This window comes from Shewanella sp. SR43-4 (genome assembly GCF_014163845.1).
GTDB lineage: Bacteria > Pseudomonadota > Gammaproteobacteria > Enterobacterales > Shewanellaceae > Shewanella > Shewanella vesiculosa.
The window spans coordinates 89,975-147,645 of record NZ_JACJEB010000002.1 but is presented as its reverse complement, the minus strand read 5'-3'; the positions used below and the strand labels follow the sequence as shown (position 1 = coordinate 147,645).

The following is a 57,671-nucleotide window of genomic DNA, read 5'->3' as shown; positions in this document are numbered from 1 at the left end:
CGTGATTAGCGAGGGCAAAGTGGTGCTAGATGATGGCGCCGATAAGTTATCTCTGGCCCGTTTATCACAGCATTATGCTTTGGCCGATATGCCAAAGCAGGTTATGGCGTGAATATGATCACATCGCTGCAGCTCATTATATTGCTTATCACAGCTCTATCTGTGTGCTGTTACTGTCTTTTCTATTATGTCTGACGCTATGATTTTTCGTGGACGCGCTTTTGTGGGCCACTGGCAGAAAATCACTTTACTACTTTTAGTTACGGTATCTGTGTGTTGGTTTTTTGCTGATACCGAAGTGATAGCAATCGATCCTTGGTCCGAACTCGGCCGTATGTGGCATGGTTTTGTGCATCCCGATTTTTTTGCGACAGAGAATCTGTTTGATGCACTGTGGCAAACTATTAGTTTTGCCTTGCTTGGGATCACGGTTGGATTGCTAGTGGGATTTCCATTAGCCTTGTGGTATCAGCATCCCTTAATTGCGGCCTTGTGTGCCTTTATCCGTGCGATCCATGAGATTTTCTGGGCGCTGATATTTTTACAGATCTTTGGTCTATCAGCCATTACCGGTATCTTAGCCATTGCACTACCTTATGCTGCCACATTTGCCCGAGTTTTTGCGGATATATTACAACAAGCGCCAATCCATACTTTATTTTCACTGCCCAAGGGTACTGATAAATTATCGGCATTTATCTATGGACGTTGGATGCACATGTATCCACAGATTATTGATTATATTCGTTATCGTTTTGAATGTGCATTGCGCAGTAGTGCGGTATTGGGTTTTATTGGTATGCCGACATTAGGCTTTTATTTAGAATCCGCTTTTCGTCAAGGGCGTTATGAGCAAGGTGGGGCATTACTGATTTTATTTGTGTTATTAATTGGCAGCATACGCTTTTGGGCTAAACCGATTTTGCTGTGGCTATATTTACCGCTTGCGGTGTATTTTTTACCACCAATACCTGTGATTGACTCGCAACTTATTTGGCGCTTTATCAGTGTTGATATCTTACCGCCAATGCTCCAAGGGCAGGCTTTTTTTACCTGGTTTGATGCAGATAATTTATCAAAGTTGTTTGACTGGGTTTATGAATTAATAAGCCAACAAGTGTTTCCGGGAATGATTGCCACTTTAGTATTGGCTTTTTGTGCCTTAGGATTAACTCACTTATTCACCATGATATTGTTGCCGCTAAACACGCGTTTAATGATGCCAAACCTGATCATCTTGTTCATGCGTGCGGTTAATTTAATATTACGTTCACTGCCAGAATATTTATTGGCTTTTGTGTTTATGATGTTGCTGGGTCCTTCTATGTTACCCGCTATTATCGCGCTAGCATTACACAATGCCGGTCTTATGGTATTTTTAATGGCGCGCCAAGCTGACAACGTGAGTGTTCCGCTCACATATCTGCCAAGGATTGACCAATATAGTTATTTGGTTGTGCCTACGCTATATCCACATTTTATGGGATTACTGTTTTATCGTTTTGAAGTGATTATTCGTGAAACGGCTATTTTGGGTATGCTTGGCGTGATGACGTTAGGCTTTTATGTTGACAGTAACTTTTCTGAAATCCGCTTTAGCGGTGCCTTATTGTTATTGGTGTTCACTGCGGGTTTAAATGTTGTCGTGGATTATCTAGCGCGTCGATTACTCCATTATCCTCGGCATCGTATACAGGTTTGCTAAAGCAGCCTTAAGATTAACCCTCGGATTAATCTTGGCCACGAATTACTTATAAGGCTTAAAACTCAGGCCGCTTTAAATGAGTCTATCTATTTCAATTAGCTGATAATTTGTTGGATAATATTACTTGCAATAGTCAGCGCAACGGCAATAAAAATAATTCCTACCAGTAAATCAATAATGGTATTCGCTGCGAGTAATTTTTGCTGAACCCGAGGTTTAGATAATACTAATGCCAGCAAGCTAAACCATGCTAATGACAACACAAACAATAATACTGTCGCAGCTATTTTGGTTGAATGATTGACTTGTGGCGTAATTAATACTGAAAATAAAGTAATAAAAAAGATCAGCGCTTTAGGGTTGAGTAGATTGGTATAAAGACCCACCTTAAACCCTTTTAACGACGAGACTATAGCCACCTGGGTGAGATTTTGCTGAACTGAAGGGATGTCTACAGTCCGGTGTTTGCTGATAATACTCGTCATCGCTGATTTAAGCGCCCCATATCCCATCCAAGCTAAGTAGCTGCTACCAATGAGTTGTACAGCCATGAACGCAATATGAGATTGTTGGATCATCACACTGATCCCCATCAAAGATAGAAAGGTATGTATCAAGATCGCCACCGCAATACCTAAGGCACAATAAAGTGCGGTTAAGCGTGTTTGTTGTGTGGCCATTTTTACAATAATGGCGAAATCGGGTCCAGGGCTCATCAATGCCACTATGTGAATAACCGCTAAACTTGCCAATAAAGTAAGGTCCATATTTATTCCGTTTTTTGTAAGCTATGACGAGTCATTTACCCATGAGTTTTAATGATAATGAAAGCCTATATCAATGTAAGTTGATGATAATGACATATTTATGCAGAAAAAAGATAATAAAAAAGCGCTAAATTAGCGCTTTTTTATATAAGGTGATGTTAAGTGTTAATTTTTGGAATTAAGCACTTGATCTTCAAAGTTTTTAGCGACTTTACCCGCTTGTGAGTCATTGAATATTTGTTCATTGAATTCACCCTCTGATTTAGCAATAATCACTGTCGCTACCGCATCACCGGTTACGTTCACCGCGGTGCGGATCATGTCGAGCATTCTGTCGACACCAATAATTAATGCAATCCCCTCTACAGGTAAGCCAACTTGGTTTAACACCATGGCGAGCATGATTAAGCCTACGCCTGGCACCCCCGCAGTGCCAATGGAGGCTAACGTTGCTGTGACCACCACAGTAGCGTAATCCATTATGCTCAGTTCAATACCAAACACTTGGGCAATAAATACCGTGGCGACACCTTGCATAATGGCGGTACCATCCATGTTAAGTGTTGCACCCAGTGGTAAAGTGAATGAGGCAATTTTATTGTCAACCCCCATTCGGTGTTCAGCTGTTTCAATGGTGACAGGTAATGTGGCATTTGAACTGGCTGTACTAAAGGCAAACAGTTGCACATCACGAATTTTACGCAAAAACATCAGCGGACTCAGGCCTGAGAATAACTTTAATAACGTCGGGTATACCACTAAGCCTTGAATAAATAATACTGCAACGACCAGGAAGAAGTATTTTACTACACTACCGAAGGTTTCTAAGCCTAACGTTAAGCTGAGAGTCGCCATCAGTGCAAACACACCATAAGGCGCGAGCTGCATAATCAAGGTAACTACACGCATAATCACATCATTTAAATCGTTAAAAAATGACGCTATACGCGTACCGCGTTCACCAATATGTGAGATGGCAAAGCCAAAAACAACTGCAAATAGGATAATCTGCAGCATATTGCCTTCACTCATGGCTTGCATAGGGTTTGTCGGTACAATATTAATAATGACTTCAGACAGGCTAGGTGCGTCTTTTGCTGAGTATTCTAATGCGTTACCGGCCAAACTAGCATTACCAGGATGGATCAACACTGCGGCTAGAATCGCAATCGTGAGCGCAATAGCGGTAGTGAATAAATAGAAGGATATGGTCTTGCCACCAAGACGCCCCAGTTTAGATGGATCGCTAAGGGAGCAAGTACCGCACACTAATGAGATAAATACTAAAGGTACGACAAGCATTTTTAAGCTTGAGATGAAGATAGTGCCAATGACATGCAAGAATCCATCGGTAATGTACTCTTGAATAAATTGGCTATCAGGAAAAGAGTTTCTCAATACTAGGCCAAATATAATGCCTAATGCCATGCCAAATAAAATTTTGCTCGTGAGTCCGAGCTTGTATTGTTTACTCACAGAGTGTTCCTTTTCATCATATTATTTTATTTCTTTATTGAATGCGCTAAAGACTAGCAGGAATCGTTAACTTAGGAAATGGCCTAAAAGTGAAAGTTTTAGCCGATAAATAGCAAAGAAATTATTATAGTTATGCTAAAGTTATAGGATGTTTGTGTATTGTTTAAATATAAGTAACTATAATAATTCTTAAGTTTTATTTCAATGTAACAGGGAGCCTGACAATGAGGTCAGCATATAAAGTTTATTTCGCACTTTTATGTACTTTTTTTCTCGTCGCATGTGGTGGCGGCGGCGCTATAACAGATGATGGCACTGGAGGAGGAACAACTCCCGATCCAACAGTCTCTATTACGTTAAGTATTGATAACGATCAAATTTCTGTTGCAGAACCTGCAACTATTACTGCGACTGTCAAAGACTCAACGGGGGCTGCAGTCAGTACCCTGGTTTCTTTTTCATTAAATAATGCTCAATACGGCACTTTTGCTCCTGGTACAGGTGAAGTTGCTACTAATGCTGATGGTATTGCTACTGTTCAGTTAAATTCCGCCGCAATCAACACTGGTGCGACCGTCACGGCAACCACTTCATCTGGCGAGACAAGTTCACTCAATGTGACTATGGCCGGTGATGGTGGTGTAGCAGGCGGTGGCGCGCAAGTTTCATTGGTATTAACTGATGCAGCTGGTAATGCCATTGAATCAATCAACACATTATCTCCTGGTAAATTAACGGCTACGGTTAGTGGGCTTTCTAAGTCTGTTATTGTCACTTTTGATAGTCCAATAGGTGATTTGCCGGTTAAAACAGCAGTGACTAATGCACAAGGAAAGGCGACCGTCGATATTTATGCGGGTAGCTCTTTAGGTGCCGGCGAAGCAACCGCTTCGTTATCAACTAATGAAACGGGTTCGACGATTGTTGTCGTCGGTGCCACCAATGTTGTGATGGGCAGCGGAACACCGTTTGTTCAAGGTGTAGCATCGGTAAGTACAGCCGATCTTTCGGCGGGCGGTACTGCAACGGTTTCAGTTTTGATTCAAGATGATCAAGGTAATCCTTTTACTCAGCCAGTTGATGTGAATTTCTCGTCAACCTGTGCGACAAAAAGCCCTGCTCAGGCGGTGATCAGCTCTCCTGTTTCATCAAGTAATGGCGTTGCAACATCAACTTATCGGGCTCAAGGTTGTGTTGGTGAAGATCAAATTAACGTCACAGCAAACGCCGGTGGCATTAGTTTATCAGCAGTTGGGACTATTAATGTACTGCAGGCGGATGTAGGTAGTATCGTATTTGTATCTGCAACACCTGAGAATGTTAGTATTTTGGGTACCGGTGGTGTTGAATCATCTGTGGTTAAATTTAAAGTACTAGATAAAAATAATAACGTTGTGACTAATCAAAATGTATTATTTGAACTCAATACCGAAATTGGTGGAGTGAAAATTGATCCTTTACAAGCCACAACCGACAACAGTGGTTTAGTTCAAACGGTAGTCACTACAGGTACAGTGGCTACCTCGCTGCGAGTCACTGCGACGGTAGACAATGGCTCAATCCCTGCAATATCGAGTCAGTCTAGCCAGTTAATTGTTTCAACAGGCATTCCTGATCAAGACAGTTTCTCATTATCTGCGACAATATTAAATGCTGAAGGTTGGGATGTTGATGGAACTGAAGTTACGGTCGTAGCCCGTATGGCCGATGCGTTTAATAACCCTGTACCTGATGGAACCACGGTATCTTTTACTACCGAAGGTGGCTCTATTGAAGATGCATGTCAAACGCTTAATGGAGCTTGTTCAGTAAAATGGACCAGTCAGTTGCCAAGACCAGAAGGTGAGACGATTCTCAATGGCGCGGGGCAGATGTTCCGTAATCCTAATGCTGATTTAGCTTTTGATTCAACGTTGGGTATTTATGGCAATATATATGGTCAAAAATACGGTGGTCGTGCAACGGTTACTGCAACCGCAATTGGTGAAGAGTCTTTTCCTGATTTAAACGGTAATGGTCGTTTTGATGCTGCAGAAGCATCTGAATTTCTTTCTGGTACAGACGTCACTGGGCAAGCATTTGATTTAAATGATGCCTTTAATGATTATAACGAAGATGGAATATTCAACCCGCAACAAACGGGTGGTCAGTCAGGTGGTTCATTAGAAAAGCTAGTTGATTTTAATTCAAATGGTGTATTTGATTTAAAAGACGGCAAATACAATGGGGTACTTTGCTCGGACCCTGTTCACAGTGCATGTGCTGATGGTACAAGTGATTCTAAGTCTTTGTTTGTACGTCGAAGTCTTGTCATAGTGATGTCTGGTAGTACTGCTTATGCTACTGAGTCAAATAACATTGTTATAGCAGACAGTACAGGTACTCATACTGGCGGTAGTATTCAAATTATCGGAAAAGGTTCTGCAACTGCAACATTTACTATTTCTGATTTACATAATCAGCAAATGCCAGCAGGGACTATTGTTAGATTTACAACCTCTGCAGGTTCTGTGGTAAGTACCAGCGAATATACTTGGCCAAGCACTAACTATAATGGTGGCCGTCAGTTCACGGCTACCCTAAAAGGTGAAGACCAACCTAACACTGGAGTGTTCATTGTTGAAGTAGAATCACCAGGCGGGTTAATTACTCAAGTGGTTTCAATTGGTGTAGCGATTTTATAATCACTTGATACACCCCTAAGCAGAATGTTAGGGGCATCCATTAAAAAAGGCGCTTTAAGCGCCTTTTTTTGTTTTTACTTTTCTATTAAGAACACAACTTTTCTAGGTTGCCGCTTTCATTGCTGCGGTAAATTGAGCAAGTTTTGCCAGTAATGTGACTTCATCATGTTGATTAGCTTCGATAATTTTAACCACGGCAGAACCTGATATCGCGCCTGCGGCACCGGCTTTGATGGCCGAGCGCACTTGATCTGGTTCGGCAATACCAAAACCTAATAGTGGCGGTGGGGCATTAAATTCGATCAATTGTGCCAGAATATTCTCAATTGGCACACCGGCTTTTGATTCAGTACCCGTAACGCCGGCACGCGATAATAGATAGGTATATCCTTCACCTTGTTCACTGACCATTTTTAAGGTGTCAGTATCAGCATTAGGCGGTGCGATAAAGATAGGTGCGATACCATGTGCTTTTGCGGCTAAACTAAAAGGTTTTGACTCTTCAACCGGCACATCGGCAATCAATACCGAATCTACACCTGCAGTTTGTGCTTTGGCGTAAAACTCATCAATACCATTGGAAAATACTAAGTTGGCATACAGTAATAGTCCGATAGGCAGATCAGGATATTGCGCACGTATTTTTGCGATGATATCAAAGCAATCGCTTTGTTTAGTTCCAGCGGCTAATGAGCGTAAGTTAGCACCTTGTATTACTGGGCCATCAGCTAATGGATCTGAAAAAGGGAAACCTAATTCAAGTGCATCAGCACCATTATCAACTAAGGTTTGAATGATCTTTAACGATAATTCAGGGCTCGGATCGCCAATGGTGACAAAAGGAACAAACGCACCTTGATTCTGTGCCTTAAGTGCAGCAAATTTTGCTTGATAACGGTTACTCATTGCCGCTCTCCTGTTGTTTTTGTTTCGCTTCTAAAATATCTGCCACAGTGAAAATATCTTTGTCACCACGGCCTGATAAATTAACCACTAAAATGGTCTCTTTAGTCGCTTCTTTTGCCATGCGAACTGCGTAAGCAAGTGCGTGGGCTGATTCTAATGCCGGAATGATACCTTCACAGCGAGCGAGCGTTTGGAACATCTCTAACGCTTCATCATCGGTTGCTGATTCATATCGTGCACGACCAATGGCATTTAAATGTGCATGTTGCGGGCCTACCGAGGGGAAATCAAGCCCGGCAGAAACAGAATACGACTCTTCAATTTGACCATCACTGTTTTGCATTAACGGTGATTTCATGCCAAAGAATATACCGGTTTTACCGTGTTTAAGCGGCGCGCCGTGCATTGCCGTATCAAGTCCTTTTCCTGCCGGTTCAACACCAATTAATTCAACTGACGGTTCGTCAATAAAGTCGGCAAACATACCAATAGCATTTGAGCCTCCGCCAACACAGGCGATGACAGCGTCAGGTAAACGGCCTTCTTTTTCAAGAATTTGTTTTTTGGTTTCTTCTCCAATAATACGCTGAAATTCACGCACAATTGTCGGGAACGGATGTGGCCCAGCAGCGGTGCCGAGTAAGTAGTGAGCTTTATCATAACTTGCTGACCAGTCGCGCATGGCTTCGTTACAGGCATCTTTTAGGGTTGATGAACCTGAAGTCACAGGAATCACTTCAGCACCCATTAATTTCATTCGAAACACATTTGGCGATTGACGTTCAATGTCTTTAGCACCCATGTAAACTCGACATTTTAAGCCTAAAAGCGCACAGGCTAGGGCAGTGGCTACGCCATGTTGACCAGCACCTGTTTCTGCGATGATTTCTTTTTTACCCATACGTCTCGCTAACAACGCTTGACCTAACACTTGGTTGGTTTTGTGGGCGCCACCATGGAGTAAGTCTTCACGTTTTAGGTAGATTTTTACCATAGGATTTGGACTTAAATTACGGGTAAGTGTTAGCGCTGTTGGGCGGCCTGCATAGTTTTTCAGCAGGTCGGTAAATTCAGCGATAAAGCTTTCATCTTGTTGCGCGTCAATAAAGGCTGTTTCGAGTTGTTTTAATGCAGGCACTAAAATTTGCGGTACATACATACCACCGTATTCGCCGAAATAAGGGTTAAGCTTGAGCTCGGTCATAAATGTTCCCTTTGAGTAATCGTATATTCATGTTGATTCGTTATTCGTTATTCGTTGTTCGTTATTCAATGTTAATTGCGGCGTAACTGGGCAAATGCAGCGTTCAGTTTTTGATGGTCTTTATGGCCAGGAGCTGATTCTACTCCTGAATTTAAGTCGACCCCATAAAATCCCTGTTGGCTGGCAAGATAAACATTCTCTGCGGTCAATCCGCCGGCCAAGATGGCGTCTTGTTTATTACCAATATTGGCTTGCCAGTTAAATGTTTGCCCTGTGCCACCAAATTGCTGTGCAGATTTGCTGTCGTACAAATAACGATCGGCCCCGGCAGGTTTTGGACTCACTTCACCGCTCTGACTGTCAATTGCAATGGCTTTCCAAATCTCGGTGCTAAGTTGCTGCTCAGTCAGTAATGTTTTTAACTCTTTAATTTCAAGTTCTGTTTCATCGCCATGTAGTTGCACTGCAAAAAGATCCAGTGTTTTGGCTAAAGCTGCGATATCAGTAACGGCATGATTAACAAACACGCCGACCATGTTTAATCCAATATGATGTTGCTGCATTTGGGCGACTAAGTCACTTGCTTGTGCTGGCGTTACAGCTCTGGGTGATTTAGGATGAAATATTAATCCTCCAAATACTGCGCCAGCTTGTGCCACTGCTGCAATATCGTCAATTTGAGTCAAGCCGCAAACTTTATTATTACCATAAATCAATTGTCTACAGGCTAAATCAATATCGTCTTGCGCCATTATTGAGCTACCGACAAGGTAACCGTCAACTAATGGGTTTAAGCGACACACTTGCTGATGATAATAAATCCCTGACTCACTGATCACCACTCTGTCAGCGGGGATTTGCGGTGCTAATAATTCTGTGGTGGCAAGGTCGGTACTTAAGTCGCGTAAATTACGGTTATTAATACCAATAATCGGCGCGTTTAGATCAATCGCTCTAACTAATTCTGCTTCGTTACTGACTTCAGTTAAGCAATCTAAGTGATACTTTGCCGCTTCGTTTGCTAATAATCGATATTGTTGATCATCAAGCACTGACAGCATCAGTAAAATGGCATCAGCGCCTTGGTGAGCCGCTAATTTCACTTGGTAAGGGTCGACAAAGAAGTCCTTACAAATAATCGGCTGAGTCACTCTAGCGCGCACTTTAGGAATGTAGTCCATGTCACCTTGGAAAAATTCTTCGTCGGTTAACACAGAGATGCCTGCAGCATATCGAGTATAAATATCAGCGATAGCTTCTACATCAAAGTCGGCGCGGATCAGTCCTTTTGAAGGGCTGGCTTTTTTACATTCAAAAATAAACTGAGCATCCGGCGCTTTCAACGCATCAAATAAGCTACGATCTGATATTTTAGGTTGTAAGCTGGCTTCGGGGAAACGCAATTTAAGTGCGCTAATATGCGCGACTTTAGTTGCAACGATGCGGGTTAATACATTATTTTCTGGCTTACTCATGGTGTTCTCCTGCTTGGCTCACTGCAGCTAAATCGGTTAATAAGGTGAAGGCAGCGCCACTGGCAAGGGTTGCTAATGCTAGCTGTGTACCGGCTTGAACTGAGTCGCACACACCACTGATATATAAAGCACAACCTGCGTTAATGGCCACAGCATCTCGGTGAGCAGGGAGGCCATTACCTTGTAAAATAGCTTGCGTTATGAGGGCATTGTCTGCCGGTTCGCCGCCGGTGAGTTGCTCGATACTCGCGCGCTTAACCCCTAAATCTTCAGGGCTAAGTTGGTAAGTACGCACCACACCGTCTTTTAGTTCTGCCACATAGGTATTGTCATGCAATGCCACTTCATCTAAACCACTACCATGTACCACCATGGCGCGTTTTACCCCCAAAGCATGGAGCACATGTGCGATAGGCTCGATCAGTTCAAGTGTGTAAACACCTAGAAGCATAAATTCTGGGCTTGCAGGGTTTATTAACGGTCCTAGCACATTAAAAATGGTCCGGGTTTTTAACGCTTGTCTAACCGGCACAGCATGTTTTACTCCGCCATGGTAATGCGGCGCAAATAAGAAACATAAACCCAGTTTATCTAAACACTGGCTTGCGGCATCTGGTGCCATGGTGAGTGCAATACCGAAATGGGATAATAAGTCAGATGAGCCAGACTTACTCGATACACTGCGATTACCATGTTTTGCGACTTTAGCGCCAGCTGCAGCGGCAACAAAAGCGGCTGTAGTGGAAATATTGATGGTGTTATGTCCATCACCACCGGTACCGACAATATCAACAATGCCGCTTTGTTTTGAGGCATCACTGCGTGGGAAGGGTTTAGCGGCTTGCCGTAATGCGTCTGCCGCTCCGGCTATTTCATCAATGGTTTCGCCACGCATTTTTAGCGCCACTAACATCCCCGCCATGGTGGCAGGTTGCATATCCCCTTGAATAATCGCGCTAAAAACTTGTGCCATTTGTTCACGAGTTAACGCAGTACCTTGATAAAGGCGGTCGAATAAAGCTTGCAGATTATCCATTATTCTCCTCCAGTAAAGGCGTGGTCTTGGGTTAAATACGCTAATGTTTGCGTCAGCAGTTGGCTACCTAAGGTGGTTAAAATTGATTCTGGATGAAACTGAAAGCCTATTGCTTGATGTTGTGGATGCAATATTGCCATCGGCATATCATCGGTAGTGGCAATGATTTCTAAGCAATCAGGTACCTTTGTCGCCACCAAACTGTGGTAGCGCGCAACCGGTAATGGTGAGGGTAAATTGGCAAATACGCCTTGACCATTATGGAAGGTGGGGCTGGCTTTACCGTGAACCACAAATGGTGCTCGTTCTACTTTGCCGCCATAATATTCGACCATAGCTTGATGACCTAAACAAATGCCCAGCATTGGAACTTTGCCGGCTACTTTACCAATCAGTTCCATCATGCAGCCCGCTTCATGAGGGGCCCCTGGGCCTGGTGATAATACCAAGGCTGCTTTTGAGGTTTCATTGATAAGCTTTTGTGCAACATAATCGGCGCTGACATCATTACGGTAAATGATGACTTCACAACCAAGGCTGCGGAATTGATCGACTAAGTTGTAGGTGAATGAGTCAAAGTTATCCAGTAAGTACAGTTTCATGCGGTTAGTCGCTTGGTTACTGGCTTGTGTGGTTGCAGTGCTCATAGGCCACCTCCCATCTTTATTGCTGAGATAACCGCTTGGGCTTTTTGACGAGTTTCATCGGCTTCGGCTTGTGGGTCTGAATCAAATACCACGCCAGCACCTGCTTGTATATGAGCAACCCCATTTTTAACAAAGGCTGAACGGATAACAATGCAGGTATCCATGTCGCCAAGACCATTGAGGTAACCTACAGCGCCACCATAACTGCCGCGACGAGCTTGCTCTGCTTGGCGAACTAATTGCGATGCACGTACTTTTGGCGCGCCCACTAAAGTTCCCATGTTCATGCAGGCTTGATAAGCGTGCAGGGCATCTAAATCTAAGCGTAATTGACCGGTGACGCGACTGACTAAATGCATCACGTGCGAATAACGATCAACTTTTAACAGTTCGGCCACTTTACGGCTACCGCTTTGGCTGATGCGAGCAATGTCGTTGCGGGCTAAATCGACTAGCATTAAATGTTCAGACAATTCTTTCTTATCCAAACGCAGCTCGAGCTCTATACGACTGTCTAGGTCAAAATCAATCTCACCTTGGGCATTTTTACCGCGCTTTCGGGTGCCAGCAATGGGATACACTTCGACTTGGTTACTGGCCGCATCGTATTTCAGGGCACTTTCTGGCGATGCGCCAAATAAGGTGAAATCAGGACCTCTGAAATAGAACATATACGGACTAGGATTGGTTAAGCGCAAAGCCCGATACGCCCCAAGGGTATTCGGACAAGGTAGACTGAAACAACGTGATGGCACCACTTGGAAAATATCACCGGCGACAATATGTTCTTTTAAATCAATCACGGTCTGCTTAAATTGCTCGTCGGTGATGTTAACTTCTTCGTCGGTTGTCACTGGCGTTAATTGAGCAATATCACCTAGCTCAGCGCATTGTTCGGTAACGTGTTGCAGTTGCAAGGCTAATTGCTCTGCAATGATGTTGTCTTGACCGAATTGGTGGCTGACAATCTCAGCTTGCTGAGTTTGATGGTCAATTAAAATAAGTGTCTCAGCTAGATAAAATAAATAGTCAGGGCAATCATTATGCGCATTGGGCGCAGCAGGGAGTGGCTCGACGGTATCAATTAAGTCATATGCTAATACACCACCTAAGAATAAATCTTCAAATTTAAGCGGATTATTAGTTTGTATGTGCTTGATAAACATTCTTAAGCCATCAAGAGGCGATGTTGACTTTAACCGTGCATCTTCATCTTGTAACTCGGTGGCTTTTTGCAGCGTCACGATGAGAGTATCATTATCTCGTTGTTGCAGTGCATCACCGAAGAAGTTCGCTATTGGCGCTAACAGCGCGGCACCATTTTGAGTTAATGCGCTAAAGTTAAGCTGATAACCGTCGCAACGAATCATCATTGCCGCATGGGTGAGGACGATACTTTTTAAATGGTCTTTACTTTCAACCTCCGCAGACTCTAACAGCATGGTATGCGGCGCGTTATTAGTCACTTGCTGATACAGTTTTAGCGGATCTGTATGGTAGGTTAGTGCCTGCTTTTGCGTGGTAACCTGAGCGAGTTGATTTGGTGTAGTCACTGTTGTCGTCACTATGTCGCCGCTCCTTGTATCATGTTTATTTATCATCTATTGGCCTCTAATATTGTGTAACCCGAGTGACTAATTTTGCATGGGCCAGATAACAAGAAAGCCCACATTTCTGCGGGCTTTTTGGTAAAATCTTGTCTCTTAAAAATGAGCACAACGCTTCACACCACCCGTTAATTTGGGAAGTGCCACCACCAAGTAATGTGTAATGAAGCTAAAGAATGTGTCATCGTTAATCGCTATGTTATGTCTTTGTTTAATGCCTATAGGAAAACCCAGCTGGAGAGTAATGTCAATTGAATATTTCTCAAAAGCCATTAAAAAATGACAACCAGGATAACGAGCGGCTAATTATTGAGCGCTTTAGGTGGCTTGTGTATAAATAATTCATCAATTGCCATCATTTATTCATAAATCCAAGCAGTATTTTTATCGCTACTCTTGTACAATAAGCACATGATTACAGAGACTCTCCTGGCCGATCTTCATAGCCACACGACCGCATCAGACGGTCAATTAACACCAACCGAATTATTAACTCGCGCTATTGAAAAAGGCGTCGAGATGTTTGCTATTACTGACCACGACACAGTCGGAGGGTTAGCAGAAGCGCATCTTGCCAATCAAGCGCACGCCACACCATTAGTGTTAATTAATGGTTGTGAGATTTCAACGCGTTGGAACAGTTTTGATATTCATATTGTCGGTTTAAACTTAGATATCGGCCATATTGGATTATTAGACTTTTTAACTCAGCAACGCCAATTGCGTGAAGTGCGTGCCCAAGAAATTGGCGAGCGTTTAGCTAAGGCCGGGATTGAAGGGGCTTATGACGGCGCAAAAGCAATTGCTGGCGACGCCGCACTGAGCCGTGGCCATTATGCAAGATGGTTAGCTGATAATGGTCATGCGACAGATATGCCGAGCGTGTTCAAACGTTACTTAGCGCGCGGAAAAACCGGTTATGTGCCTAATAATTGGGGCGACATGGCCAATGCGATAGACCACATTCATCAAGCGGGTGGCGTTGCAGTCTTGGCTCACCCTAGTGGTTACAAATTATCGGCCAAATGGCTTAAGCGCTTAGTACGTGAATTTGCAGAGGCCGGTGGCGATGCAATGGAAGTTATTCTAGGCCAGCAAACATTGGATGATCGTAATAATCTTATCGCATTAAGTAAGCAAAATAACCTACTTGCTTCTGTGGGGAGCGATTTCCACTTCCCCAGTAATTGGATCGAGCTAGGTAAAAACTTATTCCAACCTCAAGGTGTGGAATGGGTTTGGCAATCACAACATTGGACGGAAAGAGCATGAGTCAATTTTGGTATATTCATGATGAAAACCCACAAGCAAGGTTAATAAACCAGGCTGTGGCGATTCTTAAACAAGGTGGAGTCATTGTTTACCCAACAGACTCTGGTTATGCATTAGGCTGTATGATTGGCGAAAAAAATGCCATGACGCGCATGGCGCGTATTCGCCAAATTGAAAACGACACCAATTTTTCGTTAATGTGTCGTGATTTATCTGAACTGGCTAATTTTGCCCGGGTTGATAATCAAGCATATCGTTTATTAAAAAGCTGTATGCCTGGGCCATATACGTTTATTTTCAAAGCCACTAAAGAAGTGCCGCGCCGGTTACAATGCGATAAAAAACGCACCATAGGTATCCGCGTGCCGAATAATGTTATTGCATTGGCGTTACTTGAAGCATTGGGTGAGCCGATGATGACCACCAGTTTGGTAATGCCAAATGAGCAATTTGCTGAGTCAGACCCTGAGCATATTCGCGACATTCTCGATCACCTAGTCGAAGGTATTATTCATGGCGGCTATTTGCCTGAAAATCAAACGACTGTGATTGATATGTCTGAAGATGAGATGGTGATATTACGTCACGGTGCTGGCGATACCAGTGCATTTGAATAACCACAGGTTACCATGGTTGATGAACCGTCAAGGATAAATATGCAAGGTAGCCAGCAGAGCCTGCCATTGGCAGTGGTTCGTGGCCAAGTACTTGATAGCATGCCACTAGACTTGTTTATTCCGCCTGAGGCCTTAGAAGTGTTTCTTGAAACCTTCGAGGGCCCGCTGGATTTATTGCTGTATCTTATTCGCAAACAAAAATTGGATGTGGTTGATTTACCCATTCAACAAATTACCCAGCAATATTTACTCTATATTGAGATCCTGACTGAAGCACGGATTGAGCTGGCGGCTGATTATTTAGTGATGGCCGCAACCTTAGCTGAAATTAAGTCACGTTTGCTTTTGCCTAAAATGGCCAGTGAAAATGATGAGGAAGAAGACCCTCGGGTGGTGCTGATCCGGCAATTAAAAGCCTATGAAGTGATAAAGCAAGCTGCTGCAGATATCGATGCATTACCACGGATTGAGCGAGATGTATTACAAGCATCGGTGAGTGCAGCTCCAGACATTAAACCTGTCACTGTGCCACCTGAAGTGTCGCTGGTGGATATTGCCCGCGCGTTTGGTGAAGTGCTGAAACGCATTGATGCCAATGAAGATCATCATGTTAAGCGCGAACAGTTATCAACCCGCGAGCGTATGAGCCAAATTTTAGCCAGGTTATCCAGTACCGAATTCATTGGTTTTGAGTGTTTGTTTGATGTCAGTGAAGGCCGAGCCGGTGTGGTCGTGAGCTTTTTGGCACTTATGGAGCTGGTTAAAGAGTTACTGGTTGAATTAGTACAAAATGAACCTTTCTCGCCCATTTATGTAAAAGCCTATTAATCAAGCTCAACGCTGTGAGCAAAACACATGACAAGTTTGATATTACGGACTTAACATAACGCAAATATTAACGATTTATCCCTCTCTTTTATTCAAAGTTGAGGTTAACGATATTCGAAGAGATCCATGAAGCCAATTAATCCTACACAGCTAAAGCAACTTATCGAAGCCAGTTTATTTGTCTTAGCTAAGCCATTGTCAGTTAACGCTATCAAAGAAACTGTGTTGGCTGACTTTAGTGTGTCGCGCCTGCGCATTCAGGAAGTGCTTGATGAATTACAACTAGATTATCAAGAGCGTGGAGTGCAACTAGTGAAAGTTGCCAGTGGTTATCGCTTCCAAACTCAGGAAATGCTCAGTCCTTACCTGCAACCGCTATGGCAAGAGAAATCTCCTAAGTATTCACGTGCAACCCTGGAGACCTTAGCGGTTATTGCTTATCGACAACCGGTAACTCGTGGCGATATTGAATACATAAGAGGCGTGGCTATTAGCAGCCATATCATAAAAAGCTTAGTCGATCGCCAGTGGATTAAAGTAGTGGGCCATAAAGAGGTGCCTGGTAGGCCTGCGTTATTTGCCACCAGCAGTGTATTTCTCGATTACTTTAATCTTACCAAGCTAGCCGACTTGCCAGCCTTAACTGATGCCGACTCTTTACATGCTTTATTTGAAAAAGCTCAGCTAGGCATGGACAATCAATCTGAGCTTGAAACCGTCGTTGATCCAGATAACGATGACGTCGTTACCATTGATGAGGTATCTGAGCCAGATGGAGCTATTAAGTTTGATGAACAAGATGGCGCGGTTAACAATGACATTGATCCTGACAATCAAAACGATAATAACCCTTCGCATCAGCCACATGATTAATTAAGCATGAGATATAACCCTTATCGGTAACATCTTGGTGCACCTTTAGCGCTATTCGTTTTCCTCATCAATATCTAAGAGTTGGTCCAGTCGCTTTATCACATCCACACTTTTACATGTGCCGACGGCGATTGATAATGGCCACTTTGAGGCAGATTGGCTAACATATAATCGATAAAGCGTTGGCTGGCAAGACTTAAAAAACGCCTCGAAGGGTAAACTAAAAAGACTACCGCCATATAAGGTGGGAGTTCATCAAACAATCGCACTAATTTGCCATGCTTAAAATCCTCCTGACAAATTCGCAAAGGTAAATAACCTATGCCGCGACCAGAAAGCGTTGCTTCATAAGCGAGTTGGATACTATTGGTACACAAATTACCTTTGACCGCTTGCATCGCATCATTTGCCAAAGGCACTTCGCTGAAGGTTTTACCATTAGGGAAGCGAAATAAAATCGAATTATATTGTTCTATGTCCTCTGGTGAATGCGGTGTTCCGGCGTTAGCCAGATATTGTGGACTGGCAACAAAATATAACTCTTCGCGAATAATCGGTTTTGCCACCATGTCTATTTCGCTAAACGTTTCTTGGACCATAAATGCAATATCGATATTGTGTCTGACCATATCGAGGGGTTCTGTGCTGCTAATAATTTCAACTGACAGCTTTGGATTTGCGTCCATAAAATTAAAAATTTTGCTGACAATGTCCATCATCTCTGGGATAGGGAAGATTAATATCCGCAGATGGCCATTGAGTTCAGCTTTGTTATCGGTGATTTCATCTAATGTCTGTGCTAAATCAGCTAGCATAGTTAAGGTTTTTTGGTAGAAATGACTGCCTGCGGACGTGAGGGTGATGGCGCGGCTTTGACGGTGAAACAGCTTTAAATTTAATGACTCCTCTAACGATTGCAAGCGTCTACTGACGGTCGACTTAGGCAAATTCAATAAGTTAGCCGCTTCAAGAATGCTGCCAGTTTCGACGATGCGGTGGAATAATGCAATGTCTTCAGTTTTCATATTGTTTGCTCTAATAATGCTTGATAAGTCAAACTCAAATAATGGGATTGATATTCCCAAATAAACCCATTTATTGCAACTATAATTCAGCGTATTGTTCGAACCAATTGTAAATTAACTGTCATCTCAAAAAGGGATGATGATGTTGTCATTACGTCAGTTTAAATCTCTGTTACCAAGGAACATAATCGATGAAATATCGCTCAACATTGCCGTTGGCATTGCTTATTTCTACTATTCTAGCTGGTTGTACGCCTGTCGAAAGCGCCGTACAAGAAGAGCTTGTACGCCCCGTTAAATTGTTTGAGGTCGCGAAATCTTCAGGCAATACTATTCGCCAATTTCCTGCCAGAGTTGAAGCCAACAGTCGAGCACAATTATCATTTCGGATTTCAGGTCAGCTTGTCAGACTGGATCTTGTGGAAGGGCAGCAGGTTAAACAAGGTTTTTTACTGGCTCAATTAGACGATCGCGATGCGCGTAATAATTTAATGACGCGTGAAGCTGAGTACGATTTGTTGCTGGCCGATTTTAGCCGTAATCAAACGCTACTCGATCGTAAACTGATTTCCCAAGCACTATTTGACAGCAGTAAAGCCCAACTTAAGTCGGCCAAAGCCGCGCTAGCAGCAGCCAATGACCAAGTGAGTTATACCCGTTTAGAAGCACCATTCAATGGCACTATTGCTAAGCGACTAGTGGATAATCACCAAATTGTTCAGGCAAACCAAGGGGTAATGACCCTGCAAAATAATCATTTGCTTGATGTCACTATTCAAGTGCCTGAAGCTATGGCAGCAGTCTTAACTCAAGATATTGCCAATGGCTTAGCGGCAAAAGTACGTTTTAGCGCAGTAGAGGGCATGTCGTTTGATGCCAAATTTAAAGAATACTCAACCCAAGTGACACCGGGCACCCAAGCCTATGAAGTGGTGTTTTCATTACCACAACCTGACAATGTGCAATTACTGCCAGGCATGAGTGCTGAATTAACCTTAGCTACGCTTAACGAATCACCACAAGGCTTTACTGCGATTGTGCCTATTTCTGCTGTAGACAAACAAGATCAAACTGGTGAGGTGACGGTATGGCGCTATCAGCCAGATAGCGGTGACATTAATCCGGTGAAAGTGACGCTTGGTCGCGTAAGTACAGATGGTGTTGAAGTGTTGAGTGGTTTGCAAAAAGGCGACGTTATTGTTGCTGCTGGATTGTCGCAATTATCTGCAGGCATGAAAGTGAAGCCATTACGCTGGCAACGGGGAGTGTAGTTGATGAATGTTGCTGAATATTCCATTAATCATAAAGTGATTAGCTGGATGTTTGTATTTTTACTGCTTATTGGTGGCAGTGTGGCTTTTACGGGACTAGGACAATTAGAGTTTCCAGAATTTACCATTAAACAAGCGCTAGTGATCACCGCCTATCCTGGTGCATCGCCTGAGCAAGTGGAAGAAGAAGTGACCTTGCCGCTTGAAGATGCGTTGCAGCAGCTTGATGGCATTAAACACATCACTTCTATCAACAGTGCTGGGTTATCACAAATTCAGGTTGAGATTAAAGACAATTATGACAAACATCGCTTACCCCAAGTGTGGGATGAGGTGCGTCGAAAAGTAAATGACACCACAGGGGGCTTACCACCTGGTACCGCTAAGCCACAAGTGATTGATGACTTTGGTGATGTATACGGTATTTTATTGAACTTGTCAGGCAACGATTTTAGTAATCGAGAACTGAGCAACTATTCCGACTATTTACGCCGTGAGTTGGTGCTTGTTCCCGGGGTAAAAAAAGTCTCTGTGGTAGGAGATGTGACAGAGCAAGTGGTGATTGAGATTTCACAGCAAAAACTGTCAGCGCTTGGTTTAGACCAAAGTTACATCTATGGATTAGTGAACAATCAAAATGTGGTGTCTAATGCTGGCAGCATTGTGATTGGTGATAATCGTATCCGTTTACATCCCACTGGTGAGTTTAGTTCTGTAGAAGAGTTGTCTCGTTTAGTCGTCAGTTCACCGGGCAGTACTGAACTTATTTACCTTGGAGATATTGCCAATATTGAAAAAGACTATGACGAGACCCCTAATGTGCTTTATCACAATAGTGGTGAGGCGGCATTATCGTTAGGTATTGCGTTTTCAGGCGGCGTAAACGTTGTTGATGTGGGCAAGCGTGTGAGCGAGCGTTTAGTTGCGCTTGAATCCCAACGGCCTTTAGGGATGAGCCTTGATACGGTTTATAACCAAAGCTCTGCGGTTGATCATACCGTACAAGGTTTTTTGATTAACCTTTTAGAGTCGATTGCGATTGTCATCGCAGTATTATTATTATTTATGGGCCTGCGTTCTGGATTATTGATGGGCCTAATTCTGCTGTTAACTATTTTAGGTACTTTCATTGTAATGAAGGTATTGGACATTGAATTGCAGTTGATATCTCTGGGGGCGCTGATCATTGCCTTAGGTATGTTAGTCGACAACGCGATTGTGGTCACCGAAGGTATTTTGATTGGCTTACAGCGTGGTAAAACTCGTCTTGAAGCCGCCAAGCAAGTGGTATCGCAAACTCAGTGGCCATTATTAGGCGCAACTGTGATTGCCATTATTGCCTTTGCACCAATTGGTTTGTCACAAAATGCGGCCGGTGAATTTTGTCGTTCATTGTTTCAAGTGTTAATGATTTCTTTGTTTATTAGTTGGATTACAGCAATCACCTTAACGCCATTTTTCTGTAATTTGTTATTCAAAGAGACTTCACCACAAGCTGAACAGGTAGACCCTTATAAAGGCTGGTTGTTTACCACTTATCGTCGTTTTCTGTATTTTGTATTACGTTTTCGTCTAGTGACATTGTCAGTGGTGTTGGCGATGTTAGTCACCGCAGTGATAGGCTTTGGTCACATTAAGAACGTATTTTTTCCTGCATCAAATACGCCAATATTTTTTGTTGATGTATGGATGCCTGAAGGGACAGACATTAAAGCCACGGAACGATTTACTGGCGAAATAGAGAAAAAGCTACTGCAAGAAAGTGAGCTTAATGACTCCGGGTTAGTGCACCTGACATCTGTCATCGGTCAGGGTGCCCAGCGTTTTGTGTTACCTTATCAGCCTGAAAAAGGCTATCCAGCCTTTGCTCAGCTTATCGTAGAAATGCACGACCTAGCAGCCGTTAAGGCTTATATGCCCCAAGTTGAACAGTTGTTAAATAGCCATTTTCCCCAAGCACAATACCGTTTAAAAAATATGGAGAATGGTCCATCACCAGCGGCGAAAATTGAAGCGCGTTTCTATGGCGAAGATCCTCAAGTGCTGCGCAGTTTAGCCGCGCAAGCGGAAAGTATTTTTAGAAACGAACCGACAATGGACGGTGTTCGCCACAATTGGCGCAACCAAGTGCCACTCATCCGTCCACAATTACAAAATGCTCAAGCACGTGAAACCGGCATCAGTAAACAAGATTTAGATAATGCCTTATTGGTTAACTTTAGCGGTAAACAAATTGGCTTGTACCGTGAAACCAGCCATCTGTTACCGATTGTTGCTCGTGCACCAGCAGCAGAACGGCTTCAAGCGGATAGTTTATGGAAGATGCAAATCTGGAGTACAGAGAACAATACCTTTGTCCCAGCAACGCAAGTCGTCAGTGAGTTCAGCACTGAATGGGAAAACCCTTTGGTGATGCGCCGTGATCGTATTCGTATGTTGGCTGTCTTGGCAGATCCTAAACTGGGCTCTAACGAAACTGCAGACTCAGTGCACAAAAAAGTTAGACATAAAATAGAGGCGATTAAACTGCCTTCCGGTTATCGCTTGGAGTGGGGCGGGGAGTTTGAATCGGCAGGCGAAGCGCAAACAGCTGTTTTTAGCTCAATTCCCATGGGTTATTTAGCGATGTTTTTAATCACAGTGTTTCTGTTTAACTCTGTACGACAACCCTTGGTCATTTGGTTTACGGTACCGTTGGCGGTTATTGGTGTATCAGCAGGGTTGTTGATATTTGATGCTCCGTTTAGCTTTATGGCATTACTTGGATTGTTGAGCCTGTCTGGGATGGTGATCAAAAACGGCATAGTGTTGGTTGATCAAATCAATCTTGAACTTGAAGAGGGGAAAGAGGCTGGATTTGCACTGGTTGATTCGTGTGTGAGTCGTGTTCGCCCTGTTATGATGGCTGCGATTACCACCATGTTGGGCATGATCCCTTTAATTAGTGATGCTTTTTTTGGTTCTATGGCGATTACCATCATCTTTGGTTTAGGTTTTGCTTCACTATTAACTTTAGTGGTGTTGCCCGTTATGTATAGCCTAGTGTTTAACCTTAAAGTGACTCGCTGATCGATCAATAATGCTATTTGATTGATTAAGGCTGCTGATGCAATAGTGCCAGCAGCCTTTTTGAAGGCATTAATCTATCATTAGCGACGTTGTACTGCAGGCTGCTTAATGTATTTCTGTTATCAACAATGGCTGACTCAAAATCGGTCAGCTTTTACGCCTCCATTGGTCTTGTTCGCAAACTAATCGCCAGCTTGATATTGATGACATAGCATAGATTGATTTTGCTGCGTTTCAGTTATCTCTTATCCTTAGTTGAATGTAACTGTGGTATTTTTTGCTCACCAGCCCCATTCAGCGTATAATCTACGCACTTTTCTAATTGTATGCGCCTTAGGCGGGTACAATCCTAAAAAGACAATAAAACAAGAGTAATTAACCTTTTGTTTTTTATGAAACTTCTTTAAAGAGTCCCGCTAATGAGTGAAAAATTGCAGAAAGTCTTGGCCCGTGCAGGCCATGGCTCCCGTCGTGAGATGGAGGCATGGATTGCTGCAGGCCGAGTTAGTGTTGACGGTGAAATTTCTGGTTTAGGTGATCGTGTTGAGGCTGATGCCAAAATACGTATTGATGGCCGTGCCGTTTCATTAAAATCAGCTGACGACATTATTTGTCGTGTACTGGCATACCATAAACCTGAAGGTGAAATTTGCTCGCGCAAAGATCCTGAAGGTCGTACTACCGTGTTCGAACGTTTACCTAAAGTGCGTGATGCTCGTTGGGTTGCGGTAGGGCGTTTAGATATTAATACTTCAGGGTTACTATTATTTACCTGTGATGGTGAATTAGCTAATCGTTTAATGCATCCGTCTAATGAAGTAGAGCGTGAATACGCTGTGCGTACTTTTGGTGAAGTGCCAGAGGCTGCAGTGCAGCGTTTACGTACCGGTGTGACCTTAGAAGATGGCCCTGCCCAGTTTGATACCATCAAAGCTGCGGGCGGCGAAGGCATCAATCAATGGTGGCATGTTACCCTTCGCGAAGGACGTAATCGTGAAGTGCGTCGTTTGTGGGAGTCTCAAGACGTACAAGTTAGCCGTTTAATCCGCGTGCGTTATGGTCAAGTTGAATTGCCAAAAACTTTGCCTCGTGGTGGCTGGATTGAACTGCCAATTGACCAAGTGAACTACTTACGTCAACTTGCTGGTTTAGAACCTGAGACACGTTCAATTTTAGGCTCGGACAAACACAGTGTTGCTCGTTCTAAAGTGAAAAGTGCTAAAATTCGCCGTGCAGTTCATAAGCATAAAGTAGTGGGTAATCACGGCAAACCAACGCGTCAGCGTAGCTAATACATCAGTTTTGCTTTGTTTATAGAAGGTCGCGAAAGCGGCCTTTTTTGTTATTTTTTATTGATAAAAATTATATATTGCTCGCCTACTTGTCAAAAGTTTTTTCTCAGATATGATTCTCAAAATTTACGGCCTATTGAGCTGTTATTCGACAATTTATGCGCTGCGGCGTTAATACTAATGATTAGGAATGTATGAAAAAAGTATTGGTTGGTTTATTGGTCTTGTTACTAGTAGCTTGCGCATCTGCACCGAGTTGGCAAGGTATGTCTGAGCGTGAGATCAGTCAATGGAAAGCGATAGGGTTTGATTCAACCCAAGCGCAAAATTGGCGTGTCAGAGGGTTTGGACCTGCAGAATCTGATGGTTGGATAAAAGCAAACTTCACGTTAGATACAGCAACGATTTGGGCCAAAGAAGCCTTTAATGTTGAAGAAGCTCAAGTGTGGAGTGAAGCCGGTTTTGAGATTGAAGAAGCGGTAACTAATCGCAGTAAAGGCTTAACACCAGTAAGAGCAAATTAATTATTTATTGTGCTAAGCACTTTGTTTTGTTGGATTTTACATCGGATTGACGTTTTTTAAAGCGTTCAGTTTGATGTAATGAAAATTTTAGTTGCTTGGCTCAAAAAAATCAGTAAAGTGTGCCCCAAGTTAAGCCGGACGCGAAAGCAGCTTGGTTTACCTAACGTAATAACAAATTAAGTGAGTTGATATTTTTATCAAAACACGCTCAGTTTGCCCGAGTGGTGGAATCGGTAGACACAAGGGATTTAAAATCCCTCGCTGAATAAGCGTGCCAGTTCAAGTCTGGCCTCGGGTACCATTATAATCTCTAGTAATAGAGAGTGGTGTAAAAAAGCCTCAACTTATGTTGGGGCTTTTTTACGTCTGTAATTTGGTCGTTAAGGGTAACAAACGCAAAAGAAGGTGAGGGCGATAAGAGCGAACGAGCCTAGATGCTAGGGCGGACTTCATCCTACTAGTTCGCTACGTGGCTATAAGAGCGTTTGAGGTCTGAATATTACAGAGTTATAGCCTATAGCTGCTAAACACTCTAGTACTCAGACTTATAAGGTTTAACGCTGACTTCAGTGACATTCGCATTCAACAGCCTGCACATCACCCTTTAGCTACTTCAGTTATAGCCTCTAGCTTCGAAGCGTTTTAGCATCTCGGCTTTTAAGGTTTAACGCTGACTTCAGTGACCTAGCATTCAACAGCCTGCAAATCACCCTTTAGCTACTGCAGTTATAGCCTCTAGCTTCGAAGCGTTTTAGCATCTCGGCTTTTAAGGTTTAACGCTGACTTCAGTGACCTAGCATTCAACAGCCTGCAAATCACCCTTTAGCTACTGCAGTTATAGCCTCTAGCAGCGAAGCGTTCTAGTACCTCGGCTTTTACTCTCTAGTGCCTCAGTTAATCGTTGATTAGCGCTTTTAATGTTGGCGACGCTTTAAAGCTGGGTTGATTAAATCCGTCAATCTCTATGGCTGCACCCGTTTGTGGATTACGGCCTACTCTAGGTAAGTAAAAACGCAATTCAAACGTGCCAAATTGTGGAATGTAGATTTTCTCACCTTCAGCTAAACCTTGATGAATAATGGCTAGGATCTGTTCAAGTTGTTGCTTTGTTTGAGCTTGAGGTTGGTCCATTTTATTGGCCATTGATTGGATGAGTTGCTTTTTATTCATGACAGTCTCTATAACTTAAGTACTTCAAAACCCTCTTATAACAATTCAATATCGACCTTCCTAGTTGTGTATTCATAAATTAATGTTAAGTGGTTACTTTTTATATTTACGATTAACTTTTATACACAGAGGTAATATTTTAGTATTCACTTTTGTTGCTTAAATGTTTCGTTCATTCAAAGCGCGTTATTATTTGCCATAATGACTATACCCATTTCACTTATGTCATAAACATGACAGTATCGTGGGGTGTCGCTAATGGGGAAGAGTATGTTCAGTAAACATAAACTGTCTATAAATGTGAGCATAGTAGCCATATTGCTTTGGAGTATATCGTCATTTGTTTTGGCCGATACTGATGATATGTATCCTAACTTAACTCAAAATCTGCAATTACAGTATTTGGCTGAACCTAATGCGCAGCGAGCACACTATTTAGCAATATTACAAACAGGCTCAGCTGCAAAGTCATTAGAATATATCGATCTCATTCAGCAAAGTGTTGCCACTTTTTGGCGTAATAAAAAGGTGCCTATCGCATTTGATGCAATCGAAAGTTCGGCCTCGTTACTTGAAAAAAATATCGCACTGGAACCTGCCGTCGATGATTACCTGAGCGTCATAAATGCGCTACGCAAGTTAATGTGGTTATCGCAAACTCAAGATTGGCAAGCTATCACAGTTGATGCCTTGCTTCGCCCTGGCGATAGCGATCCCAATATTAAGTTAATCAACCAACGTTTGTGGCTATTAGGTGATGCCAGCGAATTACTTGCTGATGAAGTTGTGTATCAACCCGCTTCAGCGGAAAGTGTTAAACGTTTTCAGTCTCGCCATGGGCTAAAACCTGATGCCGTGATTGGTCCAAAGACCTTATTTTGGTTAAATCAAACTCCGCTTCAACTGGCTTCTTTATTAGCAAAGAGCTTTGTTGAAAAAACAGCATATTTAAGTCAATTGCCTCAACCTTATTTGTTAATTAATATTCCTGCTTTTCAAATGGTATTGGTGGATGATAATCAGGTCGTATTGTCATCGAAAGTTATCGTGGGTAAACCGTACCGGCCGACTCCGCTGATGACAGGGCAAATTTCAAATATCATCATCAATCCTACTTGGACGGTACCTCGACAGATTTTACGCCAAGATATTTTGCCGCAAATAAGACACTATGGTGACTATTTTGCCGACAAGCATTTTGATGTGTTTGATTATGAAGGCAATCGAGTTAATAAAACTGCGGAGCAATGGCAGCAAGCAGCAATAGGGCGTTTTCCTTATCGAGTCGTGCAGCGTCCTGGAGGTGATAATGCTTTAGGTCGATATAAATTCCATTTCAATAATGATCAAAGTATCTATTTGCATGACACCCCCAATCGAACGCTATTTTCAAAATCACAAAGAGATTTATCATCAGGTTGTGTCCGCATTGAAAAGGTACAGCAATTAGCCTACTGGTTTGTCAACCATTTGGTTATCGATAAACGAACCTGGAATCGCTTACAGTCTAATTATACGCAAACCCAATGGTTTGCCTTATCAGCACCTTTACCCGTGCACATGGTCTATTGGCGTGCTTGGGTGGATGAGCAATATATTATTCAGTATCGTGATGACATTTATCAGTTAACTCCAAAGGCAGCGGTCAATTTCTTAAGCCATCAAGGCGCCAGCAAAGATATTGTGCAGGCATTATCAGTTAATTAAGTAAAGTTAATGGCTGCTCACTTTGCTCCTAAGCACTTGAGCAATATCACACTCTTATATTCGCGTGCGTGTTTTTAATCTCACACAACAGCGCCAGACTTGCATTTATGAGCATTAATGGTTAATTTATTCGCCAGCTGGATAAAAAAGCAACAACTAGTTCGATCGTGTTGTGAAGATTAAATCATGCCTCAAAGGCTGATAAGTCCTGAATTTAGATAATTAAAGTGGTGTATAAATGACAATTGAGTGCCTAACTCGTCGGCAGGTATTATTAGGCTTAAGCGGTGCCGCAGTGGTGACTCTGTTACCTAATACCGCCCAAGCAAGTCGTGCAACTATTGGGGTTAAAGATTTACGTTTTTATAATCTACATACCGGTGAAAGAAGTCAGGGAAGCTTTTGGGTTGATGGTCAATATCAATCAGCGACACTGACTGAGTTTGATCATGTATTACGTGATCATCGTCAAAATGTAGCCGCACCAATTGATAAACGATTATTTGAATATTTGTATAAATTGCAGGCTACGTTAGATAATCAAGATGAAATCCATGTTATCTCCGCTTATCGTTCACCGAAAACGAACCAAATGCTCGCATCTCGTAGTAATGGCGTAGCGAAGAAAAGTTATCACATGAAAGGCATGGCAATGGATATTGCTTTACCTGGGGTAAAAACCAAACATTTGCGTGATGCAGCCGAGTCTCTTAAGTTGGGCGGTGTTGGGTTTTATCCTCGCGATGGCTTTGTACACATTGATTGTGGTCCAGTGAGACGATGGGGTTAATAAGACAAATCTCATTAAATATCTGGTCAGTTCAGAGTCTCTCAGGTTTCAAAGTCCTTTAGGCATCTTTAGACGCTTTAAAAATAAGACATTCCCACCATCCATTGCGGTCAGATGCTGGAGGGTGAGTTACCCAGGAGCTTGTTACCGAGAGTCACTGTTTGTTTCAATCATCTGTCTTGCCTATAGCACTTTGAACTCTCGCTGAAAGATCACATATTTAATAGGATTAGTATATCTTCTTGTGGCTTGATAATGGCTGTGGTAATATCCGCGCGCTTTATTTGAGTCATCGTTGGTCGAGAATGATGACGCCTTCATACTTTATTAATTATTAAGTGAGTGACTAATGTCTTACACAATCAACGCAGTAACCCGCACAGAAATCGGGAAAGGTTCGAGCCGCCGCCTACGTCATGCCGGTAAAGTTCCTGCAGTAATTTATGGTCCAGGTAAAGAGCCTGTATCAATCACGTTCGAACACAAAGACATCATTAACATCCAGTTAAATGAAAACTTTTACACAACTGATTTAACTATCGTTGTCGATGGTAAAGAAGTTAAAGTTCGTGCAAAGGCTATCCAACGTCACGCATTCAAGCAATTAGTTGAACATATTGACTTCATGTTTGTCTAACTTTTGCTTTGAAAAAAGCGCCTAAGGGCGCTTTTTTTGTGTCTGTTTTTTACAACCCTAAACCCTAAAGTTTAATCAATTTCGAAGCTATAGTAGATATCCAGTGATTGACTTAAGGTACTCGATACACTTTCTAAATATAATTGTGAAAATAAGTAATAGCGCACGGTCATTTCATACCCTGGGTTAAATACGCCCACACCATATTTAATCATTAAGTCTTCGCCAATATAGCCACTCACAGCTACTTTTCCATCATCATTGGTATCAAGTTGTACATTAGAAAAACCAAATTTTTCAATGAGCCCTGTCGCTGTACTGCCAATACTATTCATTGCGCCACCATCAAGTTGTGAGCCTAAACTCAGCGCTGCCCCCATCATTAATGAGTTGCTTTGTTGGTTACTTGAACTGGTAAAGCCTTTACCCGTTAAAATATACGATAATATCTCAGCTTGTTCTTTTGCCGGATTAGAAAATAAGGTTACAACAGGGCGCATTGGTGTCCCCGTAACTCTGACACCTGCGGTTATATCGCTTTCCTTAATCTCTCTGGTTGCCTCTATATTAAGATTTGGTGATGCAGTTGGTCCAATAAATTGCACTTCACCGGTATTGATCGTTAGGGTTTGCCCCATAAACTTATAGGTACCTTTATTGACTCTAATATCGCCAAACAACATCGGTGGTTTAAATGCTTGTTGCTGAAGTACAAGGTCACCTTCTAGCTTACCCTTGAGGCCCATGCCATCAATAGTGAGGTTTTTACCTACATTGATATTTAAGTCGGCTGTGATGGCGTAAGGGCTGGTTTTAACCGTTTGTTGAGACACTGAATCATTGAATACCACATCATTTGATACGGCTATGCCTCCTTCAGCCAATGGGGTGATTTTTATTTGTCCTGAGGGAACATTCACTTTGCCTTTTATTGCGAACAGTTGGTCATCAAAGGTCATATTAATATCTGGAGAGACATTTAAGATTGCCATTGGCGGTTGAATAACAGCTAAGTTACTGCCTTTAATGTCAATATCACCACTAAATTTACCTTGTGGCCACGCTAAGGTACCTTGGGTGGTGACTTGGCCATCTCCCATATGCCACTGGCCATTGAGCTGCCCTTGCTGACCTTCAAGTGAGAGTGATAAATAGAGTTTATCAATTAATGTCGGGTTAGTTGATAAGGCCAATGCTGCATCATTGAGTTTAATATTACCTGATAGACTAGGGTCCATAAGGGTACCGGATAACATTAATCGGCTCGATAGCATGCCTTCTAAGGTTTCAAGTCTTGGGAAAAATTCTCCAAAGGGAGCGAGATTGAGCTCATTCACATTAATCGTTCCTTGTAAGGTACGATCGGGAGTGATATTAACACTTAGCTGACTTTGCCAACTGGCGATTCCGGATGAATCGAAACTTAATGAACTGGTCACTTTTTTCTCATCAAGTGACGCTTGTAATAACAGCTGCTGATAGTCGATGCTAATGGTGTTGTTTTTAGTACGGCTTAGCTTAATATTACCGGGCAGGAGTGTAAATTGAAGATTGGCCGTAGGCTTTTTAGCTTTGGCCCAATTAACTTGACTGGTTAACGCTGCTTCACCGCTCCAGTTGATTTTTTTAGATAAAATGGGCTCCAAGGTTTTACCTGGGTTACCCGTAAGCGTGATATTGGCTTGGCCAGTGTGGCCCAAATTAACATCATTGATCAAACATAATGTATTGTGTGGGTGCACTAAACAGAAGCTGCTGATGCTACCTCTATGGTTAAGTTGATCCCAGTTTGCTGTAATGGGTTTATCTTGTTGCCATTGTCCAAGGACATTACTGATACTGAACTCGGTTAAGGTGGCATTAAATTGTTGTTTATCAATATTGCTACTACTGCTAATTTGAGTATTGACGACCAAATCACCTTGAGTATTGAGTTTACTTTGCTGTTTGCTTTGGTTGCCTTCACTGATAAAAGAAATATCTGTCAGTTTATAGCTACTCCATACAAGATTGTTATTATGCAGTTCTATTCGATATTGGTGTTGTAAATAAGGACGATAGTTAGCGAGTAAATTGAGGTTATCAATTTTACTACCTTGGTAGCTCAACTTGTTAATTTGTGAGTTCACATCAACGATAGGGTCTGCACTATTGCCGCTGACATCTACTTTAGCGAAGATACTACCGCGAGCGCCTGTTAGCCACTGGCTGACATCTGGCACACTCAGTTCAGCATTGATGTCCCAGATTTGATCCGCTTGACCGTTGACGATTAACTGAGCGCCAAGAGCATTGGCTTGTAAGTTCGACGCGTTAACTGCAAAATCTTGATTTAATGAAATATCGCCCTGTAAATTCAATGGATAACCATTTAAACGTCCTGTTAAATTAGCCTGTTCAATGGCCACTTGCCATTGTTTATCCGCAAGGCTGCCCGAACTATTAAAATGGCCGCTGAATTTACTTTTGACTGGATTTTGCTGATTAATATAATCAATGTATTGCAACTGGATATTGTCGCTAAACACCTTAGCTTGCCATGTTATGTTATCTTGATATGACAGTTCTCCCGTTAGCTCCACATTGCCAGCCAGCGACTGCACCTTCAGCTTATTAACCGTCAGTTTTTGCTTAACGTTAACAATATCAGCACTTACCGTTAAAGGTGGATGGTAAGGCGTGGTGATTTGCCCTTCAAACTGTGCCACTTGATCTTTACTATCGCCTTTGCTGGTAAAACGGCTAATGTTGCTGGTGTATAAGGGGTTACTCAGTGGCCACTGTAAAGCTGCGTCGGTCAGTGTTGCTTGGTAGTCAAGCGCAGGAGAGGTGAGATCAACCTTAGCAGTAAGGTTAAAATGGCTATCACCCTTAGCAATGGCGTTGATGTGTAACTGGCTTAAGTCTTCGCTAAGTTCAAGGCTAAGTTGTTGCTGTTTAAGCCCCGGTAATTCAGGCAGATTATCGACATTTGCTGTTAGTGTTAATGCGAGCGGATAGCGGTCATGCAAAGCAATGTCACCACTAACACTGACATTACCATCATCATGCTGAATGTCGAGTTGGCTTATTCCAAGTTGAAATTGACGAAAACTGGCCGCCAATGCGATATGGCTAAAATGATCAGTTCGTTCACCCATTTTGAGCAGACTGTCTGTTGCATTAAATTGCCTAACATCGATAGGAAAAGGCATAAACACTTGTGGTAAATTCGCCAGTGGCCATGCTGTTGCTTTTGCATCAACCGTTTGTGCAGTTTGTTTACTCTCCACTGGAACATTGATTGGCTTGGTTGATGCCGGTGCAGAAGGGATATCAACTATCAGGCCTTGGCTGGTAAATGATTCAACCATCAGGCCTGCGCTGTTCCAAATAGCTTGAGTCGACAGCTCATCGGCATGAAATGTCATGCTATTGACCGCAATATCAACCTGGGTTAATTTTGCTTGGCTGAGGTTAATGTTTATCGGTAATTCAAACTCAGTAAAAGGGGCTGGTAACTCAGTGGATTTATCCACATCTTTTGCAGCAGGAATATTATCACTGACAATGTTCACTCCTATGCTCGAAGCCATTAGGTTTGTCACACACAACTGTTTATTCATCAGACAGGTTGGCACCCATTCCAATGTTACATTTTGAGCATTAACGCTAATGCCAGGCATTGACCATGACATGCTATGAAGGGTGAGATCGCCATTTAAGGTGCCAGAAGCGTATTCAACTTCAACATCGCTGACCAATTGGTTAACCAAGAACACCGCGGTTTTGCTGCCAAATGGCGTGCCTATGAGGACGGCAAACAACATCAATAATGCTAAAGGCACATAAATTAAGATCCGAGTATAAAACTTAATTTGGCGCCAAATGCGTGCAGGTAAGCTAGTTGCACGGTTAGTTTTGGTATTATTATTGGGAGCGGTCGCTTGTGGCTGCTGACCTTGTTCAGAATGCTCATCTGTCATAAATCAGTCCCCATGGTTAAATGGAAACGAAACGAGCGTGCGACGGTCTCAGTTTCTTTTAAGCCAAACCCTAAGTCCATTCGGATTGGACCAATCGGTGATATCCAGTGTAAACCACCGCCAACCGATACCACAGGTTCAAACTTCTGTGTATCAAAGGCATTACCCGCATCGACAAAGGTAGCAACGCGCCAAGTAGGGGTGAGATAGTACTGATATTCTACGCTGCCGACGGCCAAGAAACGGCCACCAACCACTTGTCTCGATAAGCCGCCTTCACTGTTGGTGTAGTCAATATAGGGCCCTAATTCTTGGTAACTGTAACCCCGTATACTTTGGTCGCCACCAGCAAAATAACGCAGTGATGGGGGAATGTTGGCAATATCGTTATCATTTGCAATATTGGCGCCTAAGTCAACGCGAGCAACAAACCGATGCTTATCAAATAAGGTTTCTATCCATTTAAATCGTGCTTGTAAGCGAGTGAGACGAATAGTCGATCCTACAGATGGATCTGCATATTCAATGCTGTATGTTTGACGATAGCCAGATTTAGGATCGAGGGTATTGTCACCTCGAACCGTTTTGGTGAGGTTGTAACCTAATAAATAAAATCGCGGATCGTAATCTGTATCGAGTTGATTATAAAACTCTCTTGTGGATTCAAGGGAATAACCATGCAGCCAATTACTTTTGGACCGTCGTTGACGCGTTAAGCCAATAATATATTTTTCAGACTCTAACTGGCCAGTATTATTAAATTGACGGTTATCTGGATCATAATCTTGAGTGACACCATAGGTGTCGCGTAATAATCCTAGTTTTATTTTTAGTTGATCATCTAAAGGATGCGTTAATGGAATCGTATAGGTAGTTAAAATTTTCGGCCGTTCAGGCGACCACTCCATACTAGTTTCTTGATAATGGCCATAGCGGTTTATTTGTGGGGTACGCCAAGTCACTCGCACGCGAGGATCGATACTTTTTTCGGTACTATTACCAATATCAGCACCTAAACCGACCTCAATAAGATGGCTAGGACGAGGACTTAGTTCAACTTTAATTGGCACAACACCGGTTTCAATCTTGTCTAATTGAGGCAATACTTTGATATTACTAAAGTAACCAGTATCTAATAAATTACGATTAAACTCAGTCAAAAGTTGCGTGGCATAAGGCGCATCAGCACCAAAAGGGATTAATGCTTCGACAATATCGTCATTAAGCGTTGAACCTTCAAAGTCAACATCACCAAATAAATATCGCTTACCTGAATCAAATTCGAGGTTAATTTGGGCGCTATTTAAGTCACGATTAATGCTGATTTCTGATTTTGTGTATTGACCATCAAAATATCCTCTTGCCATTGCCAGAGTGACTAATTGTGATTTAATTGAATCGTAAACCCCGTGGTTTAAGGTGTCACCAGGTTTGATTTTTAGGCTATTAAGCCATAGCGAAAAAGTATTGTCTTCAAGCATCTCTCCCTGAAAATGAATATCAACCCACTGAATAATCACTGGTTCCCCAAGGGTGATATCGAGCTTTAGCTCCCAAGGCCCATTATCTTTTTCGTTAACGTCAATATCTAAAATAGTGTGATAGTAGCCCATAGATTCAAGCGCATCATGGGTGTTATCGTCAACTGTGAATAAAAAAGCTCGGCGTTGAACATCATTATCTGGCAAGGTACCTAAGTGAGCTGAAATATTATTTTCAATTTGTTTGTTAACGCCATTAACGTTAATCGTTAGCCAATTATTATCAGCCAGCACAAAGCCTGACATCAATAAGGTCAACGAAAGTAATAGAAACTGACTAAATTTAAGGCGTTTTGTCGGCAAATTAAGCTAATTTTTCCAAAAGTGATCATGATGACTATTGTCGCTACAAAGTCTAAAAGTCGCAAGGATATGATTGAAATTACAACCACAAATGGTTACAAAGATAAACCACTTTCAAGGACTTGCCTAACATGAATAAATTATATTTAACGATTGCAGTGTGTTTATGCTTAACCGCAAATATCTGTGCAGCCACAGATGATAAGCCTTTTTCAATTGCCATCCATGGCGGCGCGGGAACCATTTCTGCTGCCAGTTTAAGTCCTCAACAAGAAAAAGCTATTCGCGATAAACTCAAACAGGCTGTTGATACAGGCTATAAGGTGCTAGATAAAGGCGGTAATAGTCTTGATGCGGTTCAAGCGGCAATTAATGTGTTAGAAAATAGTCCATTTTTTAATGCTGGTGTTGGCGCGGTTTATACTTTTGACGGCGGCCATGAACTAGATGCCTCGGTAATGGATGGTAACACAATGAATGCTGGAGCCGTTGCGGGGGTTAAACACATTAAAAACCCAATTGATTTAGCTCGAAAAGTGATGGAAAAATCACCTCATGTGATGCTATATGGCCAAGGGGCAGAGGAGTTTGCATTAACGCAACAATTTAGGTTGGTGTCTAATAGCCATTTCGACACGCCTCATCGTTATGCACAATTGCTGGATGCCAAAGCGAGCATCATTGAAGCTGAGCGCGTAAATGGTGGTGATCACCAGGCGTCAGTTGCCCAGTTACCTGCTAACTACAAATACGGCACAGTCGGCGCAGTGGCGCTTGATAAACAAGGCAACCTTGCCGCCGGAACATCAACTGGCGGCATGACGGCAAAACGTTTTGACCGCATTGGTGACTCACCGGTTATTGGTGCTGGAACCTATGCTGAAAATGGTGTTTGCGCCATATCAGCGACGGGTCATGGCGAATATTTTATTCGCTATCAAGTGGCAGGCGACATATGCGCTAAAGTCAAATACCAACAGAAATCGATTATTCAAGCGGCCGATGAGGTCATCAATCAACGCTTGCTCTCGGCAGGGGGAACTGGAGGAGTGATAGCGATTGATCAACGTGGCAATATCGCGACACCATTTAATACCGAAGGGATGTATCGCGCCACTCGAAGTAAAGGCCAAGCTGCAACCGTTATGATTTGGCGTGACAAGTAAGTATTACTGCGCTGAATTGACTTAGGTTTATCAAATAGATTCATCAAGTCAGTTCATGACGTGGTTAATGCAGTGGGCTAATACCATTGATTAGTAAATCGATTAGTGCAATCGGTTATATTTTCTATCTCCTTAGCCATTATTGACTAAACTTAATCAAGTTAGTACCCGAGAGTTGATTCCTTATGAATTGCTTGACGGGGTTTATTAAACACGTAGTTAATTAGCGTGTAATAGGGGGCAATATGGATTCAATAAAAATTAAAGATTATATGGATAAGCATCCAGTATTATTAACTGCAGATATGTCACTGGCTATTGCGGTTGAAAAACTACTCGCCAGTAATAAAAATGGTGCTCCGGTTGTTGATCATATCGGTCAATTAGTGGGCTTTCTATCTCAACAAGATTGTTTATCTGTGATGCTAAAAAGCAGTTACCATTGCGATATGACCAGTACAGTAAAAGATTGCATGAAAAGCCCTGTATTGTCGGTGACGCCCGATGAAAGTATATTGGAATTAGCGGATCAAATGTTAGGCGCTAAACCGAAGATTTATCCTGTAGTGAGTGCAGGAAAAGTCATTGGAACGATTAATCGGACGAATGTACTTAAGGCGATGAATATTTATATGCAACAGTGTTACTTATCTCCAATATAACAATCGTTGAAATCAATACCATTCTGCTGTTTTCCTTGCTAGGATCGCTTTTTTTGATGTAAGCAAGGGAATCAGATTTGAATTCGGACCTTCACCCGCTATCTAAGGCGTATCTCAATCTTTGTTATCAAACCGATGCCGCTAAAATTCGACGTCGTTTGTATCGTGTCAATAAAGAAGCCGAGTCTGAAAAAAAATCCCAAACGTTAGCGCAGTTAACTGAAGCTGCGCAGCAAGCCTATGCCAAAGCGCAGTTGCGCTTACAGTCTCGACCGGTTATTCATTACCCAGACGAACTGCCTGTGTCACAAAAACGTGATGATATCGCTTCTGCCATTGCCAATAACCAAGTGGTCATTGTCGCGGGTGAGACGGGATCGGGTAAAACGACTCAGTTACCTAAAATTTGTCTTGAACTTGGCTTAGGCACTCGTGGCTTAATTGGCCATACTCAACCTCGTCGTCTAGCCGCCCGTAGTGTTGCCAACCGTATTGCTGATGAACTTAATAGCCCTTTAGGTGATATTGTTGGTTTTAAAGTTCGCTTTGCAGATGCTCTGAGCGACAACAGTTATATCAAACTGATGACCGATGGTATTTTGTTAGCGGAACTCACTTCTGATCGATTTTTAAACCAGTACGATGCGATTATTATCGATGAAGCGCATGAACGCAGTTTAAACATTGATTTTATTTTAGGGTACCTAAAGCAAGTATTAAAAAAACGTCCTGATTTAAAAGTCATTATTACTTCCGCAACCATCGATGTAGACCGTTTCTCAAAACATTTCAATAATGCGCCAGTTATTGAAGTATCAGGGCGCACCTTTGACGTTGAAACGCGTTACCGTCCTTTAGTTCGCGATAGCGATGAAGATTTAGATGTCAGCGATGGTATTTTTGCTGCTGTTGAAGAGCTCATGGCGGCAGGGCCCGGCGACATATTAATTTTTATGAATGGTGAGCGCGAGATCCGTGATACAGCTGATTTACTCAATAAACAGCAATATCGCGATACTGAAGTGTTACCACTATATGCGCGCCTTTCTTACGGTGAGCAATCTAAAGTGTTTAAAAGTCACATTGGTAGGCGCATTGTACTGGCCACTAACGTTGCTGAAACCTCATTAACTGTTCCTGGGATCCGTTATGTTATCGATCCCGGAACCGCCCGCATAAGCCGATATAGTTACCGGACTAAAGTACAACGTTTGCCGATAGAACCTATTTCCCAAGCCAGTGCCAATCAACGTCAAGGACGTTGCGGTCGTGTAGGCCCTGGTATTTGTATTCGACTTTACGATGAAATGGATTTTATTCAGCGCCCGGAATTTACCGATCCTGAAATTTTGCGGACTAATCTTGCCTCGGTGATTTTACACATGTTGGCGATTGGTTTGGGTGACATTGGCGGATTTCCATTTATTCAGCCACCGGATCAAAAACACATTCGTGATGGTTTTTTATTGCTTGAAGAGTTACAAGCAGTGAAGAAATCAGGTAATGATTTAGTGTTAACCCCGTTGGGCAAAGATTTAGCTAAAATTCCACTTGATCCTCGTTTAGCTCGAATGGTTATTGAAGCGAACAAATTGGGCTGTTTGCATGAAGCATTAGTGATTACCTCTGGTTTATCTATCCAAGATCCGCGTGAACGTCCTGTGGATAAAAAACAAGCCGCTGATGAGTGTCATCGTCGCTATGCCGATAAAGACTCTGATTTTGCCAGTTGGGTTAAGTTATGGGACCACGTTAAAGATCAAAAGCATGAGTTGTCAGCCAGTCAGTTTAGAAAACAATGTCGCGATGAATATCTCGCGTATTTACGCGTGCGTGAATGGCAAGACTTATATACTCAAGTGAAACAAGCTGTTCATGAATTGAAATGGCGAATTAATGACAGTGCAGCCAGTTATGAAAAGTTACATCGAGCATTATTATCAGGCTTGTTAAGTCATGTTGGTTTTAAAGGCGAGAACAACGAGTATCTAGGGGCACGTAACCGTAAGTTCTTTGTGTTTCCGGGGTCGCCTTTAGCCAAAAAAGGTCCTAAGTGGATTATGGCCGCAGAGTTGACTGAAACGTCACGATTGTTTGCCCGTTGTTGCGCAAAAATTGATCCTGAATGGTTGGAATCGCTTGCGAGCCATTTAGTGAAAAAGAATTATCTTGAACCGCATTTTGAAGCCAAAGCAGCAAGTGTTATCGCACTTGAGAACCAAGTGCTTTATGGCTTAACTATCGTTAATCGCCGTCGAGTGCAATATGGGCCTATTGAGCCTATTGAAGCTCGAGAGATTTTTATTCGTAGCGCCTTAGCAGAAGGGCAGTTACAGACTAAAGAAGCTTTTTTTGTAAATAACCAGCAGCTACTCAATGACATTGAAACACTAGAGCATAAGTCTCGTCGTCGAGATATTTTAGTCGATGAGCAAGTGCTTGTGGATTTTTATGAACCCTTGATCCCTGCAGGTATTTTTAACGCGCCGTTGTTTTTTGCGTGGTGGAAAAAAGCTCGCCAACAAACCCCTGATTTGCTTGATTACAGCCAAGCCTTGTTAATGCAGCGAAGTGCCGAGCATATATCGGCGCTTGATTTCCCTGATATATGGCACAAAGGGAATTTAGCCTTAACGGTGAGCTATCATTTTGAACCTGCTAGCGCTGACGACGGAGTCTCTGTACATATTCCTGTTGCACTGATCAACCAAATTGACGACAGTGATTTTGATTGGCTTGTACCGGGATTACGACAAGAGAAACTCATTGCGTTGATCAAGTCACTGCCGAAAAATTTACGCCGTAATTTTGTGCCAGCTCCAGACTATGCCCGAGCATGTTATCAAGCGATGAAACCGTTTGAGTTGTCGATGCTCAATTCTATGTGTAAACAGTTACTGCGCATGAGTGGCGTGCGCATATCGGCTGATGATTTTGATTTAACGCAACTAACAGAACATCTTAAGATGAACTTTAAGATTGAAGATGATCAAAGTCGTTTAGTCGCCCAAGGCCGTGATTTAGAAGCGTTAAAAGGTCAGTTACAAGGGGTAGTTGCCAAAGCTATTCGTAAAGTGGCTGATAAAGGCATTGAACAACAAGCTTTAACTAGCTGGTCGTTTGGTGATTTACCGGTTCAATATCAGCAGCGTAAAGGCAATTACGAAGTAAAAGCGTATCCTGCCTTAATAGACAATAAAACGGATGTGGCGATCAAGCTATTTGATGATGAACACGAAGCTAAGCGCCATCATCGAGTAGGCCTGCGTCGGTTGTTATTGATTAATATCCCTTCGCCAGTGAAGCACTTACAGCAAGCATTACCTAATAAAGCTAAGCTTGCAATGTACTTTAATCCCTTCGGCCAAGTGCAGATATTAATTGAAGACATTATTAATGCCGCGGTGCAGCAGTTATTGGATAAAAAGCAACTCGATATTCGCAATGAACTGCAGTTCGAGCAAGCAAAAGATTGGGTTCGCCAAGAGCTTAACCCAACTGCTGAGCAAATAGCATTAAATGTTGAGCAAATATTAACTATTTATCAACGTGTTAAGAAGCGTTTAAAAGGTAAAATTAGCCTGGATATTGCCTTTGCGATGAGTGATATTCAAACTCAACTTGATAGTCTGGTTTATAAAGGCTTTGTTGAGGATTGTGGTTGGCAACGCTTAACCGATGTGAGCCGTTATCTCAGAGCCATTGAAAATAGACTCGATAAGCTACCTGTTGACCCAACACGCGATCGATTACACATGCATAGCATTGCTAAAGTACAAGAGGCGTTAACGGCGCAATTAGCTAAAGTGCCGCGTTCACAAGCAATACCTGAAGCATTGATTGAAGCTCGCTGGATGATTGAGGAGTATCGAGTATCATGTTTTGCCCAAGTGCTAGGCACTGCTTATCCTATTTCAGAAAAGCGAGTATTGAACCATATTAGCCAAATATAATTGTTGAGAATAATATTATCGCCGATGCCATGCATCGGCTTTTTTATGTAAAACTGAAAGTGTTTCATTTATTTTTGCTAAAAATGGGGTTTTTATAGGTTATATCAATAAAAAACCTACAAAACTGAAAGTTTTTCGTAATTTTGGTTTGATTGTGATCTGACTATTGTTATACTCCACAGCATGAAGAATGTGATTGTCAGTCTTCTCTCTGTAAGGCAAATGTCATCCCCTCAGCATTAACAAGATGTTGTCTATATTAAAGATTTATCATCTTGTTGCTGTAAATAAAAAGACAGGCCTACACCTACAAAACGACCTAAAAGATTGGAGTTATTATGGAAGTTCATGAATACGAAAATGCTTACTATCAAGTGAAAGATGACGTGTTAGAGTCTTTACCTTCTGACGAAGAATAAGACGATTGAACGAGCATATTGATGTACTGACACTTGGTTTACTACATTAAAAAAACTCCGACACTAAAAACAAAAATAGCAGCCTAGGCTGCTATTTTTATTACTGATTACACTACTTTAATATGGCTAAGTATTTATTGAATGACAATTTAATAGCTATTCTATCCAATAGTGCAATGAAGCGAAGACAATACTTAAGCCTATTCAATATCAACCTTCAATACGACCTTTTTCAGTTAATATTTCAACAATAACCCAAGTATTACCTATTTTATGTAGACGGATAGTTCGATCATCAATCCAATTTCTGCCACCTTTCAATCCTTGCATTTTAACCACCACTGTTACGTCATCGGTGAATTTACGGAAGAAATCGATATCAATCTCATCGATAGACATAGTTACTTGCTTCATGGATAAGCCTAACACATGTCGTTGTACCGCAGATGCAATATGGTAGTGATCCATGATCTCTTGGATATCAGCAGAGACAAACTTTTTTGCTTTATCTACATCACGATCGACATAAATTGCTTCGAAGAAGCCCAAGGATACTTGTTCTGGCGTGAGTTGGGCTTCGCCAAACTCATCTGATTGACCACAGGCACTGAGAATGAGTAGCAGGAAAAAAGGTAAAACTCTTATCAAATTCATATTTAACATCATATTCTAATACAGTTGTTTTTATAATTTTAACCAGTATCTCGATTTATGTCATGGCTTACAAGGATAGGAGTGACATAAACCATCCTTTTATAGATCGCCATCATGTTAACCATTGCTTACAGGAACTAATAAGTGAGATTTTGTATATTAGAAATATAGAAGCAGATAATAAATGTGTGGATAAACTATTATTTGTTCAATTGACAGCATAAGAGAGTACTTTTGATCTTAATGGCTTGACGCGCTCTATATGACATGTCATAAATCACTATAGTAATTTTACGCGAGTTATGTACACCCAGCTATGCCGTATCAGCGTACAGTTGAATTAGTACTTATTAATGCAGTAATAATAACGGATTAAAATGTTATCCACAGAATCTGTGGACAACTTTGTTGACGAATGTTGTTTATATCACTAAGCCTTTGTATTAAGTGATGTTTTGTGTGTGGTTAAAAAGTAACGACGACTTTACTTAAAATCAATTTCGCCTATAAAAAAAGCCTCATAACGAGGCTTTTTTTATAGCAAAATTAAAGCAAGACCATCACCATTTCTTTTTCGGTTGAAATAGCATATCAAGATCATCACCTTCTTTTTTCTGTTTTGGTGCACTTGGTTCACTATGCTTTTGAGCACCCATTATTTCATCGAGTAGTTGCTTGGCTTCATCGACTTTACGAGCAATAAAAGGATCATTCGGCGTTTGTCCCTTGATCGTGTGCAAAGTGTTTAAAGCTTTAGTGACCATCTGTTTACTTGAACCGTACTGTTTCATAAAGCAAGCGGCACGTGCTCGAGTAATCATAGATTCAACATTAATTCTTAATTGAAGGTTATCAATACGCATTTCTTCTTGACTAAAAATAGACGGATCAACTTTTCCCTTGTTATGTTCAGCTCGTAAAATCGCTTTAAGTTTTTTGAGTGTTTTGACTAACTCTAAAACTTGTCTGTCATTATCAGGTAAGCGGAAGCCCTCAATCGCAGGGACTTGGCTTGCTGAGCTAGATACACTAGATACTTGTGCTTTTATGTCGTTTAAGCGACGTTCGTAATCAGATTTTAATTGCCCTGATGCATGTAATAATGACTGTTCTAAAGCATCTTGAATGCGGCGATAAAGGATTAACATGATATGGCTAGAAGATGGTGTCATACCTGTGTTAGATAAGACGGCATCGGTTTCATCTATGATGGCGCGCTGACGAGCAATTTCTATGCGACGCTCGGCTTCTGCACGCTCTTTTTGTTGTTGGACAATACTAAAGCCAATAATCAGCAGTAGCAGTGCACCAATAAGAATTAATACCAAAATTAAGGACATAAAGGTTCCATTTTATCTTTCATATCACATGGTAAGTATAGCCAAACAACGATGGCTAGAAGTAAATTTGATGTTGGAATAAGCTGTGCTAATAAAATTTCATCAAAAAGATTCTATATCTTAGCGTATGTTATCGTGGCTGTCGTTGAATAATAAGTCGTTTTGTTGATAAATCATTAAACAGACTAACCAAGATGTTTATAAAAAAGCTAAGTCGATTCAATAACCGCTATTTTTACTTGCTCGTTATTCCTATTTATATTACATTTCAAGTGTCATATAACGTTTTATTATAGTTGAACAATTGTTCTTGTTATGTAAAACAACGACCGATTTTTTCTTATTTGCATATTTGCTGATGAGTGCCGGTTAAATCAAGGATAAAACCATGAAGCTGCAACAACTTAGATATATTGCAGAGGTTGTTAAACACAACCTAAATGTGTCATCAACGGCTGAGAATCTCTATACTTCACAACCCGGTATTAGTAAGCAAGTTAGAATGCTAGAAGATGAATTAGGCATTCAAATATTTGGTCGAAGTGGTAAACACTTGACTCACGTGACCCCTGCAGGTCAGCAAGTTATTGATATTGCAAATGATATACTTGGCAAAGTCGATAGTATTAAGAAGGTGTCTGAAGAATATACCAAGCCCAATCAGGGGGAATTGAATATTGCTACGACAGATACTCAAGCTCGCTATGCTCTGCCACAAATAATTCGTGAGTTCATTAAACGATATCCAAAAGTTAATTTACATATGCATCAGGGCACGCCTTCACAAATTAGTGAGCAAGCAGTCAGAGGCGATGCGGACTTTGCCATCGCGACAGAAGCGATGCATCTATATACCGATCTCATTATGTTGCCTTGTTACCATTGGAATCGTTCAATTGTCGTCACACGGGATCACCCGCTAGCTTCTCAATCGGCAAAAATCAGTATCGAAGACTTAGCGACGTTTCCATTGGTCACTTATGTGTTTGGTTTTGACAAAGCATCTGAAATTGAAAAGTCGTTTAAGCGTGCAGATCTTGATCCGCGCGTGGTGTTTAGTGCAACCAGTGCCGACGTCCTTAAGACTTATGTTCGTTTGGGGCTTGGTGTAGGGGTGATTGCCTCTATGGCAATTGATCCAGCGGTTGATAAAGATTTAGTGGCAATTGATGCAAGTCATCTGTTTGCCCATAGTACAACCAAAATCGGCTTTAGACGTGGTAGCTTTTTACGTAGCTATATGTATGATTTTATGCGTCATTTTGCACCGCATTTAACCCGAGATGTTGTTGAAAAAGCCGTGGCTCTTCGTGACCAACAATTGATTGATGAAATGTTTTCTAATATTGACCTACCAGTACGTTAGTACTTAATATCATTTTTGTTTGTTACATAAAAAACCTCGCATGTCAGCGAGGTTTTTTTATGAGCAGCATGTTAAAAGCTGAGAGACAGATTAGTCCGGCGCATACCCAGATTCACCGATTAATAGGCCATCTAAATAAGCTTTACCATCAGTCATAGTCAAACGACCCAGACTGAACCATTTTACCACCAGTGGATAAATAGCATGTTCTTGTTCGTGAACACGCTCTGCTAATGTTTCAGCATCATCTTCAGGGTAAATCGGCACTTTAGCTTGCAATATAGCAGGTCCAGCATCGAGTTCTGGTATTACAAAATGTACACTCGCGCCGTGTTCGGTATCGCCAGCATCAATGGCACGCTGATGCGTGTGTAATCCTGGATATTTAGGCAATAACGATGGATGGATGTTAATCATCTTTCCAAGGAAATGGCTAACAAAATCATTAGTTAAAATACGCATAAATCCGGCTAGAACGATCAGGTCTGGCTGATACTTTTCTATTGCCTTTAATAAACGCGCATCATATTCACTGCGTATTTCATTGGCATAAGGAATAACACAACTGGTATCAATTTCGCTTTGATGGGCGCGTATTAATCCATAAGCATCCGGCTTGTTACTGATCACTCCAACAATGTTAGCTTTTAAATTATCATCACAACCATCAATGATAGCTTGAAGATTACTGCCATTACCGGAAATCAGTACCACAACACGACAGCTTTGGCTCATTAGATGATCTCCACTTGCTCTTCGTCACCTTGACGAGAAGCAATTTCACCTATTAACCAAGCATTTTCGCCTTCGGCGGTTAATAATGCTAATGCGGCATCGACTTTATCTGCTGGTAGTGCAATCACCATACCGACACCACAGTTAAATGTTAGGAACATTTCGTGTTGTTCAATATTGCCGTTTGTCATTAGCCAATCAAACACCACTGGCCACTGCCAAGAGTCACCTTTGACGACAGCTTTGCAATCATCAGGCAGCACGCGTGGGATATTTTCCCAGAATCCACCACCGGTAATGTGTGCCATTGCATGAATGTCTGATTGTTCAATCAGCTTCAATAAAGGCTTAACATAAATTCTTGTTGGTTCAAGTAAATGGTCTATTAATGGCTTACCAGCAAGATCTTGCTGCGGGTCTGCTTTACTCACTTCTAATACTTTGCGGATTAACGAGTAACCATTTGAATGAGGACCACTAGAACCTAGAGCGATAAGTGAGTCACCCGCTTTGACTTTGGTACCATCAATGATGTCTGCTTTTTCAACAACACCAACACAAAATCCAGCTAGATCGTAATCTTCGCCTTCATACATGCCTGGCATTTCAGCAGTTTCGCCACCAATTAAAGCACAACCTGATTGGAAACAACCTTCAGCGATACCTGTAACAACAGAGGTAGCTGTTTCAACGTCAAGCTTACCTGTTGCATAATAATCGAGGAAGAAAAGTGGCTCAGCACCAGAAACAATCAGATCGTTGACACACATGGCAACTAAATCAACACCCACGGTGTCATGCTTTTTGTAATCAATAGCTAATCTTAATTTAGTGCCAACACCATCTGTGCCGGAAACCAGTACAGGGTGTTTATATTTAGTTGGTAATTCGCATAATGCGCCAAAACCACCTAAATTGCCCATAACCTCTGGACGGCGAGTGCGTTTTACCGCAGATTTAATGTTGTTTACTAACGCATTACCTGCATCGATATCAACGCCGGCGTCTTTGTAACTTAGGGGGGTTGGAGTGGTCACGGAGGATCCTCTAGGGTACATCGTTTTATGGAATTTTATGCGCCGATATTCTACCAGTTTGTCGTGCGAGTCGGAAGCCATCTTTTTACTTTATCCTATAAAGAAAACGATGATTTGCCTATTTTTTATTGGTTTAGCTCACGATTTACAGCAATTTTGAAACTTTATGTTTTATAGAGAGGATAAATCGTCTAACATTTATCAAATTTGCCTGAAATAGTCAGAAATCTAGGAGAAATAAATGAAAGTCGTTGAAGTAAAGCATCCTCTGGTTCGTCATAAAGTCGGTTTGATGCGTGAAGCAGATATCAGCACCAAACGATTTCGCGAACTTGCCACTGAAGTTGGCAGTTTATTAACCTATGAAGCAACAGCTGATTTTGAAACTGAAACGGTTACCATAGAGGGGTGGAATGGCCCTGTTACTATTGATCAACTTAAAGGTAAGAAAGTCACTGTCGTGCCTATTTTACGTGCGGGTTTAGGAATGATGGATGGTGTGCTTGAGCATCTACCTAGTGCTCGTATTTCTGTTGTCGGTATTTATCGCGATGAAGAAACATTACAGCCTGTGCCTTACTTTGAAAAAATAGTCAGTAATGTTGAAGAACGCATCGCATTAGTGGTTGACCCTATGTTAGCCACTGGTGGTTCGATGATTGCGACTATCGATTTACTGAAAAAACGTGGCTGTACTTCGATCAAAGCACTGGTTTTGGTTGCCGCGCCAGAAGGTATCAAAGCACTTGAACTCGCGCATCCTGATATTGAACTTTATACCGCAGCAATTGATGATTGTTTAAACGAGCAAGGTTATATTTTGCCTGGTTTAGGTGATGCTGGTGACAAGATATTCGGTACTAAGTAATATTAACTGAGCGATTTTTATGCTCAATGTTAAAGACCATTGTTAGATGGCTTGATGCTTTAATACCAGATAATAAAAAACGGGAGCCTTTGTTAGGCTCCCGTTTTTTATTATATCAAGACAGCTCGTCAGTATTTAGCCTATTTTACAATACCATCGCGGCAATCCAGCCAAATATCAGTAATGGGATATTGTAGTGAATAAACGTTGGGATAACGCTGTCTCGAATATGGTCATGTTGCCCATCGGCATTGAGACCAGCAGTGGGGCCCAGAGTGGAGTCCGATGCTGGCGATCCTGCGTCACCAAGTGCGGCGGCTGTGCCGACGAGTGCAATGGTTGCCGCAATCGAGAAACCAAAACTGAGAGCTAATGGCACATAAATGGTGGCGATAATAGGAATCGTTGAGAATGAAGAGCCAATTCCCATTGTAATTAACAGTCCAACAATCAGCATCAATAGCGCAGCTAATGCCTTGTTGTCACCAATAATGTCACCTAAAGAGGTTACCAGTGTGCTAACTTCACCAGTTGACTTAACTACTGCTGCAAAGCCTGCCGCTGCAATCATAATAAAGCCAATATTAGCCATCATGTGCACACCCTGATTAAACAAGTCTTTGCTGACTTCGTGCTTAATTATTCCTGAAAACCGAAAAATGATAAATCCACTTAATGCGCCAAATATCATCGAGTCTGTTTGTAATTGAACAATTAGCGTCGCCAAAATCGCAGAGAGTGAGACCAACAAACTTTTTTGGCTAATAGTGGTTGAAATACTGTCACTGATCACAGGTTGTTCAATCATGTATTCTCTAGGTTTGCGATAACTAACAAATATCGCCGTAAGCAGACCAACAACCATACCTATTGCTGGCAGTAACATTGCCTTAGGTATTTGTTCGGCTACTGCATTTAAGCCATTAGTGTTTAAATTTGCTAACAAGATGTCATTGAGGAAAATGCCACCAAAACCGATAGGTAATATCATATAAGTGGTGACCAAACCGAATGTCAGAATACAGGCAATAAGACGTCGGTCGATATGGAGCTTAGAAATCACATGCAATAGTGGCGGAATAAGGATAGGAATAAAGGCGATATGAATAGGCAAAATATTTTGCGATGATATTGCCATTAACAGTATCGTGATCAATAACAACCACCGTACAACTTGGGTATTACCACTATTAGGTTCTTTACCCAGTTTTTTTATAATTGAATGAGAAATTAACGTTGTTAAGCCTGAATGCGATAATGCTGCGGCGAAGGCACCGAGTAATGCATAACTTAATGCGATTTGAGCGCCACCGCCTAAGCCGTCATTAAATGCTGCTATTGTTTGATGAATATCTAATCCACCAACGATACCTGCGACAACAGCACTAATGGTCAATGACACCACAACGTTAATTCGAATAAAGCTTAAAAACAACATTAAGCAAACCGCGATGACAACCGCATTCATAATCATTTTTCTTAAAAGTAAGTGAGGCGGCTATTCTTGACTGCCAATAGTCTATTTGTCCAGCGTATATCGCTTTTTTGCTTGTTTATGCTGATTTTTTAGCAATATTGACTAACGTTCATCAGTTGCTGCAAGTAAGGCACCAGTGAAATCTTCTCAACAAATCATCTTGTCATATTGGAAAGATATTATTCAAAGCGTCATGATGTTTTATTTTTCAGCAGGTAAACCAATTTTCATCTGAAATAACTTATAAGTCCGTTGAATTAGATGTATGGTATACAACTGATATATGTCCCAACGTTATAGTTAATTGTTTGCTAGATCACTATTTAGTAAGAACCTTATAACGTTGTCGAGTGTTTAAGCCATTAAATGGAGATAGATAATGAGCGTATTAGTAGGCCGTCCAGCCCCAGATTTTACAGCAGCAGCCGTTCTTGGTTCTGGTGAGATTGTTGACACATTTAACCTCACTACCGCAATTAAAGGTAAGCCTGCGGTTATTTTCTTCTACCCACTTGATTTCACTTTTGTGTGTCCATCTGAGCTAATTGCTTTTGATCACCGCATGGAAGAGTTCACTAAGCGTGGTGTTGAAGTGATTGGTGTTTCTATTGACTCACAGTTCACTCATAACGCATGGCGTAACACTCCAGTAGACAAGGGTGGTATTGGCCAAGTTAAATACACTCTAGTTGCTGACGTTAAGCACGAAATTTGTAAAGCATACGATGTTGAACATCCTGAAGCGGGTGTGGCTTTCCGTGGTTCATTCTTAGTAGATAAAGAAGGCCAGGTTCGTCATCAAGTGGTTAACGATTTACCACTAGGTCGTAACGTTGATGAAATGATCCGTATGATTGATGCACTTCAGTTCCATGAAGAGCACGGTGAAGTTTGTCCAGCGGGCTGGTCAAAAGGCGAAAAAGGTATGACTGCAAGCACTGAAGGTGTAGCGGCATACTTAAAAGACAACTCTGATAAGCTATAATTTAGCGTATTAGAGACAATAAAAAAGCTGCTTCGGCAGCTTTTTTATTGGATCAAACTCATGGTTTAGTACTGAATTTGTCGATGTAAATAAATAGTTGGCCATTAATAGCCGGCGAAAAGTGATAAAAAAATTGGGCTTAACTATTCGTTTGCAAGATCCTTGCTATCATCTTGGTCCACTAACGGCCAACCGCCGAGCGCCTTCCAACGGTTAACGATTAGGCAAAATAATTCGGCCGTGCGTTCAGTATCGTATAAAGCTGAATGCGCCTCGTTATTATCGAAAGCTATCCCAGCCATTTTACAAGCTTTAGCTAACACTGTATGGCCAATTGCAAGACCTGCTAGTGTCGCGGTATCAAAACTTGCGAAAGGATGAAATGGAGAACGCTTTAAGCCATTTCGTTCAATCGCTTGGTTAACAAAACCTAAGTCAAAAGCGGCATTATGAGCAACAATAATACTGCGATGGCAATCTGCTGCTTTTTGAGCCTTTTTGACTTCTTTGAATATTTCTAAAAAAGCGACTTTTTCGTCAACGGCTCCACGAAGTGGGTTGGTGGGGTCAATACCATTAAACGCCAGTGCTGCAGGTTCTAAGTTTGCCCCTTCAAAAGGTTCAATATGAAAGTGAAGCGTTTTATCAAGTTCAATAATCCCATCGCTATTCATTTTTAATAAGCTGACTGCAATTTCAAGCAACGCATCGGTATTGGCATTAAACCCTGCTGTTTCGACATCGATAACCACAGGGAAATAGCCACGAAAGCGGTGTTTAAACTTGTTAGCGTCGCAAATATCAGTCATTACAGTCTTTATCCTCAATAGCTATCATTTATCGGTGCAAATGATGTAGGCCGAGTATTATGCGCAAACTCAAGCGCAGTGTCATGTTTGATTGTGGTTTTTATCATCGATTAACCATGATTGTTTTCTAAAGCAACAGACTTTGGGGCCGATAGTAAGAATGTAACTAGGTATAAAGGGTGTTTTTATGTGGCGAAAACTGATCGTTCTCACAAGTTTGTGTCTTTGCTCAACAGCCCATGCTGATTTGAGGCACTACGTTGCATCACTTGAAAACTCAGCATGGCGTGTTGGCGAGAATAATCCAATAGAGTGTCGCTTGGAGCATGATATTCCTGATTATGGCCGTGCAATATTTACCAGTAGAGCCGGTAAAAGTTTAAATTTAAGTTTCACCTTAGATATGTGGCTCAAGCCTGATGCTGTGACTAAAGCAACGTTAATTAGCCGAGCTCCTAGCTGGCGTCCAGGGCATAATGCTAAAGAAATTACTGAGTTAACTTACAGTAAGCAGTTTAATGGTGAAGTGCCTAAAAAAGCCGCCTGGTCAATGTTAAATGAGTTGAGTCAGGGGATGGAGCCGACGTTTTATTATGCTGATTGGTACAATAACGATACTAAAATTGCAGTGGGCATCTCTTCAGCTAATTTCGGTGGAAAATATCGTGAGTTTCGCGCTTGTTTAGCTAATTTACTGCCTTATAGTTTTGATGATATCGCTTTTACAGTATTAAATTATCAAGAAGGTGGGGTAGAGCTGACGCGTTTTTCTACCCAGCAGTTACAAAAAATACAGCGTTACTTGTCTTTTGATCCAGACGTTGAGCTGATTTTAGTTGATGCATACACAGACAGTTACGGTGGACGCTCTATTAATCAGAGGGTGTCAGATAAACGAGCTGCCTCAGTGAAAGATATTTTAATTGCTAGCGGTATCCCTAAAGATCGTATTCATACATCCGGTCATGGTGAAAAACGCCATGTTGCAGGCAATGATCTTGCCGAAGAACGTAAGCTAAATCGCCGAGTTGTAATTAAAATAACCAAGCCTATCTAATTCCTCTCATTTATTTTTTAGCTGCGCTACTTAGCGCAGTTAAACTCAGTTGTTTATTTATCACTATCTCTTTGGCCTTGAGCTAAAATAAATACCTTTTGATTGAATGCCGAAGTGTAAAAAGCTTACTAACTTTTTATTAACGGGTTCGATGCTGAAGGTTGAATACCAAGATGTATACTCATATGAGATTAATGTTGATTGCTGCGGCAAAAAAAAGACAAAAAAAACCCACTTAATCCAAGTGGGCTAAATAATTTGCAATCAACAAATCTAAGGAAGGAAGTCAAACATAAGAACTAGAGAAAACTGAGGTATTGGGTTACATCAGTTTGGAGTTCTTGATTTTCAATATCTGAATCACAAGTCTTGAAAACAGGATCATAATAGAATTAATACACTAAACTGACAAACTAGAAAAATTACTCTTTACGATTAGTAAAACTAATCCTTTTTAAGGGTCTTATATTTTTATATCTGCCCTAATCGGCTTATGTAGCGGTTTTCTAAGTTGTTATTTACATTTTTTGCATAAGTATTCGGATTAGATAATTGTGTAATGATTTTATTTAACAAATAGAACATATTTGCGTAAATCATAAAGCCTAATAATGTTTCACAATGTGATTAATATTGCTCTTAATCGTTATTAATAGACTTCAGTTACTGCGATGAAAAATACTTCAGGTCAGTTTCTTTTGATCCTGTCCCCGAATAGTGTGATAAATAAGCCGCACTTTACCTCGCTCAAAACCATATTTAAGTGGAGTGTATTTTTAGCTTAACTTTTATTAACGTTTACGTTTATGTGGACGTGCGATAATGGGACTGCAGCGATTATTTTATATTCATTTGTGGTTACATTTTTTACTTTCGCAAGGGCTAATTGTCGGCTGTCAGCGCCAAGTAATATACTATCTTGATGGCATACTTTAGTTAACCGCTTGTTAATTATTAGGTGGAATACATTAATAAAGCTTCATCTCTTGCTGTTCCTGAGGTTTTTCGAGTGTTTCAGTTCATTTTGAGCAAAATAAAGTCTGTTTTTACCTTGGTACATTATTCACAAGCGTGTTGGTACTCGGTATAGTAAGCCAACTTTTACAACCTAAAAATTGATGTTCAAATTATGTTTGTTTGGCCCATTTCTGTCTATTACGAAGATACCGATGCTGGCGGTGTTGTGTACCATTCGAATTACCTAAAATTTTTCGAACGAGCTCGTACTCAATGGTTAAAAGCGATGGGTGTTAGTCAAGCGGAACTGTTGACAGAAGACATTGCTTTTGTCGTTAAACATGCTGCATTAGATTTTTGTAAAGCAGCGAAGTTTGAACAGGATTTAGTCGTTGAATCCAAGGTTATAGAATTAAAAAAAGTGTCGTTGGTGTTTCACCAGCGCCTAGTTGATCATCAGGGTGATTGCTATTGTGAAGCGACAGTGGTTGTCGCGTGTATATCTTTATCACGTATGCGTCCCCGCGCTATTCCCCTAAATATTGTTCAGGAGTTTGACAGTGCACGCTGAAATTTCATTTATTGGTTTGTTTTTAGAAGCCAGTGTGTTGGTAAAGTTAGTTATGCTGACCTTGTTGGCATTATCGATTGCCTCATGGGCTGTGATCCTTCAACGCAACAAATTATTAAGCTCAGCAAGAGTCAAGTCATTACGTTTTGAAGATACTTTCTGGTCTGGAGTGGACTTAAATCGACTTTATAAAGAACTGATAGCCAGAGGAAGTGCGATTTCTGGCTTAGAATCGATGTTTGTTGCTGGTTTTAAAGAATATACCCGTTTGAGTAAAGTAAACAGTAAAGCACCTGAAGCGGTTATGGATGGCACCTCTCGAGCAATGCGAGTGAGTTTGTCACGTGAAATGGAAAAACTTGAAAACCATTTACCGTTATTGGCAACCATTGGTTCAACGAGCCCATACATTGGTTTGTTCGGAACTGTTTGGGGGATTATGAATTCCTTTATTGCGCTAGGTGCGGTAGAAAACGCAACTCTTGCAATGGTTGCTCCAGGTATTGCAGAGGCATTGATTGCCACGGCAATGGGTCTGTTTGCCGCTATCCCTGCTGTTATTGGTTATAACCGTTTTACAACGCAAGTTGATAAAATTGAAATGACTTATGCTAACTTTATGGAAGAATTCTCCAACATATTGCAACGTCAAGCATATAGCGAGAAGGAAGCTGTTTAATGTATCAGCGTAAACGTCGTCGCCCAGTTGCAGAAATCAACGTTGTGCCTTACATCGACGTTATGTTGGTGTTGTTGATTATTTTTATGGTGACAGCGCCTATTGTATCCCAAGGGGTCAAAGTAGAATTACCGCAAGGTAATGCGGAATCTTTACCACCGGACAGTAAGCCTCCTATCGTTGCTTCAATTGACGCTGATGGGCAATATTTCTTGAATACAGGTAGTAGCTCAAATTCTCAGGCAATGGACTTAGAGCAGGTATCAACTGAAGTTGGCGCGTTAATCCTACTTGAACCGTTAAGGCCTGTAGTCGTAAAGGCCGATCGTGCAATACCTTACGAAAGTGTTATTCAATTAATGATTAGCTTGCAAGGCGCTGGTGTACCAGCAGTAGGGTTAATGACCGATTCACCAAAGGAGAAATAGGTGGCTGGCAAATCAGATTTAACTGTACCGATGTCTATTTCTGCTGGTATTCACATTGGGTTTATCATCATCTTGGCTTTAGGCATTAGTTTTGACGATAAGCCGAAGGTAATGCAAACGGCTGCTGCAAGTGCGCCAGCTTTGAAAGCGATCGTGATTGATCAACAGAAAGTGAATGATAGAGTTGAGCAGTTAAAGAAGCAAAAACAAGATGTGGCTCAGCAAGAAAAGGCTCGTCAAGCAGAATTAGAACGTAAAGCATTAGAAGCCCGTCGCGAGCGTGAACGCGAGCAGGAAAAAATTAAAACCTTAGAGATCCAGCGTAAACAAAAAGAGCAGGAAACTCAAAAGGCCAATGATGCCGCTAAAGCTGCTCAAGCAAAGCAGGTACTAGAAAAAGAGCGCGCAGATAAAGCTGAAGTGGTTCGCAAACAGAAAGAACAGGAACAAAAAGCTGCAGAAGATGCTGCTAAGAAAGCAGCTGAAAAGCGTAAGCAAGAAGAAGTTGCTGCGAAAAAAGCTCAAGAAGAACGTCAACGTGCTGAAGATGAACGTAAACGTAAGGAAGATGCTGAGCGTAAACGTAAAGCTGAAGCTGATAATAAAGCGCGTCAAGAGCGTGAAATGGCTGAAGCTATGGCTGCAGAGCAAGACTCACTTTCTAAAACGCGCAATAAGCAGGTGTTGTCAGAGGTTGATAAATATAAGGCTATGATTATTGCCACTATTCAACGAAATCTAGTGGTTGATGAGTCAATGCGTGGTAAAAGCTGTCGGGTATTTATTCGTCTAGCTGCAGATGGTTTTGTAACAACAAGCCAAACGTTAGATGGTGATCAGGTTGTTTGTCGAGCAGCGAAAGCCTCAATAAATAAAGCAGGGCGGTTACCTGTGTCACCTGAACCGGCTGTTTATCAGCAATTAAAAGAAATTAATTTAACCGTTTCACCGGAATTTAATTAATATTAATCGTATTTAATGATGGAATTGAGTTAAAAGGAGTCGCATGAAAAATTTGGCTAAATGGCTAACGCTGGTATTGATAGTGTTAACTACACCCGCTCGCGCAGCGTTAGATATTGTGATTACAGAAGGGGTTGATGCAGCAAGACCTATCGCTGTGGTGCCTTTTGTATGGCAAGGGCAAGGTCCTGCTCCAGCATCTATTTCTGATGTTGTGGTATCTGATTTGGCTCGTAGCGGTACCTTTAAAACTCTCGATGTACGTGCATTACCACAGTCATCTATTGCGTCAGTGAATGATTTTACTGCTCAGAATTGGACTAATGTTGAAGCTGAAGCACTTGTTGTTGGCTCGATTAAGCCCTATGGCGCCGATCAGTATTTAGTGAGTTTTGAACTCATTGATTTAGTTAAAGCACAGCTTCAAGCTGGCAAAGGACCTCAGAATAACAGTGAGTTATTGCTTGAAAGCCGTGAAACCGTTATCAGTGCAAACCAATTTAGACAATATGGTCACCGGATCAGTGATATTGTTTATGAAAAGCTGACAGGAATTCGTGGTGCATTTTTAACCCGTATTGCATATGTTGTGGTAAAACAAGGTCAAAAAGCACCTTACCATCTAATGATTGCTGACTATGATGGCTATAATGAGCAAATGTTATTGCGTTCACCTGAGCCATTGATGTCACCGACTTGGTCTCCTGATGGTCGTCGTTTAGCGTATGTGAGTTTTGAAAATAGAAAAGCCGAAATTTTTGTGCAAGACATTTATAGTCAAACACGCACTTTAGTGAGTAGTTTTGATGGCATAAATGGTGCGCCAGCATTTTCACCAGATGGTAAAAAACTCGCTGTCACTTTGTCAAAAGACGGTCAACCAGATATTTATATAATTGATATAACAACTAAAGCTGCTCGACGTATCACAGACCATTACGCAATTGATACTGAGCCTTCTTGGTTCCCAGATGGTAAGTCTATTTTGTTTACGTCTGAACGAGGTGGCAAGCCACAGTTATATCGAGTAAATTTAGATACAAATAAAGTCTCGCGCATGACTTTTGAAGGAGAATGGAACCTCGGTGGTTCAATTACCCCAGACGGTCGTAGTATGATTTTTGTAAACCGTACTAACGGTAAGTACCATATTGCTAGAATGGATCTTGCAACACGTTTTATGCAGGTGCTTTCATCAACTCAACTTGATGAATCGCCAAGTGTTGCCCCTAATGGCACTATGGTTATCTACGGTACAACCCATCAAGGTAAGCAAGTATTAGCTGCTGTTTCTATGGATGGCAGATTTAAAGCAAGATTGCCTGTCGGCCAAGGCGAGGTGAAATCACCAGCATGGTCTCCGTTTCTCTAAATAGATATTGATAAGGATTTAAAATGGATCTGAATAAGTTGTTTAAAGCTATGTTGGTTGCAGTTCCGCTTATGGCACTGAGTGCCTGTAGCTCAACTTCAGACTCTGAAACTGACGCTAACGGTTCTATGAGTGGTACAGGTAGTGAATATGGTGTTGGTGGTATTGAAACAGGTGGTGTCGCTCCTGTGTTAAGCCCAACAGAGCAGCAACGTTTAAAAGAACAGGAATTACGTCGTCAAAATATCATTTATTTTGATTTTGACCGTAGTGAAGTTCAAAGCGAAAATGCTGAAATACTTCAAGCTCATGGTAACTATTTAGTTGAGCATCCAAATGTTCGCGTATTGATTGAAGGTCATGCTGACGAACGTGGTACTCCTGAATACAACATTGCACTAGGTGAGCGTCGTGCTAAAGCGATTGCTAAGTATTTACAAGGTATGGGCGTTCAGGCTGGCCAAATGAGCATAGTCAGTTATGGCGAAGAAAAGCCATTGGATTTTTCTCGTAACGATACTGGTTTTGCTAAAAACCGTCGTGGTGTGTTAGTTTACTAAGTAAAAGAAGTACAAGGCCAACCTTTATCGGTTGGCCTTTTTTTAGGAGATAAAAATGAAACAAGCCATATTAGTTGCGGCAATGTTTTTCACAACGGCTTCAGCTTTTGCTGCTCCAGCCCCTGTTGAAGATGTTGCAGGTGGTTCTAATAATGACAGAGTGTCAAGATTAGAACGCATCATTAAAGCAAAGCAGCAAGGCGAGTTTGATATGCAGCGCCGTATGGACTCGTTGCAAAATGAAGTGCTAGAGTTAAGAGGTATTACTGAGCAACAAAATTATCAAATGAATCAGATATTGCAGCGTCAACGACAGCTGTATGAAGAAATTGCTAATCTTACTGCTAAGTCATCAACTCCAGCAGTGCCAGCTCAAGCTGACGCGACAACAGTGGCGGCTGCCAGTTCAACGTTGGATGAAACCGGAAGCTATGAGGCAGCAGTGAATTTAGTCCTCAAAGAACGTAAATACGATGAAGCAATTCCTGCTTTTCGTACCTTCATATCAACATACCCTGAATCTAATTATGCCGCTAATGCAAACTATTGGTTAGGCCAGTTATTGTATAATAAGAGTGAATACAATGACGCGAAACAAGCTTTTAGTACCGTTGTCAGTAAGTTTGCTGATTCAAATAAGCGTGCTGACAGTTTAGTTAAACTGGGCATGATTGCCGAAAAAGAAAATGATTCAGCCGGCGCCAGATCGCTTTATAATAAAGTATTAAAAGAGTATGCAGATAGTGCATCTGCACGCCTTGCACAGCAGCAATTATCGGCATTGAAAGGCTAATCAAGACAAAAAACAGCCTCTTAGTCTGTTTTTCATGCAAACAACAAGAAATTATAAATTTGCGCTTGCATGAGAAATTGAAAAAGGTATTATAGGCGCCCTCAGAACGGCATAGCCTTCTGGGGGTGTTAAGAGCCATAACTTATTCTATCGTTACTGTCTAAGTTAGTGTTTCTTAGTTACCAAGATGGGTCGTTAGCTTAGTTGGTCTTGAAACAGAGACAGTTGGCTTTTTCCCAGTAAGAATTGATATTCTTGCAAAACCAAGATGGGTCGTTAGCTCAGTTGGTAGAGCAGTTGGCTTTTAACCAATTGGTCGAAGGTTCGAATCCTTCACGACCCACCACTTTTTAAATAGTGGCTAAACAATTTAAATGTTACACCAAGATGGGTCGTTAGCTCAGTTGGTCTTGAAAGAAAGACAGTTGG

At 41.7% G+C, this 57,671-nt stretch carries 45 protein-coding genes, 2 tRNA genes and 1 pseudogene (1 of these 48 cut by a window edge); 30 read left to right on the top strand and 18 right to left on the bottom strand.

What is annotated here, in order from left to right:
• Nucleotides 1-112 carry the end of an ATP-binding cassette domain-containing protein gene (locus tag H5123_RS02950; RefSeq protein WP_182696980.1) on the top strand. The gene continues 566 nt to the left of window position 1, outside the view, so the window shows 112 of its 678 coding nt (coding positions 567-678); its start codon lies off the left edge, out of view; it ends in the stop codon at nt 110-112.
• An 87-nt stretch (nt 113-199) separates the two neighbouring features.
• A complete protein-coding gene (locus H5123_RS02945; RefSeq protein ID WP_259395577.1) occupies nt 200-1,705 on the top strand; it encodes an ABC transporter permease in 1,506 nt (501 codons plus the stop codon).
• Between the two features lie 95 nt (nt 1,706-1,800).
• Here H5123_RS02945 and H5123_RS02940 read toward each other — a convergent pair whose 3' ends face one another.
• Both H5123_RS02940 and H5123_RS02935 read right to left on the bottom strand, forming a co-directional pair.
• Nucleotides 1,801-2,472 (bottom strand): LysE family translocator, encoded by a 672-nt coding sequence (locus H5123_RS02940; RefSeq protein ID WP_182696978.1) that lies wholly within the window; start codon nt 2,470-2,472, stop codon nt 1,801-1,803.
• 165 nt (nt 2,473-2,637) lie between these two features.
• Nucleotides 2,638-3,948, bottom strand: coding sequence for a dicarboxylate/amino acid:cation symporter (locus H5123_RS02935; RefSeq protein WP_124016486.1), 1,311 nt, complete (start codon nt 3,946-3,948; stop codon nt 2,638-2,640).
• Between the two features lie 224 nt (nt 3,949-4,172).
• Between H5123_RS02935 and H5123_RS02930 the strand changes: the two genes are divergently transcribed.
• Nucleotides 4,173-6,632 carry a hypothetical protein gene (locus H5123_RS02930; RefSeq protein ID WP_182696977.1) on the top strand — a complete coding sequence of 820 codons (2,460 nt, stop codon included), beginning with the start codon at nt 4,173-4,175 and terminating at the stop codon, nt 6,630-6,632.
• A 102-nt stretch (nt 6,633-6,734) separates the two neighbouring features.
• Here H5123_RS02930 and trpA read toward each other — a convergent pair whose 3' ends face one another.
• The 6 genes from trpA to H5123_RS02900 all read right to left on the bottom strand — a co-directional run bounded on the left by trpA (nt 6,735) and on the right by H5123_RS02900 (nt 13,468).
• Entirely contained in the window at nt 6,735-7,538 is an 804-nt protein-coding gene (gene trpA / locus H5123_RS02925; protein ID WP_182696976.1) for a tryptophan synthase subunit alpha, read from the bottom strand.
• Nucleotides 7,531-8,742 (bottom strand): tryptophan synthase subunit beta, encoded by a 1,212-nt coding sequence (gene trpB, locus H5123_RS02920; RefSeq protein ID WP_124016489.1) that lies wholly within the window; start codon nt 8,740-8,742, stop codon nt 7,531-7,533. Before trpB ends, trpA begins: the two co-directional genes overlap by 8 nt.
• A 71-nt stretch (nt 8,743-8,813) precedes the next feature.
• The gene (gene trpCF / locus H5123_RS02915; RefSeq protein WP_182696975.1) at nt 8,814-10,217 is read right to left on the bottom strand and encodes a bifunctional indole-3-glycerol-phosphate synthase TrpC/phosphoribosylanthranilate isomerase TrpF; all 1,404 of its coding nucleotides are present in this window, start codon (nt 10,215-10,217) and stop codon (nt 8,814-8,816) included.
• Entirely contained in the window at nt 10,210-11,253 is a 1,044-nt protein-coding gene (gene trpD / locus H5123_RS02910; protein WP_182696974.1) for an anthranilate phosphoribosyltransferase, read from the bottom strand. Before trpD ends, trpCF begins: the two co-directional genes overlap by 8 nt.
• Nucleotides 11,253-11,855 carry an aminodeoxychorismate/anthranilate synthase component II gene (locus H5123_RS02905; RefSeq protein WP_124016534.1) on the bottom strand — a complete coding sequence of 201 codons (603 nt, stop codon included), beginning with the start codon at nt 11,853-11,855 and terminating at the stop codon, nt 11,253-11,255. The genes trpD and H5123_RS02905 overlap by 1 nt, the downstream gene beginning before the upstream one ends.
• A gap of 41 nt (nt 11,856-11,896) precedes the next feature.
• On the bottom strand, nt 11,897-13,468 hold the full coding sequence (locus H5123_RS02900; protein WP_182697081.1) for an anthranilate synthase component 1: 1,572 nt from the start codon (nt 13,466-13,468) through the stop codon (nt 11,897-11,899).
• Nucleotides 13,469-13,918: 450 nt separating this feature from the next.
• Here H5123_RS02900 and H5123_RS02895 point away from each other — a divergent pair, with 450 nt between their 5' ends.
• The 4 genes and pseudogenes from H5123_RS02895 to scpB all read left to right on the top strand — a co-directional run.
• On the top strand, nt 13,919-14,779 hold the full coding sequence (locus H5123_RS02895; RefSeq protein ID WP_182696973.1) for an RNase RNM: 861 nt from the start codon (nt 13,919-13,921) through the stop codon (nt 14,777-14,779).
• Complete coding sequence (locus H5123_RS02890) at nt 14,776-15,396, top strand: L-threonylcarbamoyladenylate synthase (protein WP_124016493.1); 621 nt, start codon at nt 14,776-14,778, stop codon at nt 15,394-15,396. Before H5123_RS02895 ends, H5123_RS02890 begins: the two co-directional genes overlap by 4 nt.
• A 39-nt stretch (nt 15,397-15,435) precedes the next feature.
• Nucleotides 15,436-16,224 (top strand): ScpA family protein, encoded by a 789-nt coding sequence (locus H5123_RS02885; RefSeq protein WP_124016494.1) that lies wholly within the window; start codon nt 15,436-15,438, stop codon nt 16,222-16,224.
• Nucleotides 16,225-16,350: 126 nt separating this feature from the next.
• Nucleotides 16,351-16,941, top strand: a pseudogene (scpB, locus tag H5123_RS02880) (SMC-Scp complex subunit ScpB); the annotation flags it as partial.
• A 254-nt stretch (nt 16,942-17,195) separates the two neighbouring features.
• Here scpB and H5123_RS02875 read toward each other — a convergent pair.
• A complete protein-coding gene (locus H5123_RS02875) occupies nt 17,196-18,122 on the bottom strand; it encodes a LysR family transcriptional regulator (protein WP_182696971.1) in 927 nt (308 codons plus the stop codon).
• A gap of 191 nt (nt 18,123-18,313) precedes the next feature.
• On the opposite strand from H5123_RS02875, the gene H5123_RS02870 reads away from it, so the two are divergent.
• The 5 genes from H5123_RS02870 to H5123_RS02850 all read left to right on the top strand — a co-directional run bounded on the left by H5123_RS02870 (nt 18,314) and on the right by H5123_RS02850 (nt 24,579).
• The gene (locus H5123_RS02870) at nt 18,314-19,393 is read left to right on the top strand and encodes an efflux RND transporter periplasmic adaptor subunit (protein WP_182696970.1); all 1,080 of its coding nucleotides are present in this window, start codon (nt 18,314-18,316) and stop codon (nt 19,391-19,393) included.
• A 3-nt stretch (nt 19,394-19,396) separates the two neighbouring features.
• Complete coding sequence (locus H5123_RS02865; RefSeq protein WP_182696969.1) at nt 19,397-22,462, top strand: efflux RND transporter permease subunit; 3,066 nt, start codon at nt 19,397-19,399, stop codon at nt 22,460-22,462.
• Between the two features lie 419 nt (nt 22,463-22,881).
• Nucleotides 22,882-23,754: a 23S rRNA pseudouridine(2605) synthase RluB gene (gene rluB / locus H5123_RS02860; RefSeq protein WP_124016499.1), complete on the top strand. Its 873-nt coding sequence runs from the start codon at nt 22,882-22,884 to the stop codon at nt 23,752-23,754.
• A gap of 194 nt (nt 23,755-23,948) precedes the next feature.
• Nucleotides 23,949-24,278: a hypothetical protein gene (locus tag H5123_RS02855; RefSeq protein ID WP_124016500.1), complete on the top strand. Its 330-nt coding sequence runs from the start codon at nt 23,949-23,951 to the stop codon at nt 24,276-24,278.
• A gap of 215 nt (nt 24,279-24,493) precedes the next feature.
• Nucleotides 24,494-24,579, top strand: a tRNA-Leu gene (locus tag H5123_RS02850).
• 593 nt (nt 24,580-25,172) lie between these two features.
• Here the strand turns inward: H5123_RS02850 and H5123_RS02845 are convergent.
• Nucleotides 25,173-25,448: an HU family DNA-binding protein gene (locus H5123_RS02845; protein WP_124016501.1), complete on the bottom strand. Its 276-nt coding sequence runs from the start codon at nt 25,446-25,448 to the stop codon at nt 25,173-25,175.
• Between the two features lie 270 nt (nt 25,449-25,718).
• Between H5123_RS02845 and H5123_RS02840 the strand changes: the two genes are divergently transcribed.
• The 3 genes from H5123_RS02840 (at nt 25,719) to rplY (ending at nt 28,582) form a co-directional block, all read left to right on the top strand.
• Nucleotides 25,719-27,155, top strand: a complete 1,437-nt coding sequence (locus tag H5123_RS02840) for a murein L,D-transpeptidase (protein WP_182696968.1) — start codon at nt 25,719-25,721, stop codon at nt 27,153-27,155.
• 238 nt (nt 27,156-27,393) lie between these two features.
• Entirely contained in the window at nt 27,394-27,945 is a 552-nt protein-coding gene (locus H5123_RS02835) for a DUF882 domain-containing protein (protein WP_124016503.1), read from the top strand.
• A 349-nt stretch (nt 27,946-28,294) separates the two neighbouring features.
• On the top strand, nt 28,295-28,582 hold the full coding sequence (rplY, locus tag H5123_RS02830) for a 50S ribosomal protein L25 (RefSeq protein WP_124016504.1): 288 nt from the start codon (nt 28,295-28,297) through the stop codon (nt 28,580-28,582).
• A gap of 71 nt (nt 28,583-28,653) precedes the next feature.
• On the opposite strand, the gene H5123_RS02825 is transcribed toward rplY, so the two are convergent.
• Nucleotides 28,654-32,547: a translocation/assembly module TamB domain-containing protein gene (locus H5123_RS02825; protein WP_182696967.1), complete on the bottom strand. Its 3,894-nt coding sequence runs from the start codon at nt 32,545-32,547 to the stop codon at nt 28,654-28,656.
• Entirely contained in the window at nt 32,544-34,334 is a 1,791-nt protein-coding gene (locus H5123_RS02820; protein WP_259395585.1) for an autotransporter assembly complex family protein, read from the bottom strand. Before H5123_RS02820 ends, H5123_RS02825 begins: the two co-directional genes overlap by 4 nt.
• 188 nt (nt 34,335-34,522) lie before the next feature.
• Here H5123_RS02820 and H5123_RS02815 point away from each other — a divergent pair, with 188 nt between their 5' ends.
• The 3 genes from H5123_RS02815 (at nt 34,523) to hrpA (ending at nt 40,172) form a co-directional block, all read left to right on the top strand.
• Nucleotides 34,523-35,557, top strand: coding sequence for an isoaspartyl peptidase/L-asparaginase family protein (locus H5123_RS02815; RefSeq protein ID WP_182696965.1), 1,035 nt, complete (start codon nt 34,523-34,525; stop codon nt 35,555-35,557).
• Nucleotides 35,558-35,802: 245 nt separating this feature from the next.
• Entirely contained in the window at nt 35,803-36,219 is a 417-nt protein-coding gene (locus tag H5123_RS02810; protein WP_124016507.1) for a CBS domain-containing protein, read from the top strand.
• A 77-nt stretch (nt 36,220-36,296) separates the two neighbouring features.
• Entirely contained in the window at nt 36,297-40,172 is a 3,876-nt protein-coding gene (gene hrpA, locus H5123_RS02805) for an ATP-dependent RNA helicase HrpA (protein WP_182696964.1), read from the top strand.
• Nucleotides 40,173-40,801: 629 nt separating this feature from the next.
• On the opposite strand, the gene H5123_RS02800 is transcribed toward hrpA, so the two are convergent.
• Together H5123_RS02800 and H5123_RS02795 are read right to left on the bottom strand one after the other, a co-directional pair.
• The gene (locus tag H5123_RS02800; protein WP_182697080.1) at nt 40,802-41,236 is read right to left on the bottom strand and encodes a DUF4878 domain-containing protein; all 435 of its coding nucleotides are present in this window, start codon (nt 41,234-41,236) and stop codon (nt 40,802-40,804) included.
• A gap of 569 nt (nt 41,237-41,805) precedes the next feature.
• Entirely contained in the window at nt 41,806-42,585 is a 780-nt protein-coding gene (locus H5123_RS02795; protein ID WP_182696963.1) for a hypothetical protein, read from the bottom strand.
• Between the two features lie 388 nt (nt 42,586-42,973).
• Here H5123_RS02795 and cysB point away from each other — a divergent pair, with 388 nt between their 5' ends.
• Entirely contained in the window at nt 42,974-43,951 is a 978-nt protein-coding gene (gene cysB / locus H5123_RS02790; protein WP_124016511.1) for an HTH-type transcriptional regulator CysB, read from the top strand.
• Nucleotides 43,952-44,041: 90 nt separating this feature from the next.
• Here the strand turns inward: cysB and purN are convergent, their stop codons facing one another.
• Both purN and purM read right to left on the bottom strand, forming a co-directional pair.
• Nucleotides 44,042-44,686 carry a phosphoribosylglycinamide formyltransferase gene (purN, locus tag H5123_RS02785; RefSeq protein ID WP_182696962.1) on the bottom strand — a complete coding sequence of 215 codons (645 nt, stop codon included), beginning with the start codon at nt 44,684-44,686 and terminating at the stop codon, nt 44,042-44,044.
• Nucleotides 44,686-45,723, bottom strand: a complete 1,038-nt coding sequence (gene purM / locus H5123_RS02780) for a phosphoribosylformylglycinamidine cyclo-ligase (RefSeq protein WP_182696961.1) — start codon at nt 45,721-45,723, stop codon at nt 44,686-44,688. The genes purN and purM overlap by 1 nt, the downstream gene beginning before the upstream one ends.
• A gap of 241 nt (nt 45,724-45,964) precedes the next feature.
• On the opposite strand from purM, the gene upp reads away from it, so the two are divergent.
• Complete coding sequence (gene upp, locus H5123_RS02775; protein WP_124016514.1) at nt 45,965-46,591, top strand: uracil phosphoribosyltransferase; 627 nt, start codon at nt 45,965-45,967, stop codon at nt 46,589-46,591.
• 145 nt (nt 46,592-46,736) lie between these two features.
• Here the strand turns inward: upp and H5123_RS02770 are convergent, their stop codons facing one another.
• Nucleotides 46,737-48,059 (bottom strand): Na+/H+ antiporter family protein, encoded by a 1,323-nt coding sequence (locus H5123_RS02770; protein ID WP_182696960.1) that lies wholly within the window; start codon nt 48,057-48,059, stop codon nt 46,737-46,739.
• 388 nt (nt 48,060-48,447) lie between these two features.
• On the opposite strand from H5123_RS02770, the gene H5123_RS02765 reads away from it, so the two are divergent.
• Nucleotides 48,448-49,053, top strand: a complete 606-nt coding sequence (locus tag H5123_RS02765) for a peroxiredoxin (RefSeq protein WP_124016516.1) — start codon at nt 48,448-48,450, stop codon at nt 49,051-49,053.
• Nucleotides 49,054-49,196: 143 nt separating this feature from the next.
• Here H5123_RS02765 and rnt read toward each other — a convergent pair whose 3' ends face one another.
• Nucleotides 49,197-49,862: a ribonuclease T gene (gene rnt, locus H5123_RS02760; RefSeq protein ID WP_124016517.1), complete on the bottom strand. Its 666-nt coding sequence runs from the start codon at nt 49,860-49,862 to the stop codon at nt 49,197-49,199.
• A gap of 187 nt (nt 49,863-50,049) precedes the next feature.
• Between rnt and H5123_RS02755 the strand changes: the two genes are divergently transcribed.
• From H5123_RS02755 to H5123_RS02715, 9 genes are all read left to right on the top strand, one after another.
• Nucleotides 50,050-50,919, top strand: a complete 870-nt coding sequence (locus H5123_RS02755) for an OmpA family protein (protein ID WP_124016518.1) — start codon at nt 50,050-50,052, stop codon at nt 50,917-50,919.
• 1,126 nt (nt 50,920-52,045) lie between these two features.
• On the top strand, nt 52,046-52,447 hold the full coding sequence (gene ybgC, locus H5123_RS02750; protein WP_124016519.1) for a tol-pal system-associated acyl-CoA thioesterase: 402 nt from the start codon (nt 52,046-52,048) through the stop codon (nt 52,445-52,447).
• Nucleotides 52,437-53,126, top strand: a complete 690-nt coding sequence (tolQ, locus tag H5123_RS02745; RefSeq protein WP_124016520.1) for a protein TolQ — start codon at nt 52,437-52,439, stop codon at nt 53,124-53,126. The genes ybgC and tolQ overlap by 11 nt, the downstream gene beginning before the upstream one ends.
• Nucleotides 53,126-53,554, top strand: coding sequence for a protein TolR (gene tolR / locus H5123_RS02740; RefSeq protein ID WP_124016521.1), 429 nt, complete (start codon nt 53,126-53,128; stop codon nt 53,552-53,554). The genes tolQ and tolR overlap by 1 nt, the downstream gene beginning before the upstream one ends.
• Nucleotides 53,555-54,517, top strand: a complete 963-nt coding sequence (tolA, locus tag H5123_RS02735) for a cell envelope integrity protein TolA (protein ID WP_182696959.1) — start codon at nt 53,555-53,557, stop codon at nt 54,515-54,517.
• Between the two features lie 43 nt (nt 54,518-54,560).
• A complete protein-coding gene (gene tolB, locus H5123_RS02730) occupies nt 54,561-55,889 on the top strand; it encodes a Tol-Pal system beta propeller repeat protein TolB (protein WP_124016523.1) in 1,329 nt (442 codons plus the stop codon).
• A gap of 23 nt (nt 55,890-55,912) precedes the next feature.
• Nucleotides 55,913-56,449, top strand: a complete 537-nt coding sequence (gene pal / locus H5123_RS02725; protein WP_124016524.1) for a peptidoglycan-associated lipoprotein Pal — start codon at nt 55,913-55,915, stop codon at nt 56,447-56,449.
• Between the two features lie 55 nt (nt 56,450-56,504).
• Nucleotides 56,505-57,242: a tol-pal system protein YbgF gene (ybgF, locus tag H5123_RS02720; RefSeq protein ID WP_124016525.1), complete on the top strand. Its 738-nt coding sequence runs from the start codon at nt 56,505-56,507 to the stop codon at nt 57,240-57,242.
• Between the two features lie 270 nt (nt 57,243-57,512).
• Nucleotides 57,513-57,588 (top strand) — tRNA-Lys (locus H5123_RS02715).
• The last annotated feature ends 83 nt before the right edge of the window (nt 57,589-57,671 follow it).

What these genes read in the sequence shown, in the direction of transcription:
- H5123_RS02820 (WP_259395585.1), bottom strand. Translation starts at nt 34,334, where the DNA reads ATGTCAGGCTTTGTGCTGGCTGATAATAATTGGCTAACGATTAACGTT.
- ybgF (WP_124016525.1), top strand. Translation starts at nt 56,505, where the DNA reads ATGAAACAAGCCATATTAGTTGCGGCAATGTTTTTCACAACGGCTTCA.
- H5123_RS02825 (WP_182696967.1), bottom strand. Translation starts at nt 32,547, where the DNA reads ATGACAGATGAGCATTCTGAACAAGGTCAGCAGCCACAAGCGACCGCT.
- H5123_RS02755 (WP_124016518.1), top strand. Translation starts at nt 50,050, where the DNA reads ATGTGGCGAAAACTGATCGTTCTCACAAGTTTGTGTCTTTGCTCAACA.
- trpB (WP_124016489.1), bottom strand. Translation starts at nt 8,742, where the DNA reads ATGACCGAGCTCAAGCTTAACCCTTATTTCGGCGAATACGGTGGTATG.
- pal (WP_124016524.1), top strand. Translation starts at nt 55,913, where the DNA reads ATGGATCTGAATAAGTTGTTTAAAGCTATGTTGGTTGCAGTTCCGCTT.
- trpCF (WP_182696975.1), bottom strand. Translation starts at nt 10,217, where the DNA reads ATGAGTAAGCCAGAAAATAATGTATTAACCCGCATCGTTGCAACTAAA.
- H5123_RS02945 (WP_259395577.1), top strand. Translation starts at nt 200, where the DNA reads ATGATTTTTCGTGGACGCGCTTTTGTGGGCCACTGGCAGAAAATCACT.
- H5123_RS02940 (WP_182696978.1), bottom strand. Translation starts at nt 2,472, where the DNA reads ATGGACCTTACTTTATTGGCAAGTTTAGCGGTTATTCACATAGTGGCA.
- rplY (WP_124016504.1), top strand. Translation starts at nt 28,295, where the DNA reads ATGTCTTACACAATCAACGCAGTAACCCGCACAGAAATCGGGAAAGGT.
- cysB (WP_124016511.1), top strand. Translation starts at nt 42,974, where the DNA reads ATGAAGCTGCAACAACTTAGATATATTGCAGAGGTTGTTAAACACAAC.
- H5123_RS02840 (WP_182696968.1), top strand. Translation starts at nt 25,719, where the DNA reads ATGTTCAGTAAACATAAACTGTCTATAAATGTGAGCATAGTAGCCATA.
- H5123_RS02930 (WP_182696977.1), top strand. Translation starts at nt 4,173, where the DNA reads ATGAGGTCAGCATATAAAGTTTATTTCGCACTTTTATGTACTTTTTTT.
- H5123_RS02845 (WP_124016501.1), bottom strand. Translation starts at nt 25,448, where the DNA reads ATGAATAAAAAGCAACTCATCCAATCAATGGCCAATAAAATGGACCAA.
- upp (WP_124016514.1), top strand. Translation starts at nt 45,965, where the DNA reads ATGAAAGTCGTTGAAGTAAAGCATCCTCTGGTTCGTCATAAAGTCGGT.
- rnt (WP_124016517.1), bottom strand. Translation starts at nt 49,862, where the DNA reads ATGACTGATATTTGCGACGCTAACAAGTTTAAACACCGCTTTCGTGGC.
- trpD (WP_182696974.1), bottom strand. Translation starts at nt 11,253, where the DNA reads ATGGATAATCTGCAAGCTTTATTCGACCGCCTTTATCAAGGTACTGCG.
- H5123_RS02875 (WP_182696971.1), bottom strand. Translation starts at nt 18,122, where the DNA reads ATGAAAACTGAAGACATTGCATTATTCCACCGCATCGTCGAAACTGGC.
- H5123_RS02865 (WP_182696969.1), top strand. Translation starts at nt 19,397, where the DNA reads ATGAATGTTGCTGAATATTCCATTAATCATAAAGTGATTAGCTGGATG.
- H5123_RS02810 (WP_124016507.1), top strand. Translation starts at nt 35,803, where the DNA reads ATGGATTCAATAAAAATTAAAGATTATATGGATAAGCATCCAGTATTA.
- H5123_RS02885 (WP_124016494.1), top strand. Translation starts at nt 15,436, where the DNA reads ATGCAAGGTAGCCAGCAGAGCCTGCCATTGGCAGTGGTTCGTGGCCAA.
- H5123_RS02835 (WP_124016503.1), top strand. Translation starts at nt 27,394, where the DNA reads ATGACAATTGAGTGCCTAACTCGTCGGCAGGTATTATTAGGCTTAAGC.
- H5123_RS02815 (WP_182696965.1), top strand. Translation starts at nt 34,523, where the DNA reads ATGAATAAATTATATTTAACGATTGCAGTGTGTTTATGCTTAACCGCA.
- H5123_RS02855 (WP_124016500.1), top strand. Translation starts at nt 23,949, where the DNA reads ATGAAAAAAGTATTGGTTGGTTTATTGGTCTTGTTACTAGTAGCTTGC.
- H5123_RS02890 (WP_124016493.1), top strand. Translation starts at nt 14,776, where the DNA reads ATGAGTCAATTTTGGTATATTCATGATGAAAACCCACAAGCAAGGTTA.
- rluB (WP_124016499.1), top strand. Translation starts at nt 22,882, where the DNA reads ATGAGTGAAAAATTGCAGAAAGTCTTGGCCCGTGCAGGCCATGGCTCC.
- H5123_RS02905 (WP_124016534.1), bottom strand. Translation starts at nt 11,855, where the DNA reads ATGAAACTGTACTTACTGGATAACTTTGACTCATTCACCTACAACTTA.
- H5123_RS02765 (WP_124016516.1), top strand. Translation starts at nt 48,448, where the DNA reads ATGAGCGTATTAGTAGGCCGTCCAGCCCCAGATTTTACAGCAGCAGCC.
- tolR (WP_124016521.1), top strand. Translation starts at nt 53,126, where the DNA reads ATGTATCAGCGTAAACGTCGTCGCCCAGTTGCAGAAATCAACGTTGTG.
- trpA (WP_182696976.1), bottom strand. Translation starts at nt 7,538, where the DNA reads ATGAGTAACCGTTATCAAGCAAAATTTGCTGCACTTAAGGCACAGAAT.
- H5123_RS02895 (WP_182696973.1), top strand. Translation starts at nt 13,919, where the DNA reads ATGATTACAGAGACTCTCCTGGCCGATCTTCATAGCCACACGACCGCA.
- H5123_RS02795 (WP_182696963.1), bottom strand. Translation starts at nt 42,585, where the DNA reads ATGTCCTTAATTTTGGTATTAATTCTTATTGGTGCACTGCTACTGCTG.
- H5123_RS02870 (WP_182696970.1), top strand. Translation starts at nt 18,314, where the DNA reads ATGAAATATCGCTCAACATTGCCGTTGGCATTGCTTATTTCTACTATT.
- H5123_RS02770 (WP_182696960.1), bottom strand. Translation starts at nt 48,059, where the DNA reads ATGAATGCGGTTGTCATCGCGGTTTGCTTAATGTTGTTTTTAAGCTTT.
- tolB (WP_124016523.1), top strand. Translation starts at nt 54,561, where the DNA reads ATGAAAAATTTGGCTAAATGGCTAACGCTGGTATTGATAGTGTTAACT.
- purN (WP_182696962.1), bottom strand. Translation starts at nt 44,686, where the DNA reads ATGAGCCAAAGCTGTCGTGTTGTGGTACTGATTTCCGGTAATGGCAGT.